Origin of the sequence: Marinobacter sp. (assembly GCF_033722195.1) — a bacterium.
Classification (GTDB): Bacteria; Pseudomonadota; Gammaproteobacteria; order Pseudomonadales; family Oleiphilaceae; genus Marinobacter.
In genome coordinates this window covers 1-48,457 of sequence record NZ_JAWVZL010000020.1, presented here as the reverse complement: position 1 = coordinate 48,457, position 48,457 = coordinate 1, and the positions used below count along the sequence as shown (strand labels likewise).

Annotated in this window: 48 protein-coding genes; 22 read left to right on the top strand and 26 right to left on the bottom strand. The window is 65.5% G+C overall.

From position 1 onward, the window contains the following. Positions 1 to 318 precede the first annotated feature (318 nt). The 3 genes from R3280_RS06020 to R3280_RS06010 form a co-directional block, all read right to left on the bottom strand. Positions 319 to 2,433, bottom strand: a complete 2,115-nt coding sequence (locus tag R3280_RS06020) for a 3-hydroxybutyrate oligomer hydrolase family protein (protein ID WP_318997678.1) — start codon at positions 2,431 to 2,433, stop codon at positions 319 to 321. Between the two features lie 348 nt (positions 2,434 to 2,781). Next, positions 2,782 to 3,210, bottom strand: a complete 429-nt coding sequence (locus R3280_RS06015) for an OsmC family protein (protein ID WP_318997677.1) — start codon at positions 3,208 to 3,210, stop codon at positions 2,782 to 2,784. Between the two features lie 52 nt (positions 3,211 to 3,262). Further along, complete coding sequence (locus R3280_RS06010) at positions 3,263 to 3,904, bottom strand: hypothetical protein (protein WP_318997676.1); 642 nt, start codon at positions 3,902 to 3,904, stop codon at positions 3,263 to 3,265. A gap of 185 nt (positions 3,905 to 4,089) precedes the next feature. Between R3280_RS06010 and ybaK the strand changes: the two genes are divergently transcribed. Both ybaK and R3280_RS06000 read left to right on the top strand, forming a co-directional pair. Continuing rightward, positions 4,090 to 4,560, top strand: a complete 471-nt coding sequence (gene ybaK, locus R3280_RS06005; RefSeq protein WP_318997682.1) for a Cys-tRNA(Pro) deacylase — start codon at positions 4,090 to 4,092, stop codon at positions 4,558 to 4,560. Positions 4,561 to 4,633: 73 nt separating this feature from the next. Continuing rightward, the gene (locus R3280_RS06000; RefSeq protein WP_318997675.1) at positions 4,634 to 5,530 is read left to right on the top strand and encodes an alpha/beta hydrolase; all 897 of its coding nucleotides are present in this window, start codon (positions 4,634 to 4,636) and stop codon (positions 5,528 to 5,530) included. Between the two features lie 7 nt (positions 5,531 to 5,537). Here the strand turns inward: R3280_RS06000 and R3280_RS05995 are convergent, their stop codons facing one another. Next, on the bottom strand, positions 5,538 to 5,897 hold the full coding sequence (locus tag R3280_RS05995) for a DUF6164 family protein (protein WP_318997674.1): 360 nt from the start codon (positions 5,895 to 5,897) through the stop codon (positions 5,538 to 5,540). 109 nt (positions 5,898 to 6,006) lie between these two features. Between R3280_RS05995 and R3280_RS05990 the strand changes: the two genes are divergently transcribed. From R3280_RS05990 to R3280_RS05975, 4 genes are read left to right on the top strand one after another with little or no spacing between them, the layout of a single operon-like run. Beyond that, the gene (locus R3280_RS05990) at positions 6,007 to 7,476 is read left to right on the top strand and encodes a DUF2868 domain-containing protein (protein ID WP_318997673.1); all 1,470 of its coding nucleotides are present in this window, start codon (positions 6,007 to 6,009) and stop codon (positions 7,474 to 7,476) included. Next, positions 7,473 to 8,903 (top strand): GTPase/DUF3482 domain-containing protein, encoded by a 1,431-nt coding sequence (locus R3280_RS05985; RefSeq protein WP_318997672.1) that lies wholly within the window; start codon positions 7,473 to 7,475, stop codon positions 8,901 to 8,903. Before R3280_RS05990 ends, R3280_RS05985 begins: the two co-directional genes overlap by 4 nt. A 48-nt stretch (positions 8,904 to 8,951) precedes the next feature. Further along, positions 8,952 to 9,344, top strand: coding sequence for an ectoine synthase (locus tag R3280_RS05980; protein WP_318997671.1), 393 nt, complete (start codon positions 8,952 to 8,954; stop codon positions 9,342 to 9,344). A gap of 23 nt (positions 9,345 to 9,367) precedes the next feature. Then, positions 9,368 to 10,549, top strand: coding sequence for a CynX/NimT family MFS transporter (locus tag R3280_RS05975; RefSeq protein ID WP_318997670.1), 1,182 nt, complete (start codon positions 9,368 to 9,370; stop codon positions 10,547 to 10,549). Positions 10,550 to 10,598: 49 nt separating this feature from the next. Here the strand turns inward: R3280_RS05975 and R3280_RS05970 are convergent, their stop codons facing one another. From R3280_RS05970 to R3280_RS05930, 9 genes are all read right to left on the bottom strand, one after another. Then, entirely contained in the window at positions 10,599 to 11,774 is a 1,176-nt protein-coding gene (locus R3280_RS05970) for a type III PLP-dependent enzyme (protein WP_318997669.1), read from the bottom strand. A 187-nt stretch (positions 11,775 to 11,961) separates the two neighbouring features. Next, a complete protein-coding gene (locus R3280_RS05965; RefSeq protein ID WP_318997668.1) occupies positions 11,962 to 12,780 on the bottom strand; it encodes a hypothetical protein in 819 nt (272 codons plus the stop codon). Positions 12,781 to 12,883: 103 nt separating this feature from the next. Further along, positions 12,884 to 15,376, bottom strand: coding sequence for an ATP-dependent helicase HrpB (gene hrpB, locus R3280_RS05960; protein ID WP_318997667.1), 2,493 nt, complete (start codon positions 15,374 to 15,376; stop codon positions 12,884 to 12,886). After that, a complete protein-coding gene (locus R3280_RS05955; RefSeq protein WP_318997666.1) occupies positions 15,369 to 16,574 on the bottom strand; it encodes a YbfB/YjiJ family MFS transporter in 1,206 nt (401 codons plus the stop codon). The genes hrpB and R3280_RS05955 overlap by 8 nt, the downstream gene beginning before the upstream one ends. 86 nt (positions 16,575 to 16,660) lie before the next feature. Beyond that, a complete protein-coding gene (locus R3280_RS05950) occupies positions 16,661 to 17,326 on the bottom strand; it encodes an SCO family protein (protein ID WP_318997665.1) in 666 nt (221 codons plus the stop codon). A 22-nt stretch (positions 17,327 to 17,348) separates the two neighbouring features. Next, positions 17,349 to 18,263 (bottom strand): heme o synthase, encoded by a 915-nt coding sequence (gene cyoE / locus R3280_RS05945; protein ID WP_318997664.1) that lies wholly within the window; start codon positions 18,261 to 18,263, stop codon positions 17,349 to 17,351. Beyond that, on the bottom strand, positions 18,260 to 19,300 hold the full coding sequence (locus R3280_RS05940; protein ID WP_318997681.1) for a COX15/CtaA family protein: 1,041 nt from the start codon (positions 19,298 to 19,300) through the stop codon (positions 18,260 to 18,262). Before R3280_RS05940 ends, cyoE begins: the two co-directional genes overlap by 4 nt. Before the next feature lie 78 nt (positions 19,301 to 19,378). After that, a complete protein-coding gene (locus R3280_RS05935) occupies positions 19,379 to 20,002 on the bottom strand; it encodes a hypothetical protein (RefSeq protein ID WP_318997663.1) in 624 nt (207 codons plus the stop codon). 8 nt (positions 20,003 to 20,010) lie between these two features. After that, positions 20,011 to 20,766, bottom strand: coding sequence for an SURF1 family protein (locus tag R3280_RS05930; RefSeq protein ID WP_318997662.1), 756 nt, complete (start codon positions 20,764 to 20,766; stop codon positions 20,011 to 20,013). Positions 20,767 to 20,824: 58 nt separating this feature from the next. Here R3280_RS05930 and R3280_RS05925 point away from each other — a divergent pair, with 58 nt between their 5' ends. Continuing rightward, the gene (locus R3280_RS05925; RefSeq protein WP_318997661.1) at positions 20,825 to 21,031 is read left to right on the top strand and encodes a twin transmembrane helix small protein; all 207 of its coding nucleotides are present in this window, start codon (positions 20,825 to 20,827) and stop codon (positions 21,029 to 21,031) included. Positions 21,032 to 21,086: 55 nt separating this feature from the next. On the opposite strand, the gene R3280_RS05920 is transcribed toward R3280_RS05925, so the two are convergent. The 4 genes from R3280_RS05920 to coxB form a co-directional block, all read right to left on the bottom strand. Continuing rightward, positions 21,087 to 21,974, bottom strand: coding sequence for a cytochrome c oxidase subunit 3 (locus tag R3280_RS05920; RefSeq protein ID WP_318997660.1), 888 nt, complete (start codon positions 21,972 to 21,974; stop codon positions 21,087 to 21,089). A 16-nt stretch (positions 21,975 to 21,990) separates the two neighbouring features. After that, the gene (locus R3280_RS05915; protein WP_318997659.1) at positions 21,991 to 22,572 is read right to left on the bottom strand and encodes a cytochrome c oxidase assembly protein; all 582 of its coding nucleotides are present in this window, start codon (positions 22,570 to 22,572) and stop codon (positions 21,991 to 21,993) included. A gap of 29 nt (positions 22,573 to 22,601) precedes the next feature. Then, on the bottom strand, positions 22,602 to 24,242 hold the full coding sequence (gene ctaD / locus R3280_RS05910; RefSeq protein WP_318997658.1) for a cytochrome c oxidase subunit I: 1,641 nt from the start codon (positions 24,240 to 24,242) through the stop codon (positions 22,602 to 22,604). A gap of 102 nt (positions 24,243 to 24,344) precedes the next feature. Then, positions 24,345 to 25,469, bottom strand: a complete 1,125-nt coding sequence (gene coxB, locus R3280_RS05905) for a cytochrome c oxidase subunit II (protein WP_413468743.1) — start codon at positions 25,467 to 25,469, stop codon at positions 24,345 to 24,347. 350 nt (positions 25,470 to 25,819) lie between these two features. Between coxB and R3280_RS05900 the strand changes: the two genes are divergently transcribed. From R3280_RS05900 to R3280_RS05865, 8 genes are all read left to right on the top strand, one after another. Further along, positions 25,820 to 27,193, top strand: a complete 1,374-nt coding sequence (locus tag R3280_RS05900; protein WP_318997657.1) for an MATE family efflux transporter — start codon at positions 25,820 to 25,822, stop codon at positions 27,191 to 27,193. Between the two features lie 121 nt (positions 27,194 to 27,314). Beyond that, positions 27,315 to 27,968, top strand: a complete 654-nt coding sequence (locus R3280_RS05895; RefSeq protein WP_318997656.1) for a hypothetical protein — start codon at positions 27,315 to 27,317, stop codon at positions 27,966 to 27,968. Positions 27,969 to 28,162: 194 nt separating this feature from the next. Beyond that, a complete protein-coding gene (locus R3280_RS05890; RefSeq protein WP_318997655.1) occupies positions 28,163 to 28,849 on the top strand; it encodes a methylamine utilization protein in 687 nt (228 codons plus the stop codon). Beyond that, a complete protein-coding gene (locus tag R3280_RS05885; protein ID WP_318997654.1) occupies positions 28,849 to 31,224 on the top strand; it encodes a putative bifunctional diguanylate cyclase/phosphodiesterase in 2,376 nt (791 codons plus the stop codon). The genes R3280_RS05890 and R3280_RS05885 overlap by 1 nt, the downstream gene beginning before the upstream one ends. Before the next feature lie 8 nt (positions 31,225 to 31,232). Then, positions 31,233 to 32,090, top strand: a complete 858-nt coding sequence (locus R3280_RS05880) for a DUF3034 family protein (protein WP_318997653.1) — start codon at positions 31,233 to 31,235, stop codon at positions 32,088 to 32,090. Between the two features lie 29 nt (positions 32,091 to 32,119). Beyond that, positions 32,120 to 32,563 carry a group 1 truncated hemoglobin gene (locus R3280_RS05875; RefSeq protein WP_318997652.1) on the top strand — a complete coding sequence of 148 codons (444 nt, stop codon included), beginning with the start codon at positions 32,120 to 32,122 and terminating at the stop codon, positions 32,561 to 32,563. A 53-nt stretch (positions 32,564 to 32,616) separates the two neighbouring features. Next, positions 32,617 to 33,003 carry a DoxX family protein gene (locus R3280_RS05870; RefSeq protein WP_318997651.1) on the top strand — a complete coding sequence of 129 codons (387 nt, stop codon included), beginning with the start codon at positions 32,617 to 32,619 and terminating at the stop codon, positions 33,001 to 33,003. A 30-nt stretch (positions 33,004 to 33,033) separates the two neighbouring features. Further along, positions 33,034 to 33,267, top strand: coding sequence for a DUF1653 domain-containing protein (locus R3280_RS05865; protein ID WP_318997650.1), 234 nt, complete (start codon positions 33,034 to 33,036; stop codon positions 33,265 to 33,267). A 7-nt stretch (positions 33,268 to 33,274) separates the two neighbouring features. Here R3280_RS05865 and R3280_RS05860 read toward each other — a convergent pair whose 3' ends face one another. Next, positions 33,275 to 33,538, bottom strand: a complete 264-nt coding sequence (locus R3280_RS05860; protein ID WP_318997649.1) for a YheV family putative zinc ribbon protein — start codon at positions 33,536 to 33,538, stop codon at positions 33,275 to 33,277. A gap of 62 nt (positions 33,539 to 33,600) precedes the next feature. Next, a complete protein-coding gene (gene prlC, locus R3280_RS05855; protein ID WP_318997648.1) occupies positions 33,601 to 35,646 on the bottom strand; it encodes an oligopeptidase A in 2,046 nt (681 codons plus the stop codon). Positions 35,647 to 35,713: 67 nt separating this feature from the next. On the opposite strand from prlC, the gene R3280_RS05850 reads away from it, so the two are divergent. Continuing rightward, entirely contained in the window at positions 35,714 to 36,244 is a 531-nt protein-coding gene (locus tag R3280_RS05850) for a gamma carbonic anhydrase family protein (protein WP_318997679.1), read from the top strand. 201 nt (positions 36,245 to 36,445) lie between these two features. Further along, entirely contained in the window at positions 36,446 to 36,901 is a 456-nt protein-coding gene (locus R3280_RS05845) for an Hsp20/alpha crystallin family protein (protein WP_318997647.1), read from the top strand. A 24-nt stretch (positions 36,902 to 36,925) separates the two neighbouring features. Here the strand turns inward: R3280_RS05845 and R3280_RS05840 are convergent, their stop codons facing one another. The 7 genes from R3280_RS05840 to R3280_RS05810 all read right to left on the bottom strand — a co-directional run bounded on the left by R3280_RS05840 (position 36,926) and on the right by R3280_RS05810 (position 43,327). Then, positions 36,926 to 37,246, bottom strand: coding sequence for a PA4642 family protein (locus R3280_RS05840; protein WP_318997646.1), 321 nt, complete (start codon positions 37,244 to 37,246; stop codon positions 36,926 to 36,928). Between the two features lie 116 nt (positions 37,247 to 37,362). Beyond that, the gene (locus R3280_RS05835) at positions 37,363 to 38,193 is read right to left on the bottom strand and encodes a flagellar motor protein MotB (RefSeq protein WP_318997645.1); all 831 of its coding nucleotides are present in this window, start codon (positions 38,191 to 38,193) and stop codon (positions 37,363 to 37,365) included. 3 nt (positions 38,194 to 38,196) lie between these two features. Continuing rightward, entirely contained in the window at positions 38,197 to 38,970 is a 774-nt protein-coding gene (locus R3280_RS05830) for a MotA/TolQ/ExbB proton channel family protein (protein ID WP_318997644.1), read from the bottom strand. An 87-nt stretch (positions 38,971 to 39,057) separates the two neighbouring features. Next, on the bottom strand, positions 39,058 to 39,891 hold the full coding sequence (aroE, locus tag R3280_RS05825) for a shikimate dehydrogenase (RefSeq protein WP_318997643.1): 834 nt from the start codon (positions 39,889 to 39,891) through the stop codon (positions 39,058 to 39,060). Then, positions 39,881 to 40,807, bottom strand: a complete 927-nt coding sequence (gene hemF / locus R3280_RS05820) for an oxygen-dependent coproporphyrinogen oxidase (protein WP_318997642.1) — start codon at positions 40,805 to 40,807, stop codon at positions 39,881 to 39,883. The genes aroE and hemF overlap by 11 nt, the downstream gene beginning before the upstream one ends. 159 nt (positions 40,808 to 40,966) lie before the next feature. Beyond that, positions 40,967 to 42,187: a DNA-processing protein DprA gene (gene dprA, locus R3280_RS05815; RefSeq protein WP_318997641.1), complete on the bottom strand. Its 1,221-nt coding sequence runs from the start codon at positions 42,185 to 42,187 to the stop codon at positions 40,967 to 40,969. Positions 42,188 to 42,307: 120 nt separating this feature from the next. Beyond that, positions 42,308 to 43,327 (bottom strand): LysM peptidoglycan-binding domain-containing protein, encoded by a 1,020-nt coding sequence (locus R3280_RS05810; RefSeq protein WP_318997640.1) that lies wholly within the window; start codon positions 43,325 to 43,327, stop codon positions 42,308 to 42,310. A 329-nt stretch (positions 43,328 to 43,656) separates the two neighbouring features. Here R3280_RS05810 and def point away from each other — a divergent pair, with 329 nt between their 5' ends. The 5 genes from def to R3280_RS05785 all read left to right on the top strand — a co-directional run. Then, positions 43,657 to 44,160 (top strand): peptide deformylase, encoded by a 504-nt coding sequence (gene def, locus R3280_RS05805; RefSeq protein ID WP_318997639.1) that lies wholly within the window; start codon positions 43,657 to 43,659, stop codon positions 44,158 to 44,160. Positions 44,161 to 44,287: 127 nt separating this feature from the next. Beyond that, the gene (fmt, locus tag R3280_RS05800; RefSeq protein WP_318997638.1) at positions 44,288 to 45,223 is read left to right on the top strand and encodes a methionyl-tRNA formyltransferase; all 936 of its coding nucleotides are present in this window, start codon (positions 44,288 to 44,290) and stop codon (positions 45,221 to 45,223) included. Then, on the top strand, positions 45,224 to 46,567 hold the full coding sequence (gene rsmB, locus R3280_RS05795; RefSeq protein WP_318997637.1) for a 16S rRNA (cytosine(967)-C(5))-methyltransferase RsmB: 1,344 nt from the start codon (positions 45,224 to 45,226) through the stop codon (positions 46,565 to 46,567). It abuts the gene before it with no gap. After that, the gene (gene trkA, locus R3280_RS05790) at positions 46,564 to 47,937 is read left to right on the top strand and encodes a Trk system potassium transporter TrkA (RefSeq protein WP_318997636.1); all 1,374 of its coding nucleotides are present in this window, start codon (positions 46,564 to 46,566) and stop codon (positions 47,935 to 47,937) included. The genes rsmB and trkA overlap by 4 nt, the downstream gene beginning before the upstream one ends. Positions 47,938 to 48,053: 116 nt before the next feature. Continuing rightward, positions 48,054 to 48,457, top strand: a 404-nt coding sequence (locus R3280_RS05785) for a glycine--tRNA ligase subunit alpha (RefSeq protein WP_318997635.1), incomplete at its 3' end; no start/stop codon positions are given.

The following is a 48,457-nucleotide window of genomic DNA, read 5'->3' as shown; positions in this document are numbered from 1 at the left end:
GTCAATGTCGTAGGAAGCGCCAAAACGGGCATAGCCGTAAATGCTGGCACTGTAGCCGGCAGGATCGCCGGGGCTCTTGGGGAACAGCTCGACGGCGCCGGCCTGGCTGGCCAGGGTCAGAGCCAGTGCGGAAGTGGTTGCCCGGATGGCAAGTGTTAATCGCTTGGTTGTCATAATGCTTGTCTCCATGGAGCTTATTGTTTTGGGCCACCGCGGGGCGGGGCCTGGACTGGAGCTGCCCGCCGGCAGGCTCCGGATGTCAGGCCGTGTCTGAACGGCCGGGTGCGGCGGCACCTGTGCTGGGGTAGAGGCCGGTTGCTAGTCCGGAATCCGGACCTGGTCGTCTTCGAAGCGGATCCGGTCCGCCTCGGCCGGATCCGCCGCGATGGCCGGGAGGTTGGTCAGGGTCAGGGCCGGCGCACCCGGGCCGCGCGGGACGGTACGCACCACCTGGCTCGGTGGCAGCTCGGTGCCGTTGCTCAGGTGGTCATAGACCAGGTCCAGGGCCTGGAAGTAGTAGTGGTGCAGGGGAATGTAGCGTTCATTGAAGCCGGGGAAGCCATTGAGCACATCCAGGTGCTGGGCGTTGAGCACCTCGATGTAGCGCAGGCCGCTGGCATCGCCTTCCTTGCGCTGATTGAGGCCAAAATAGGGCCGCGAGGTGTGATTGATCGGCAGGATGGCGTCGGCCCGGCCGGTCACGAAGATCGCGGGTTTGCCCTGCAAATCACCACTGGCGCGGACCGCCTCGATGCCCCGGGCAATCCGTTGCGCCCGCTCGATGTCCTGCGGCGATGCCAGGGCGTCCCCGGTGACCGGGTCCTTGCCCTCGGCCAGACCCCGCAGGCACAGAAGGGCGTCCAGGCCATAGTCCTGCAGGCCACTGCTGGGTGAGGTGCTGACCGCCAGGTTGGTGGCCACGCCGGCCGCCTCGTCAAACACCAGGTTGACGCCGGCGCTGGGGGGAATGCCGTTGCTGGTGGAGAACAGGCGCGCCTCGGCAGCGTCACTCAGTGGCACCACCTCACCGCCGGCGCCGGTTGCCGCCAGGCTCAGGCCACAGGTCCGGTCCTCGACACCAAAGCGGCCATAGGCATTGGCGTAGGTCATGCTGATGCTCTGGGACACCGCCAGGCCGAAGTGGATCGGCGCCAGTGGCCGCTGCTCCGGCGCGATGGCGAAATCCTCCTCCAGGATACGCAGCGCTTCGGTGGCCTGGGCGTCCAGGTCGGCGCCGGCGACCAGATTCTTGGCCAGCAGGGCACTGCAGATGTTCTGGTCAATGCCGGCCGGGTTGAAGACGCCGTTGAAAGGCGCAGTGCTCAGGGCCGGTGCCCGGTTGGCGCAACCCTGATAGACCGCAATGGCGGTGGTGTAGTCCAGCAGGCTGCGGCTGTGCTCGGTGATCACCGGGCCGCTGCCCTGGCGGATGGTGAAACTGCGATCCACCGCCGGATTGACGTTGGGCTCGGACACCGCAACACCGTCGATCAGGCCGGCGCGGTCCTGCTCCGCCGCCCGCACAGAGGCACCACCGCCGTTGGACACGCTGGAAGCGATCACCAGGGTGTTGTCGGGGGTGACGGTAACAAGGCGTTTACCATTGCGGAATTCCTCACCGAAGGTCTGATTGAGGACGTAGAACCCGAACTGGATCGACTGCAGTACGTGAGTGCCCCAGTCCGCCTCCGGGTTGGCTTCCGAGTGGGCATGCTTGTAGGCGAAGCGGTCCGGGTACTGGCCGGTGAAGGCGGCACGCTCCACATCGCTGAGATCGGCGCGGAACTGCACGTCGGCATTCGCGTCTGTGGTCAGCCGGCCATCGATACGCTGGGCGGCGTTGGTCTCCAGGTTGTGGGAGCCGGTGCCGGTGCCCTTGTCGGTGTAGACCACGGCACAGCCTTTCTTCAGGCCCCACTCGCCTGCAGTCCCTATGGCACCGTAGATGCCACGGGAGCCGGAAGAGGGCGCGGTCACCATGCAGGCGGCGTCAGGATCGAAACTGTCGGGCACCTGCACCATGACGGTCACCGGCACCTTGCTGCCAGGCACCCGCATGAAGGCCAGGGTTTCCTCCCCCGGAATCCGGCCTTCCGGGTCGCTGGCGTCCACGGCCGGGCCGAACAGGCTGCCGTAGCCGCCACCCGGGACGGTATCCACCAGTGCCCGGTAATTGGTATGGATGGCCAGGGTGCGCAGCTCATCGGCGGTGGGGTTGAGGGCATCGGCGAAGGTGGGGGCGGTGCTGCTGCCCAGGCCGCTGGCACCAAGACCGGCGGTGAGCAGGTCATTGTCGCCACGGTAGGAGGTGGTCTGGATATCGCCGGCGATGAACGGCGGGAGCTGGTTGAATTTGGGGTTGTCTTTACAGCCGCTCAGGCTCAGTGCCAGGAGCGCCCCCGCAGGAATTGCGAGAAAGGCTCGGATCTTCATGTTGGATTCCTTCCAGTCATTGTTATTGTTCGCGAGTGTCCAATGCCGACCGCAACACGACCCGGACCTCTGGCCAAATCCCTATGCCGATCCTGTGCCAAGTTTTAAAACCTATTTGATACAAAGACTTAACGTTGGAAAAAACAAACGCCCATTATCGATTCCGGAAAACCGGACAGCCTCAGAGCCCGAACTGGGCCCGATCGGACGGCTCGACACCGCGAGGCGCGCATGCCTGGGTGGTGGTGAAGGGAGTGTCCGGAAAACGGGACGCTGTCCTGTAATCCGGACAAAGTGTGCAGTTCGGGCCGCCGCCGGCGGCCGTTGCGCCGCCGGACTGCCGGGGGGTCAGTCGTTGACGAGGTGGACGTCCATGGTGATATCCGGCTTGAGGGCCTTGGACACCGGACAGTTCACCTTGGCGGTGTTGGCGGCTTCCAGCAACGCCACTTCATCGGCACCGGGCACCTTGGCATGGACATCGAAGTGGATGGCGGAGATCTCGAAGCCGCCTTCCACTTCCGTCAGCTCCACCTCGGCCTTGGTGTCGATGCTGTCCGGTACGTAGTCCGACTCCCCCAGCACCATCGACAGGGCCATGGAGAAACAGCCGGCATGGGCCACACCCAGCAACTCCTCCGGGTTGGTCCCCTTGCCGTCCTCGAAGCGGGTACGGAACGAATAGGCCTGGTCGGAGAGCACACCACTCTCGGTGGACACCGTGCCCTTACCGTCCTTGAGGCTGCCTTCCCAGTGTGCGCTAGCTTTGCGTTTCATAGCTCCTCCTTCGGTTGCAGTGGACCAACCGGGATGCACTGGACTGCGTGACTCAGCGATCGCCGGCCAGCCGTTGGCGAATGGCGGCGACCAGCTGGTTGACTGCTTCCCGGGCCTCACCATCGTGTTGTAACCGGAAACTCTCCCGGTAGGATTCCAGCCGGCCGTCCGGCTCCGTGGAGCGGCGATCCAGGTACTCGCAGGCGGCCAGGTGGGCCTTGATCTCGGCGTCGATCACCCGGCCCAACAGCAGGTCCACCTGCTCGTCGAAGAATGGCCTCAGCCTGTTGACACGGGCACGGGCGTCGAGGGCCGCGTTGCGGGCAGACAACCGGCTGTCCGCCGTACTCTCGCCGTTCTCCACTGCCCGCAGGAAGTTGCCCACCCTCTCGTGCAGGGTCCAGGCCGCCTCCCAGACCGACTCCCAGACCGGGTACTGCCGGCGGAAGCGCTCCTCTTCGAGCCCGGAGGCTGCCCCGGCGGTGCCCTCGGACGCCGGTCCGCGCATGCGGAGTTCGTCGAGCTCGTGCCAGAGCCCGTCCAGGCGATGTCGCAGGGTCTCCTGCTCGGCCCGCAGCTGCTGGCGCAGCCGGGCAACCACCATCACCGCCAGCAGGGCGGCCAATAGCAGGCCCGCGATTAATGCCGGCAGCGGATGGGTCGCCAGCAACGCCAGTGCGGACTCCAGATCCATGGCCTGTCCTCGATCGCTCACAAAACAACCAATTCAGTGTGCCACAGCTGCGGGAGGACAAACAGCCGGGTTGCCGACGAGGGTGCAGACGATGGTCCCGGCGCCGGCATCGACCGGGCTATAATGACCCTGCCGGTGGCCATGGCGGCCGCCTGGCCTTGTCTTCCGTCACCAGCGAGTACGCCATGACCCCGGGCATCAAAGTCGCCGTCAGCGCCGGCATTGCGCACCAGATTCACCAATACAGCCACGACCCCAAGGCCGAGTCCTATGGCGCCGAAGCCGCCGAAAAACTGGGACTGCCGCCGCAGCGGGTGTTCAAGACGCTGGTGCTGGCCCTGGACACCGGCGAGCTGGTGGTGGCGGTCGTGCCGGTATCCGGCATGGTCATTTTCAAGGCCCTGGCCTGGGCCGCCGGCGCCAAGAAAGCCGCTATGGCCGAAGCCGGGGCGGTGAGCCGCAGTACCGGTTACGTTCTGGGTGGCGTCAGCCCCCTGGGCCAGAAAAAAGCCCTTCGCACGTTTATCGACGAATCCGCGCAGGGGTTCGACAGCATCTTCGTCAGCGCCGGCAGGCGAGGCCTGGAGATCGAGCTGGCCGCCGCTGACCTGGCGGCCCTGTGCCGGGGCTCGTTTGCCGCCATCGCCCAGGACTGAGCCGGGCCCTGCATCCGCCCCGGACCGGACACCGTATGTCCTGGCAGAACCCGAACCTGACCGGAGAGGCCTTGTGACTACCCTGACCCGACTGATCCGTACCAGTGTTGCCGGCCTCCTCGGCCTGGTGCTGGCGGGCTGTGCCACTCACATCAACGAGCCGGAGCGGATTCCGGAGCTGGCGGAGACCGACTTCCAGGTCCGCGAGGGGGTTACCTATTCCCCGCCCCGGTGGCCCCAGGCCCTGCAGGCCGATCTCTACCTGCCCCAGGTGGAGACGCCGGCGCCGGCGGTCTTGATGGTGCATGGTGGCGGCTGGGAGCGGCGCTCCAGGGAGGACATGACCTGGCTGGCGGAAGCCCTGGCCGGCCACGGTTTCATGGTGATGAACATCGATTACCGGTTCGCGCCGGAATTCACCTTTCCGGCCCAGCTCCACGACCTCCAGGTGGCCATGGGCTGGCTAAGGGATCACGCCGGCGAGCTGAACCTGGACCCGGACCGCATCGGCGCCTTCGGATTCTCCTCCGGCGCTCACCTGGTGGCCCTGCTGGCCACAGTGGCCAGCAGCGACAGTGAACTCAACGAGCCCCATGGCGGCCCCCATACCCGCCCAGGCGCGGTGGTGGCCGGCGGCCTGCCGGCGGACCTGGTGGCCTTCGGCTCCGGCAAGCTGATCCGGCAATTTCTCGGCGGCAATCTGGAGCAGATGCCCGAGACCTACCGGGCGGCCTCACCCATCACCCACGTCACCGCCAACAGCCCGCCCTTCTTCCTGTTCCACGGTGGCCTGGATGGCCTGGTGCCGGAATCCCAGGCCCGGAATTTCCGTGCCAGGCTGGCCGAGCACGGTGTCGAGAACCAGCTCTACATCATGCACCTGCGGGGCCACATCCTCAGTTTTGCCAGCGCCGGAACCGTGATGGACGAGGCCATGGCGTTCCTGGACCAGCATCTGGAGGGCCCCTAGCCGTCTGCTAGAGCGTCAGAAACGGGGCCAGTGCCAACCCCAGGATCAGCACGATGGCCAGGCAGGTGGCCAGCATGGTGACCGGCCGCCGGCGCCAGCGCTGCCAGTGGCCGCCCGCCTCGCCCCGGCGGACGGCCTCTTCATAGGCAGCGCGCTGGCGGGCCTGGCGCTCGGCCTGGTAGGCGGCCAGCAGGTTGCGGGCGCGCTCGGCCTCGTCGGCGTCATGCACCCAGAAGCCGCCCATGCTGATGCCCCAGCGGCTGACCGGGGTTTCGTAATAGGGCACGTCGTGCTCTTCGAACAGGGCCCGGATCTCGTCGGCCTCGTCGTCGGGGACATGGCGCAGGTTCATCAGGTGGTGGGGCATGGCAGTGCTTCTTCCAGTGGGACAGGTCCCCAGTCTAGCACTGCCGGCCTTGGCGGCTGCAGGGCCAATCAGGTTACACTTCGACCATGACTGACCACCCGGACACGCCATGACCGATCCGCTGCTGACGCTGCTGGACATCGACGCACAGGTCCGTCGGGACCAGGACCAGACGCCGGCTTTCCTGCATCGTCGCGACCGTCGTTTCGCCATCGCCTGCCATGAACGCGGCGAAACGCCCGGGCTCCGGGCCTGGCTGGACCACCTGGCCGGCCTGAGTGACACCGCCGTGCCCCCGGCCCGGCGGCAGCGGCAACCGGATCCTCGCCTGCAGCCCTGGCGCCGCCTGACCGTAACCTGGTGTCTGGCCGGCGCTGTCCTGGGCGTCACCGCCATGCTGGGGCTGCTGTTCTACGACGGCAGCCAGCAGATCAACGTCACCGTTATCCTTGCCTTTATCGCCCTCCAACTCCTGCTGGCACTGCTGACCAGCGGATTCGCGCTGGCCAACCGCCAACCCTGGGGCCGGCTGCTTGAAGCCCTGCTGGGCAAATGGCGGCAGCGCTCCGGCCAGCAGAGTCCGCCTCCGATACTGCGCCAGCTCCAGCCCCAGCTGGCGGCCCGGGTGGCGCACCTGGGGGGGCTGGTGTTCGCCGTCAGCGCCTGGCTGACGCTGCTGGTGCTGGTGGTCATCCAGGACCTGGCCTTTGGCTGGAGCACCACCCTGGATACCGCAGCCGCCAGCTATCATCGCCTGATCCTGACCCTCGCCACCCCCTGGCAGGCACTCTGGCCGGCGGCCGTGCCCAGCCTGGAGCTGGTCACCGAGTCCCGCTTCTTCCGCCTGGGCGGTGCCGGGGCCGACGCCGGCCGCTGGGGTGACTGGTGGCCTTTTGTCGCCATGGCCTGGCTGTTCTACGCGGTGCTGCCGCGGCTACTGTTGCTGGCCCTCGCCACCGGCCACCTGCGCTGGCGCGTCCGGCGCCTGTTGCAGCGCCACCCCGGGGTGCTGGCGCTGCAGTACCGGATGGAAACCCCGGCCCTGGAAGTGGGCACCGGTGCCGCCGACAGCCACCACCAGCCCGACCTGGGCCAGGGCCAGTCGCTGGCGGACTGGCCGGAACAGTGCCACGCCCTGGTGCGCTGGGCCGGCGCCGGGGAACCCGGACAGGCGCGCCTGCTGCTGACTGCCGGCGAGGCGCCCCTGGTGGACGCCGGCGGCGCCCTGTCCCTGGCGCAGGACCGGCAGGCCCTGGCGCGGGTCGGGAGCGCGCTGCCCGAGACCGGCGGTGGTGTGCTGGTGCTGAGCCGGGCCTGGGAGCCGCCCACCGCCGAACTGGCGGATTTTCTTCAGGACGCCCGCCAGCTCTGGCCCGAACGCTGCCGGATCACGCTGGTGCCGGTGCTGGAAGACCTCGCCGCACGACCTCCCGGCCATCAGCTGGCGCAGTGGCAACGCTTTGTCGAGCGCCATCCGGCACTGCGACTGCAGACCAGCCACCCCCACGAGTGGCTCAATCCGCCGACGCAGGCTGCCGCCAGGGTAGCCACCGCCGGCTATCCGGAGGGCGGAGCATGACCACAGCGCCCGTGTTTGCGGTGGTGGGGCACCCCAACAAGGGCAAGTCCAGCGTGGTGGCGACCCTGTCCCAGAACGATCGCATTGCCATCGCCCTCGAACCGGGCACCACCCGCGACCGCCAGCCCTATCCGCTGACGGTGGATGGCGGGGTGCTCTACACCCTGGTGGATACCCCCGGTTTCCAGCGCCCGCGGCGTGTGCTGCAGTGGCTGGAGGCCCACAGCCTGGATGCCGCGGACCGGCCGGAGACAGTGGCGGCCTTCGTTCACCAGCACCGGGACGACCCCCGCTTTCACGACGAATGCGAGCTGCTGGCGCCGCTGCTGGAGGGCGCCGGCATCATCTACGTGGTGGACGGCTCGGTGCCCTACAGCGCCGAGCACGAGGCCGAGATGACCATCCTGCGCTGGACCGGCCGCCCCAGCCTGGCACTGGTGAACAGTATCGGCGATCAGGATTACGGCGACAGTTGGCAGGCCGCACTGGGCCAGTTTTTCCAGGTGGTGCGACGGTTCGACGCGGTGCGCGCTCCGTTTGATCAGCACCTGAGTCTGCTGCGGGCTTTCGGTCAGCTGGAGCCCGGCTGGGAACAGCCGCTGGCGGAGGCAGTGAGCCATCTCTCCGAGCAGCGCCGGCAACGACGGCGCGAGGCCGCCGCGCTTACCGCCCGGGCCCTGGCGGACATGCTGTCCTGGGCCGAGCAACGCACCCTGACGGTCAACCAGGCCGCCAGCCAGGGCAGCGACGATCTGGCCCGGGAGCTGCGGGAGCGCTGGTACCAGCGCCAGCGCCAGCGGGAGCAGAGCCTGCGGCTGGAGGTGGAGCATCTGTACCAGCATACCCGGCTCAACCGGCAGGAAGCGGAATTGAGCTGGCACCGGGACCACGATCTGTTCAGCGAGCGCAGCCGCAAGCTCTGGGGCGTCAGCCGCAGCTATCTGGCCACGGCGGGCTTTGGCGCCGGCGCCGCCGGTGGCGTCGGCATCGATGCCCTCACCCTGGGGCATTCGTTCGGTGCCGGGGCCCTGATTGGCGGTCTGATCGGTGCCGCCGGCAGTGTGCTCTACGGCGACCGGCTGGCGGCGTCGGCGCTGAATATCAGCGGCTGGAACCAGGGTCTGCAGACCGCCCGCTTCGGGCCGGTGCAGGACAGCCAGTTCGGCTACGTCATCCTGGGCCGGGCGGTCGACCACTGGTGGCGGGTGGCCCATCGCAACCACGCCGGCCGGGAGCCCCTGGACCTGCAGCCCACCGATACCCACTGGCTGGAACGCCTGGACCGCAGCCACCGCAGCGAACTCCAGCGGGCCTTCGAGCAGTGCCGCAAGGGCCGGCCCATGGACCGGGAACAGCATCAACGCATGGTGGATGCCATCGAGGCGGCGTTTGCCGCCTATGACCATTGGCGGTTGAATCCGACCTGACAGGGATGTTTATACTGTAATACTGGTAACCACACAGTGAGGAAGGTCATGAAAATCGTCAGAGTCGAAGACATCATGGGTACCGAACGGGAAGTCGAGGGCCCGGGCTGGACCAGCCGCCGCTTGTTGTTGAAGAAGGACGGCATGGGTTTCTCCTTTCACGAGACCATCATCCCCGCCGGGGCCGAGTTGCACCTGTGGTACAAGTATCACCTGGAAGCGGTCTATTGCGTGGCCGGTAACGGCACCATTACCGACCTGGACACGGACGAGACCCACGAGATCAAGGACGGTACCCTCTACGCCCTCGACAAGAACGATCGCCATATCCTCAAGGGCGGTACCGAGGATATGCGCCTGATCTGCGCCTTCAATCCCCCTGTCACCGGCCGTGAGACCCACGACGCCGACGGCGCCTACAACCTGGTGGAAGAAGAGTAACGCACCACGCTGGCTTCGACAGCGTGACGGAGACAGACCGGCAGCCTGTCGGCACCGCAAGACTTTTGCTGGTAGCCACCCTGCTGTGGCTGACCGGACTGTATCTCCGTGTTCCCATTCTGGTGGCGCCTGCCCTGGCGCCCTTCATTGCCGACGACCTGGCCCTGTCACAGGCGCTGACCGGCGCCCTGACCGCCTTGCCGGTACTGATGCTGGCGGTGGGCGCCATGCCCGGATCGCTGCTGATTTCCCGCCTCGGGCCCCGCCATACCCTGGCTCTGGCCCTGTTCCTGGCCGCCGCCGGCTCCGCCGCCCGCGCCCTGGCGCCCGATGTGGGTCTGTTGCTGCTGACCACGGCGGTTATGGGGCTGGGGGTGGCCATGATGCAGCCGGCGCTACCGGCGCTTTTGCCCCGCTGGCTGGAGCCCCGGCATCTGGCGCTGGGCTCGGCAGTCTACATGAACGGCATGCTGATGGGGGAGTTCGTTGGCGCCGGCCTGACCCTGCCGCTGATGATGCCGCAGCTGGACAACAGCTGGCGGCTGACCCTGCTGGCCTGGTCGGTGCCGGCACTGGTGATCGTGGCATTGCTCTACCTGCCCATCCGCCAGCGCCGGGGACCGGTGGAGCGTCCGGCCTGGATACCGGACTGGCGCAATCCCCTGACCCTGAAGCTAGGGCTGCTGCTGGGCGCCTCGGGCTCGCTGTTCTTTGGCGTCAACGCCTACCTGGGCAGCCTGCTGGAACAGCGGGGGGAACTGGCCCGGCTCGACAGCGCGCTGTTTTTCTTCAATATCGCCCAGGTGGCAGCCTCCCTGGTGATGCTGGCCATGGCACGGCACTGGGTGGGCCGCCGCAAGCCGGTCGTGGTATCGGCGGCGGTGAGCCTGGTGGCGGTGGCGGGCATGATCCTGACCAGCGGCTGGCCCAGCATCGCGTTGGCGGTGCTGATGAGCTTCTCCGCCGGCATCATGCTGATCCTGCTGGTGGCACTGCCGCCCCTGCTGGCCGGTGACGGCGATGCCGGACGGCTGGCGGCGGGCAACTTCACCGTCGGCTACACCCTGTCCTTTGCCCTGCCGATGCTCGGCGGACTGCTGGCGGACCTGGCCGGTGATATCCGGCTGGCACTGGCGGTGCTGCTGGGTTACGGCCTGCTGGTGCTGCCGGTGGCGATGAGTCTGGATCTGCGCCGGCCGGAATGAAAAACGCCCGGCAAGGGCCGGGCGTCCGGGGTTACTGCAGGCGCTCGCCTCAGACGTAGTAGTCTTTCAGCGGCGGGAAGCCATTGAATTCCACCGCACTGTAGGTGGTGGTGTAGGCACCGGTGGACAGCCAGTAGAGGCGGTCACCGATGGCCAGGTTCAGCGGCAGGCCGTACTTGTAGTGCTCGTACATGATGTCGGCACTGTCACAGGTGGGGCCGGCGATAACCACTTCCTCGTGCTCGCCCTGCTTCTCGGTGTAGATCGGGAACTTGATGGACTCGTCCAGGGTCTCGATCAGGCCGGAGAACTTGCCCACGTCGGTGAACACCCAGCGGTGCAGGGCGGTGCGGGATTTACGGGAAATCAGCACGACCTCGCTCACCAGGATACCGGCGTTGGAAATCAGCGAGCGGCCGGGCTCGATGATGATCTCGGGGAAGTCGTCACCGAAATCCTCCCGGATGAAACGCTCGATCTCCTCGGCGTAGGTCTTCAGGTCGTTGGTGCGGTTGATGTAGTTGGCCGGAAAGCCACCCCCCATGTTGATCATCTTCAGTTCGATGCCGTCTTCTTCCTTCAGACGCTCGAAAATGACCTTGACCTTGCCCAAGGCGGCGTCCCAGGCGCCGATTTCCCGCTGCTGGGAACCCACATGGAAAGACACACCGTAGGGTACAAGACCCAGGTCCCGGGCCAGGATCAGCAGGTCCATAGCCATGTCGGTCTGGCAGCCGAACTTGCGTGACAGCGGCCAGTCGGCGGTCAGGGTGCCTTCGGTCAGGATCCGCACGTAAACCTTGGAGCCCGGCGCCGCCTTGGCGATGTTGCGCAGGTCGGCTTCGGAATCGGTGGCGTACAGACGCACGCCCTTCTCGTAGAAGGTGCGGATGTCGCGGCTCTTCTTGATGGTATTGCCATAGCTGATGCGGTCGGGGGAAACGCCGTGCTTCATGACCTTTTCCAGCTCATAGACCGAGGCGATGTCGAAGTTGGACCCCTTGTCCCTCAGCATGGTCAGGATTTCCGGTGCCGGGTTGGCCTTCACCGCGTAGTAGACGCTGGCGTACGGAAAACCTTCGATCAGCTCGTCGTACTGACGGCTGATGGTCGCGGTATCAATCACCACAAAGGGCGTTTCCTTGGTATCAGCCAGGGCCTTGATGCGGCTGAAAGTCTCGGAATCGTAGTAGTCACTGATCTGGATCGCGGTTTGGTCGGTCATGGGCTTGTGTCTTTCCTCCAACGGGAATCAGCCGGCGCACGGAATCGCCCCGGCCACGGGGTGGCGGAGCAAAATGGTCGCCGAATGTAGGGCGTTTCCGGCCCGGGCTCTATGCGCATTTTTACCCATAGGGGCGGGTCATTGCTCAGGCCATAAACGACACCCTAGACCGATTTGGCGATTTTGGCTAGACCGCGATCGGCCAGGGCGGCGTCGGATCCAGCGGGGTGTGGGGATCCTTCGGCGTGGAGGCCCGGCTCAGGTGATCGAGGATGGCCTGCTTGAGGGCGCCGCCCTGGTTCAGGCCCTGGTTGCCGAACAGCCGGTTGAACTCCAGCAGATAGGGCATGCCCGCCAACATGGCGATGTCGAAACCGGCATGATCCACCCCCAGGTCCCTGGCCACCCTCAGCGCCAGTTCGGTAGCGACCGCCGGCACCGGGGAGTGGTCGACACGGCCGCCGCGGGCCACATTGTTGTAGAAGCCCTGCTCGGCCTGATGACGCCAGTAGGCGGTCACCACCCGGTCGCCCACGATCACCACCCGGATATCCCGGTCGATGGGCAGGTATTCCTGGGCGTAGAGCACGTCCGCGGACTCGCAGTAGCGTTTCCAGCCGGCACGGTCCTCGATCAGCCAGACACCCTCGCCCATGCTGGCCCGGGGCCGCTTGGCCACGAACGGCAGCGGCATGGCATCCCACACCAGCTCCCGCTCCCGGGGGCCGTTGGCCTCGATCATGGTCCAGGGCGTGTTTAACGGCGCCACCGCCTGGAAGGCCCGGGTCATCTCGATCTTGTCATGGCCGATGCGATAGCTGGCTTCGCTGGGAAACACCCGGCACTTGAGGCCGTGGACCAGGGCGTTGAGCTGCCAGTACTCGGGGAAAAGCACCCAGTCGGCGGCACGAAGCTCGTCCTTGTGGCGGAGGAAGTGGTCGGGCTTGATGACCTGGGTATCGGGGAAGCCGAGGGTCCGAAACACATCAAAAGATATCAGACGCATGATGTTCAAAAACTGACCAGAGGGGGAGACCGGCGCATTGTAGTGTGGCGCCGGATTTTGGCAAGCGTTTTCAGCGCCCCTGGCAGACCCGCAACAGCGCTGTTCAGTAGCCCTGCTTCTTGGTGCCGGCGCGGGCCTCGGCGCTGACCGGATCCTCCGGCCAGGGGTGCTTGGGATAGCGGCCCCGCATGTCCTTGCGCACCTCGGGGTAGGCATTGCGCCAGAAGCTGGCCAGATCCGAGGTGACCGCCAGCGGACGTCCCGCCGGCGACAGCAGGTGCAGCACCACCGGGTGCTCACCACGGATAATGCGGGGCGTAGCCGTCCAGCCAAAGAAGGCCTGCAGTTTGGCGGCGGCCACCGGTCCGGTGTCGGCGGTGTAGTCCAGCGTCACCCGCTGACCGGTGGCGATGGTCAGGTGGCTGGGCGCCAGCTGCTCAAGGCGTTGCTGCCGGGGATAGTCCAGCAGGCTGCTGAGCGCGGCGGTCAGATCCAGGCGCTGGACCTGGGCCCAGCGGGTCAGGCCCGCCAGGTAGGGCGCCAGCCATTGCTCCAGGGTGGCCAGCAGCTCCGCGTCGCTGACTGTGGGCCAGTCTTCGGGCTGGTAGCGCCGCAGCAGCTCGACCCGGGCGCACCACTGGCGAGCGGCGTCGGTCCAGGGCAGACAGGACAGGCCATGGCCCCGGACCACCGCCAGCAGGGCCGCCTCCACCTGCTCTGCCGGCGGCTCCGGCAGCGGCGTTTCCGCCAGCACCAGCGCCCCCAGGCGTTGCTGGCGCTTCGCCACCACCCGGCCTCGGCTGTCATCCCAGTCGGCAGTGTCCTCCAGTCGGATGTGACCGGCCAGATCTTCCTTCAGAGTGGCCGGATCCAGGGCGGCCGCCAGGTAGATGCGGGCCTCCCTGGCCTGGCCATCCAAATCCGCCGCCACGATCCATTCCTCGCGCGCCAGCGGGTCGTCGTTGCGCAGGGCCGCGCCCCGGCCATTGCTGAGCTGGTAGCGGGCCTCACCGCCGGGGCGGCGCCGGCCGATGCGATCGGGATAGGCGAGGGCCACCAGGCGGCCCACTGCTTCACCGGGATTGCCCGCAACGTCGCGCGCGCCCGCCGGATGCAGCCTGCGGGCCGCCTGCCTGAGCTGGTGCAAACGGGGGTCGGTCTCAGCGCGGCCCCGGGCCCGGCGCAGATGCTCCACTCTGGCCACCAGGTCGGCGCCGGCGCCGGGCCCCAGCAGGTCCCGCTCCTCCAGCAGTGCCGCCAGTTCCGCCGCCAGCACAGGCCAGCCCATGGCGCCACCGCGCAGCACCATGTGGGCGAGGCGGGGATGGCAGCCCAGTTCGGCCGCCGCGCGGCCATGATCGGTGATGGCGCCGTCGCCATCCAGCAGGTCAAGCCACTGCAGGGAGCTCACCGCCTGCCGCCAGTGGCCCGGCGGGGGCGGGTCGATCCAGTCCAGGTCATCGGGATTGCGGGCACCCCAACGGGCCAGCTCCAGCGCCACCGGTGCCAGGTCGGCGTTACGGATCTCGGGCTCGTCGTAGTCCGCCAGCGCCGCCTGCTCGCTGTCGCTCCAGAGCCGGTAACAGATTCCAGGGCCGGTGCGCCCGGCGCGTCCCTTACGCTGCTCGGCACCAGCTTTCGATACCGGGCTGGTGACCAGACGGGACATGCCGCTGTTGGCATCGAAGCGGGCACGGCGGGCCAGGCCGCTGTCGATCACCACCGTAACGCCTTCGATGGTGAGGCTGGTCTCGGCGATGGCAGTGGCCAGTACCAGCTTGCGTTCACCGGCGGCGGCCGGAGCGATGGCTCGGTCCTGGGCCTCGGGGCCGAGATTGCCGTACAGAGGGCTGACCCGGACATCGCTGGCCAGCCGGCCCTGAAGGGCCCGCTCCAGCCGGCGAATCTCGGAAACCCCGGGCAGGAACACCAGCATGGAGCCGGCCTGCGCCGCCAAGGCTTCGGTGATGACCCGCACCAGCTGGTCTTCCAGTCGCTCCTGCCGGCCCGGTGGGCGGTAATTCACGGTGACCGGATAGGCCCGGCCCTCACTGGTCAGTACCGGCACCTCTCCCAGTATCCTGGCCAGCGGGCTGGTGTCCAGAGTGGCGGACATCACCAGCAGACGCAGGTCCGGCCGCAGCGCCTGCTGGGATTCCCGCACCAGCGCCAGGCCCAGGTCCGCCTGCAGGGAGCGCTCATGGAACTCGTCGAAGAACACGGCGCCATAGGCCTCGAGCGCCGGGTCCTGCTGGATCAAACGTGTCAGTATGCCCTCGGTCACCACCTCGATCCGAGTTGCCGCCGAGATGCGGCTGTCAAGCCGGGTCCGGTAGCCCACGGTCTGACCCGGCTCCTCGGCCATGGCCCTGGCCATGAAGCGGGCGGCGGAGCGGGCGGCCAGACGCCGGGGCTCCAGCATCAGCAGCTTGCGACCGGCGAGCCAGGGCTCGGCCAGCAGCGCCGGCGGTACCCGGGTGGTCTTGCCGGCACCGGGTGGCGCTTGCAGCAGTGCGGTGGATTGAGACCGCAGGGTCTGGCTCAACGCCGGTAACAGGGCATCAATGGGCAGCCCTTGCAAGACAGGCTCAGCCATGGCGCCGCCAGCTTTCCGGTCGTGGCACCAGGGCGGCAAACATCAGTCCCCAGGCCAGGGCCAGCACACCAATCCAGAAGGCGGTGTCCAGGCTGCCGCCCTGGCCGATCCACTGCTTTGCCAGCCAGGGTCCTGCCATCTGCGCCAGGCCATAGAGTGCGATCAGGGCGGCCGACAGGCGTGGCCCCTGGTGCGGATGCAGGGCACGGCCCAGGCGCTGGGTCAGCAATACGGTGCCCACGAAGGTGCCGCCAACCAGGGCCGCACACAGTACCAGCCCCAGGGTCGGGGGTAGGGTCACCGCTGCCAGCGCTCCCAGCAATTGCACCAGGTAGTTGGCGCAGAGCGCCAGGCGGTCGCCCAGGCGGGCGCCGATGGTGTTCCATAGCCAGACCGAGGGTATGGTGGCCAGGGCCACCACCAGCCAGGAGCCGTCCACCAGCCAGGCCCCCGGTTTGAGCTGGGTCTGCGCCAGTAGCGGCAGGAAGGTCATGGGCAGGATGTAACCCAGGCCGGCACTGGCATAGGATGCGAACAGCGCCAGGCTGGCGCGATCCACCAGGCGGCCGCGGGCCGGCGGGAGTTCGCGGTGATCCCGGCTGACCGCCGGTGCCGCCAGCAACAGCAACTGGCGGCATGCCCACCAGGACAGCGGCACGGACAGCAGCGCCGCGGGCCACCAACGATCCGGGCCGGTCAGCCCGTCGGTGGACGCCACCAGGGTGGCGGACAGCAGCAGGCCGCCACCGACCCCCAGGTACACCAGGCCACTGGCGCTGGCTCGATTGCGCAGTGCCAGCCATTCCAGAATCAGTGCCGGCGCCTGCACGAACACCACGCCGTTGGCGACGCCGTTGAGCCAGCGCAGGGTCGAGAGCAGGGTGACATCTCCGGCCTGGGTCTGGGCCAGGGTGGTGAGGGCATGCACCACCAGGGCCAGGGGAAGCAATCTGCGGATGTGGTCAACCCGGTGCCAGCGGACCGCCAGCAACGCGCCCATCAGGTAACCCAGGTAATTCCAGGTGGCCACCGCCGCGCCCTGACCGGTGTCCAGTTGGCCATCCTGGACCAGATAGGGCAGCAGCGGGGTGTAGTAGAAGCGGCCAAGACCGTGTACCACCAGCAACAAGGTAGCGCCTGCCAGCAAAACACTGGCCAGTTGTCGGCGGCTGACGTCAGCCGGCTGGGGTATCGGCATGGAGCGGTATCCGGGTGGTCTTGGGAATCCGCAGTCTAGAAGGTCGTGGGGAAACTGGAAAGTCGACCATCCTTCCGGTCAGTGCATCAGCCAGCGCCCAGTTTTCGCTGGTAGGCCCACTGGTAGATGCGCTCGTAGGCTTCGGCAATCTGCTCCGGGGAGTGGGGTGGCTGGATCACCGCCGCCAGCTCGCCGTCGGGATTGATCAGCGCCAGGTGGGCACTGTGGTCCACCAGCACCATGCCAGCCTCCGGCTCGCGATGGACAAACACGCCGTTCAGGCTCTTGGCGAGGGCACGCAGGCCGTCCATATCGCCAGTCAGGCCGCGGAAGTTGTCGCCAAAGAAGGTCAGATAGCTTTCCAGACGCTCCGGGGTGTCCCGCTCCGGATCGGTGGAAATCAGCAGGAACTCCGGTTCCGGCAGCTGTGCGTCCAGCAGGGCATCGGCGCGCTTGAGCAGGGCCATGGTGGCGGGGCAGACATCAGGGCAGTTGGTATAGCCCAGGAAGGCCACCGTCCAGCGGCCTTTCAGGTCGGCGGCGCTGCGGGGTTCACCGGTCTCCCCCTGCAGCTGGAAATCCGCCACCGGCCTTGGCTGCTCATAGACATAGGTGTTCAGTTCAGTGAGCTCCGGCGCCGGCTCAGGCACCGGTGCCCCCACCTGCAGGACCTGACGGCCGATCACCACGCCAAACACCAGCCCCACCACCAGCAGAAGGATGATCAATGTACGGCGGATGGCGGGACTCATGGTATTCAGGCTCCGGTGCGGTTCAGCTGAAGAAGATGAAATGATCCACCAGCAGCACCACGAACAGTGCCATCAGGTAGGTGATCGAATACTTGAAGGTGGCCAGCGCCACCCTGCGGTCATCGCCGCGGAGCAGCCGCACGGAATACTGCAGGAAGCGCAGCCCCAGCACCAGTGAACCGGCCAGGTAGATGGGCCCGGACATGCCGGTGACAAAGGGCATCAGGCTGGCGGCCAGCAGCATCAGGGTATAGAGCAGGATGTGCAGCTCGGTATAGCGGTTGCCGTGGGTCACCGGCAGCATGGGAATGCCGGCCTGGGCGTATTCCTCCTTGCGATGGATGGCCAGCGCCCAGAAGTGCGGCGGGGTCCAGGCAAAGATGATCAGCACCAGCAGCAGGGCGTGGCCGTCCACCTGGCCGGTGACGGCTGTCCAGCCCAACAGCGGTGGCATGGCGCCGGCCAGACCGCCGATGACGATATTCTGGGGCGTGGCGCGCTTGAGAAACAGGGTGTAGACCCCGGCGTAACCCACCAGCGACGCCAGGGTCAGCCAGGCGGTGAGGGCGTTGACCTGCCACACCAGTACCAGCATGCCCGCCAGCGCCAGGGCGGTGGCGAACACCAGGGCATCCAGCGGGCTGATGCGGCCGGTGGCCACCGGCCGTTTGCGGGTCCGGGCCATGACGGTGTCGATCTTCTGGTCCACCACGTGATTGATCACCGCGGCGGCGCCGGCCAGCAGGGCGATACCCAGGTTACCGAACACCAGCACCGTCCAGGACGGCACGCCCGGCCGCGCCAGCAGCATGCCGATCACCGCTGTCAGCATCATCAGGGCCACCACCCGGGGCTTGGTGAGCTCCAGGTAATCGCGCCAGGACAGGTTCACCGGCGCGGTGGATTCCATGGACAGGGTTTTGACGTGCTCGCTCATGCTGTTGCCTCGTTCTTTATTGTTGTAGGCCGCACCTGGATGCCCAGGTGGTAGCCGTGCAGTCGCCACATCAGGTACACCAGGGTCAGCAGCAGGCCTGCACCCAGGGCATTGTGGGCCACGGCGACCGCCAGTGGCACACTCAGCAGGACATTGGCCAGGCCCAGCAGGATCTGGCCCACCAGCGCTGACGCTGCCAGGGTGATGGCGCCACCCAGCCTGGCCTGGCGACCGTGACGCCATAGTGCAGCAAACAGGGCGGCCAGGTAAACCAGCACCACCACCGCGCCAATTCGATGAGTGACGTGGATGGCGACGCGGCCTTCCGCGGCCAGCTGCCCTCCCAGGTAATTGGGACCCACCGACTGGGTGATATCGAAACCGTGGGCAAAGTCCATCTCCGGCCACCACTGGCCCTGACAGGTGGGCAGGTCGGTACAGGCCACCGCGGCGTAATTGGCGGCGGTCCAGGCGCCCAGGGCGATTTGCATCACCACCAGGGCGATACCACCGTACAGCCAGGGCCGCAGCCGGGCGACGGCGGGAATGGCCACCGGCGTCCGTTCGCTGCGCCGGCCCCAGAGTCGGAGGGTCAGTAATGTCAGAAGCGTCAGGGTGGTGAATCCCCCCAGCAGGTGGGCAGCCACCACCTGGGGCCAGAGTTTTAGGGTGACCGTCCAGGCGCCGAACGCACCCTGCAGCAATATGAACGCGGCCAGTGCCAGCGGCAGCTTGTAGGGCACGCCTTCATGGCGATGGCGAAAGCCGTAGAAGGCCAGCCCGAAAACCACCAGGCCCAGGAGGCCGGCGGCGTAACGATGAATCATCTCGGGCCAGCCCTTGGATACGTCCACTGGTGAATCGGGGAAACGGGCTTCGGCGATGGCGATACTGGCGGCGTCCTGGGGGACGGTCAGGAAGCCATAGCAGCCGGGCCAGTCGGGACAGCCCAGGCCGGCATGGACCAGCCGGGTCCAGGCGCCCAGCATGATGACCACCACCGCCAGCAGTGTCGCCAGCAGGGCCCAGCGGGCCATGACCTGGCTGCGGGGGGAACGGAAGGAGGATTCCGGATTGTAGGGGTAGCTCACAGCGATTACCTCGGCCGAACGGGCTTAACCGATCTGGGACAGCTTCAGCAGGTGTTTGAGATCCTCGAGCATAGCCTTGCCGCCATGCTCGGTGCCATAACGCATCATGATATTTCCGAACGGGTCTACCAGCAGGATCTGGGGTTGCCGGGCAGGCTCCACCCCCGCCGGCCAGTCCGCAGTCTCGCCTTCTGTCAGCTCCAGCCGCTCCATCCCGGAATATTCCTGGTCCCAGCTCTGGGCCATGTCACCGGGGAGCTGCTCCACATAGGCGGCGCGACTGACCCGGTCGGCGTTCTTGCCCAGGGCAATATTGACCTGCCGGGCCAGGTACATCAGCTCCTGGCACGCCTCGGTACAGTTTCCCGCCACCACCAGCATCAGCCATTCGGCCTCACTGACCTCCGGCCCGAAACGATGCTCCAGAGGGCTGCCGGCCGAGGTTTCAAGGTTCAGCTCGGCCACAGGTACCGGTGGTTCCACCAGTATCCCGTTATTGGAATGGCCGGTGGGATTGAGCCAGCCGGTGTAGTACATCGCGGTGGCCAGCAGAATCGGACCAAAACCCAGGACGAACAGCAGTAACGCGGTTCGGCGGCCACGACGGATCTGCTCTGGGGAGGGATGGGATTCGCTCTGTTCAGCCATGGTTGTTGTCATTTCCCGGGTTCCGATTTGCGGTAGCTGGCGATCACGGTAAGGATGACCAGCGCCAGTGCCAAAGAAAACCATTGCAGCGCGTAGCCGTAATGCGTCTGGGCCCCCATGCGGTCCGGCTGCCAGTCGGCCTGGAAGGCACCGGGTTGCGAGGGCCCCGCCAGCCGCAGAATCCGGCCTACAAGCTCCGGCTCCACGGCCCGGGCCTCGGCCACCGACAGCGCCTGGACCCGCCGCGGCCAGACCACCTCCGGCGTGGTCTCGGCCAGTACCGGCGGCTGGGGAAAACCGCTGATTCGGCCTGCCAGGGTGACCGGCTGATCCGGCGTGGGTATCGCCGGCAGGGTATCCCGGCGGGCCGGCGCTGGCAGCCAGCCCCGGTTGATCACCACCGGCGGGCCCTCGAGCGGCCGGAACAGGCTGAGCACCTCATAGCCCGGGCGACCATCCCGGGTGCGATTGTCCAGCAGCCAGTGGGTGGTCTGCGAGTAGTGGCCGATGACCTCCACCGGCTGGCCTTCCACCAGCTCGCCCGTCCCTTCAGGGTCATCGCCACCGGCCTGGCCCGCCAGCTCAGCCCAGCTCAGGCCACTGTCCTGCTGCTGCCAGCGCTCCAGCTGGGCTTCCTTGTCGCCGGCCCGGTCCAGTTGCCAGAACCCCAGGGCCAGCAGCAGCGGCAGGAAAAGCCCCGCGAGAACCAGCAGGCGCCAGTCCAAATGCCAGTGGCGTCGTATTGTCGGTAGGTGGTCCGCCATGCTCTGCTATAGTGACTCGAGACTTGGCCTACCCCGAACCGGAGTTGGAGACTGGCACATGCTGAAAGTGATTATCGTGGTCCTGATGCTGGCGGTGGTCGTCAGTCTGTTCGCCGGGCTGGTGTTCCTGATCAAGGACGGCGGTAAGACCAATCGCGTGGTCAACTCCCTGGCGGTAAGGGTCAGCCTGAGCGTTCTGCTGCTGGCGCTGATCCTGATCTCGCTCTGGCACGGCGACCTGTCACTGAACCCGACGCCCTACTGATTCCCCTCAAAACGGCTGACCGGATACAGGAGTGCTGATCCGGCCCGCATCCCAACTAGATAATGTAAACGAAGATAAACAGCCCCAGCCAGACCACATCCACGAAGTGCCAGTACCAGCTGGCCGCCTCGAAACCGAAATGACTGTCCGGCGTGAAGTGACCCTTGTAGACCCTGACCAGCATGATGATCAGCATCAGGGTGCCAAGCAGCACGTGGGCGCCGTGGAAGCCGGTCAGCATGAAGAAGGTGCTGCCGTAGATCCCGGATTCCAGGGTCAGGTTGAGGTCGCGGTATGCTTCCACATATTCCTCGCCCTGGAAGAATAGGAACGCCAGGGCCAGCACGATGGTCGCAATCATCCAGACCTTGACCTTCGCCCGGTTGTTCGCCTTGAGGGCGTGATGGGCGATGGTGATGGTCACCGAGGAAGTCACCAGCAGGATGGTGTTGAGAAGTGGCAGACCCCAAGGCCCGATGACACCCTCCGGCGGTGGATAGGCTTGCGGATCGGGATTCTGCAACAGCGGCCAGCTCGCCTGGAAACCTTCCCACAGCATGTTGCTGGTGCCGCGGTCGCCCTCGCCACCGAGCCAGGGAATGGCGAACATCCGGGCGTAGAAGAGGGCGCCAAAGAAGGCAGCAAAAAACATCACCTCCGAGAAAATGAACCAGCTCATGCCCCAGCGGAAGGACCGCTCCATCTGGTCGCTGTAGAGCCCGGCCCGGCCTTCGGAGATGACGTTGCCAAACCAGCCGAACAGCATGTAGGCCATGATTAGGCTGCCGATGCCAAACGTGATCCAGGAACCGGTGGTGGATTCCCCCTGGTTACTGTTGACCATGATCGAGGCGACGCCATAGAGGGTGACCCCCAGGCCTACGGTGGCGATGATGGGCCACTTGCTCTGCTCCGGTACATAATAGCTCTGGTTTGTCGCCATAGCGTTCTCCGACGGCTTATCCGTTATCGTTTGTTGTTGTACTGGCCTGCTTCACCGCCGACACTTTCTGCAATTTCTGCTGGTCGTAAAGGGTGTAGGACAGGGTCAGCTTGTGGATCTCGGCGGGCAGATCCCGGTCGACGATGAAGACCAGGGGCATGTCGATACTCTCACCGGCCTTGAGTTCCTGCTGGTTGAAGCAGAAGCACTCGGTCTTGTGGAAGTAGAGCGTGCCCTCCGACGGCGCAAGACTCGGTACCGCCTGGCCCACCATGGTCTCGGCGGTGGGATTCATGGCCCGGAACTGGACGGTGGTGGGCTCGCCGGGGTGCACCTCGATGCTGCGGGTCACCGGCCGGAATTCCCAGGGCATACCGGGGCCGTTCTGGGCGGTGAACTGCACGGTGATGGTCCGGCTCAGGTCCGGCTCCACCACCTCGACACTTTCATAGCGCCCGCCGGTCTTGCCATTGATACCGGTGATCTCGCAGAACACCTCGTACAATGGCACCAGCGCAAACCCGAAGGCGAACATGCCCACCACGCCCGCCAGGCACCAGCCGACGACTTTTGTGTTGGAACGCTGTGCTTCAGCCATGTCTCATGCTCCCCTCGCCGATGGCTCGCCTAAGTGCGCTGCGGCGAGCTTTCAGAGATCAGGTTACCTTCACCGGGCGGCTTGAAATTGATGTCCGGCGGCGTGGAGAAGGTGTGATAGGGCGCCGGTGAGGGCACCGTCCACTCCAGACCTTCGGCGCCGTCCCAGGGCTTGGCGGGGGCCTTCTCGCCGCCGCGGATACACTTCACCACGATCACCAGGAACAGGATCTGGGTGGCGCCGAACATGAAGGCGCCGACACTGGAGACCATGTTGAAGTCGGCGAACTGCAGGGCGTAGTCCGGAATCCGCCGCGGCATACCCGCCAGACCCAGGAAGTGCATGGGGAAGAAGGCCAGGTTCATGCCGATGAAGGACAGCCAGAAGTGGGTCTTGCCCAGTACCTCGTCGTACATGTGCCCGGTCCACTTGGGCAGCCAGAAATAGGCGGAGGCGAAGATGCCGAAGATGGCACCCGGCACCAGCACATAATGGAAGTGGGCCACCACGAAGTAGGTGTCGTGGTACTGGAAGTCTGCCGGCGCGATGGCCAGCATCAGACCCGAGAAACCGCCGATGGTGAACAGGATGACGAAGGCCACCGCGAACAGCATGGGGGTTTCAAAGGTCAGCGAACCACGGAACATGGTGGCCACCCAGTTGAAGACCTTCACCCCGGTGGGCACCGCAATCAGCATGGTGGCGTACATGAAGAACAGCTGGCCGGCGATGGGGATGCCCACGGTGAACATGTGGTGGGCCCAGACCACAAACGACAGCAGCGCGATGGCGCCGACGGCATACACCATGGAGGCGTAACCGAACAGCGGTTTGCGGGAAAAGGCCGGGATGATGTGGGACACCGCGCCGAAGGCCGGCAGGATCATGATGTAGACCTCGGGGTGACCGAAGAACCAGAACACATGCTGGAACAGTACCGGGTCACCGCCACCGGCGGCATCGAAGAAGCTGGTGCCGAAGTTGATGTCCATCAGCATCATGGTGACCACACCGGCCAGGACCGGCATGACCGCGATCAGCAGGAAGGCGGTGATCAGCCAGGTCCAGACGAACAGGGGCATCTTCATCAGGGTCATGCCCGGCGCCCGCATGTTGAGGATGGTGGCAATCACGTTGATGGCGCCCATGATGGAGGAGACCCCCATGATGTGGACGGCAAAGATGAAGAAGGTGGTACTGGGAGGCCCGTAGGTGGTGGACAGGGGCGCGTAGAAGGTCCAGCCGAAGTTGGGGGCGCCACCTTCCATGAACAGGGTGGAAACAAGGATCAGGAAGGCGCAGGGCAGCAGCCAGAAACTCCAGTTGTTCATCCGAGGCAGCGCCATGTCCGGCGCACCCACCATCAGCGGCAGCATCCAGTTGGCCAGGCCGACGAAGGCCGGCATGACCGCGCCGAACACCATGATCAGACCGTGCATGGTGGTCATCTGGTTGAAGAATTCCGGCTGCACGATCTGCAGGCCGGGCTGGAACAGCTCGGCCCGGATGACCATGGCCATGGTCCCGCCCAGCAGGAACATGGCAAAACTGAACACCAGGTACATGGTCCCGATGTCCTTGTGGTTGGTGGTAAACAACCACCGGGTGATGTAGCCCTTGGCCGGACCGTGGTGATGGTCCTGGTCGTGGGTATCAATGACCGCACTCATGTTGAACCCCCGTTGACGCCGATACTGCTGGTTGGCGACCTGAATTAGCTTCTGAACTTAGCCTTTTCCGGCCGGACGCCCGTGGCGCCCGACTGAAACCCGTTACTGCTGGTTCTTGTAGTCGAACACCTGCTTGGGTGTGACCATCTCACCGGTATTGTTGCCCCAGGCGTTGCGCTCGTAGGTGATGACCGCTGCCAGATCCACTTCGCTGAGCTGGTCGCCGAACGCCTGCATGGCGGTACCCGGGACACCGTTGACCACCACGTCCAGGTGGGCCTGCATGTCCTCGGTGGCAATCTGACTGCCTTTCAGGGCCGGGAAAGAGGGCGGTATGCCGGAGCCGTCGGCCTGGTGACAGGAGGCACAGGCGGTGGCGTAAGCCTTCTCGCCCCTGGCCATGAGCTCTTCCATGGTCCAGTCCTTCTCGGTCAGCTCACGCTCCTTCTGCGCGGCCGCCTGCTGCTCGGCCACCCAGGTGTTGTACTCGTCTTCCGGCACCGCCTTGACCACCACCGGCATGAAGCCGTGCAGGCGGCCGCAGAGCTCGGTGCACTGGCCACGGTAGATGCCGGGCTCGTCGACGCGGGTCCAGGTTTCGTTGATGAAGCCGGGGATGGCGTCCTTCTTGACGCCGAAGGCGGGCACCCACCAGGAGTGAATGACATCGTTGGCGGTAAGCAGGAAGCGGACCTTCTTACCCACCGGAATCACCAGGGGGTTGTCCACATCCAGCAGGTAGTGCTCGCTCTTCTCCACCAGATTCTGGATTTCATCCTGGGAGGTGGCGATGTTGGAGAAGTAGCCGAAATCCTCGTTGAGGTAATCGTACTTCCACTTCCACTGATAGCCGGTGACCTTGATGTCGATGTCGGATTCGCTGGTGTCATACATATCCACCAGGGTGGCGGTGGCGGGTATGGCCATGACCACGAGGATAACAAACGGAATCACCGTCCAGAGCACCTCCACCACGGTATTCTCGTGGAAGTGGGCAGGCTTGTAGCCCTTGGATTTGCGGTGGGCAAAGATGGACCAGAACATCACCCCGAAGACCACGACGCCAATGGCGACACAGATCCAGAGGATGGTCATGTGGAGGTTGAATATCTCGTTACTGGAGCCGGTCACACCCGGCGCCATATTCAGGGTCCAGTCCGCAAGGGCCTGGGTGGACAACAGACACGCACCCAAAAAGGTGCCTGCCCGCATAGCGTGCACGTGCATACCGTGTCTCCACAGAGTGTTGTTCTTGTCATGACTGCCCAGCCGACCATGACAACGACCAGACGGGTGTCTGGTGTCTTCTGGTCGCGCTGGCATGTCTGCATGATCTGCGTGACACTTCCTGCTGCAGGAAGCGCGGCTTCCCCATACTGTCCTGACGCATGCTCGCACACAGGCATCAGGCCAACCGGAAGTTCTTTCACGGATAACCAGATTCAGTATAGACAGAGGTTGAGAAAAGTCTCAAAAGAATGCGTAAAATTTAAGTGACTTAAAAAACAGGGCCTTATAATTGAATCTTCTATTGCCAACGCCCGACAAACCGCATCGGGCGCCTCATCGTCCCCTTCATGAAGCCGTTGACTGACCGCCTGCCGGCCACCGACCGGCGACTCTGGGCCCTGGCCTGGCCGCTGATGCTCACCAACCTCACCGTGCCGCTGCTGGGCCTGGTGGACACCGCCGTACTCGGCCACCTGGAGGATCCGGAGTATCTGGGTGCCGTGGCGGTGGGGGCCAATCTGTTCAGCATCCTGTACTGGACCTTCGGCTTCATGCGCATGGGCACCACCGGCCTGGCGGCCCAGGCCTACGGCCGTCAGGACCGGGAGGCCCAGGCCGGCCTCCTGGTGCGCTCGGTGATCCTGGCGGTGATCATCGGGCTGACGCTGATCCTGGTCCACCAGCCGCTGATCCGGCTCGGCCTGGCCTTGATGAACCCGAGCCCGGAGGTGACGGCGCTGGCGGGCGAGTACGCGGCCATCCGGATCTGGAGTGCCCCCGCCGTGCTCTGCCAGTACACCCTGGTGGGCTGGCTGATCGGCACCCAGTACGCCCGCGGCCCCATGCTGATGCTGATTGCCGCCAATGGCCTCAACATCGTTCTCGACCTGCTGTTTGTGACCGGCCTGGGCTGGAACAGCCGGGGTGTGGCCGCCGCCACCGTGATCGCCGAGTACGCCGCGGCATTGCTGGGCTTTGCCCTGGTGGCGCGCAGGCTGCCGCCGGACCTGCGCCTGTCCGGGGCCCTGCTGGGGACGCTGGCGGATTACGCCGCCATCCTCCGGGTCAACCGCTACATCCTGGTGCGCACCGTCACGCTGCTGCTGGTACTGGCCTTCTTTACCGCCCAGGGGGCACGGCAGGGGGACGTCATCCTGGCGGCCAACGCGGTGCTGATCACTTTCCTGATGGTGATCTCCAATGGCCTGGACGGCTTTGCCAATGCCGCCGAGGCGCTGGTGGGCGAGGCCGTCGGCCAGGGCAGCCGACGCCAGTTCGGCAAGGTCTGCCGCACCGCCCTGCGCTGGTCGCTCTGGGGCGCGCTGCTGTTTACCCTGGCCTTTGTGCTGGCGGGGCCGGCGCTGATTGGCCTGCTCACCAGCATTCCCGAGGTCCGTGCCACCGCCAGGGACTACCTGCCCTGGCTCTGGTGCCTGCCCTTGGCGGCGGTCTGGGGCTTTCTGCTGGACGGCATCTTTATCGGCGCCACCCGCACCCGGGACATGCAGAACACCATGCTGGCGTCGGCGCTGCTGGTGTTCTTCCCGGTCTGGTGGCTCAGCACCGGCTGGGGCAACCATGGCCTGTGGCTGTCGCTGATCCTGCTGATGCTGGCACGGGCTGTCAGCATGGGCTGGCTCTTCCTCAACCACAGCCGGAATGACGTCTGGTTCACAGAAGCATCCGGCGGCGGGCACAGCGGAAAATCTCAACTACACTGATTTCAAGTGCAGGGCATTCCGTGGTGGCCAACCCGTGAACCCCCCTGTAGTCACCACTGGCGGACGGCTCTCGGGAGGCGCCTTGCGATCCTATTCAGTGCAGACATTGGCATCTCCAGACATGACTCCAGAGGCGGTACTTCACATCATTGACCAGGCGCGTCGTCAGGAAGCCCGATCCGGCACCTTTCTGCAGTTGCTGCGGGAAAAGGCGGACACCCTGCCCGCCACTGTGAAGGTGGATTGTGACCAGCCCGCCACCTGCCTGTTCCAGTTCGCGGTGGAGTACATCGAGATGGCGCCGCGGCTGATCGAATACGTCGACGCCTGCGCCCGCCAGGCCGGCACTGAGGAGCTGTTTGCCCCGTTCATCCAGGCCGCAACCCGTTACTTCACCCAGCCCTCGGTCCTGCTGGCCCGCTATGACGGCCTCGACGGCCTGCTGATCCGGGCCTATCTGTGCCACCGGCTGATGGAGGAGATGTACGAGAACAATCGCTCCATCCGCACCAGCCAGCTGGTGGATATGGAGGCGACCCAGGCCAACCTGCTGGTTCACCAGCTCATCGGCGAGCCCTTTGCCAACGAGCTGGACCAGTCCATCACCATCACGGTGCTGCAGATCGCCGGCTCGCCGGACTATTACGAACTCAACCTGGACCCCTTTGTGGAGCAGGCCAGGCACGCCGCCTGGGGCTGGATGCGGGAATACTGGGAAAACCTGCTGCTGCGCAACCACATCCATTTCGCCTTCGGCGGGGAAGGCAAACATTGAACCTGGCGTCAAACTGTTACCTGAAAAAGTTGGTCAACTGGCCCACCATGACCAACACTAATGCGACTCATAGATTCCACTGACTGGCCAGAGTCGTCAGTGGGCAACCAGGCTAGCCGCCACGTCCTGTCCTTCAGCCCGATCACGCTGTGGGCGTTTTTTTGTGGCCCGACATTCATGTGGTTTCCGGAATTATGAAGGCATTTACATCGTTTCGCCCGACCCGGCCGGGCGCCGTCCTGGCGGGCCTCGCCCTGCTGTGGCTGGCCGGCCCCGCCGGCGCCGGTGTTCTCGAGTTGAGCTTCAACGAGGAGGACAGCCCGGAGCCGGTAGCGGACGTGGTGGTGATGGTAACAAGCCCGCAATCCGTCAGCCCGGTGCAGGCCGTGATGGGCCAGAAGAACCGCGCCTTTGTCCCGGACCTGCTGGTGGTGCCCAGGGGCTCGGAGGTGAATTTCCCCAATAACGACAACACCCAGCACCATGTCTACTCGTTTTCCGCCGCCAAGACCTTCAATATCGAGCTGTACGCCGACGAACCGCCACGCCCCATCACCTTTGACACCGTTGGCATCGTGGAGCTGGGCTGCAACATCCACGACACCATGCAGGCCTTCATCGTGGTCACCGGGACACCCCACGTGGCCCGCTCCGGCGCCGCCGGCATCGCCCGGCTGGAGGTTCCCGACCAGCTGCTGGACAGCGACGGCAAGCTGGCGGTGCGTATCTGGCATCCGCGACTGCCGGACAACACCAGCGCCCAGACCCTGAGCCTGTCCGGCCCGTTTCCGATCCGCCAGCGCCTCGCCCTTGAGCTGACGCCGGAACCGGCCGATACCGATGGCTTCGGGGGTCTGCAAGAGCGCTTCCGGAACCTCTGATGGCCACCAGACGCCTGGTTCTGGGCTTCCGCAGTCGCCTCCTGATCGCAATGCTGACCATTGTGGTCATCACCGTGGCCAGTATCGCCGGCCTGCTGCTGCTGAACCTGTTCGAGGCCGAGAAGACCCGCGCGCGCCAGCAGCTCAATGTGGCCGGTGGCGTCGCCCTCGAGGTGCTGGCCCGCCGTAACGAGCTGCTGGCCGCCCGGCTGCAGGTGGCGGTGGAGGACTTCGGCTTCCGCTCCGCCATCGCCAGCGGTGACCAGCCCACCATCACCAGCGCCCTGGTGAACCAGATACGCCGGGCCGGCGCGGACGTCGCCCTGCTCAGTGACAACCAGGGTCGCCTGGTGGCGAACCTGCACGGTTTGGAGAACGGCACCGTCACGCCCTTCCCGGAGCTGCTGGAGGCGGCGCGGGGCCAGCGTCAGGCCGCCGATATCCGCAGCTGGAACGGCAAGGCCTATCAGCTGATTGTGGTGCCGGTGCAGGGCGCCGGCCTGCGGGCCTGGCTCACCGCCGGCTTTCTCCTGGACGACAGCTTCGCCAAGGCCATCAGTGACCTGACCGGCACTGAGGTGGTGGTCAAACGGCAACAGGACGACCTGATTTCCATCCTCGCGTCCAGTTTTGAAGGCGGCCAGTTCGACGCCGGCTTTCTGGACACCTTTGGCACCGGGGAAGGTGAGCGCATGGTGGAGACCCAGCAGTATTTCAGTCGCGTCCTGCCGATCAGCGATGGCCCGGAAGACGCGATCCAGCTGTTACTGCTGAGCAGCCGCAGCAATGCGCTGCAGAGCTACTTCCAGCTGGCCTGGGAAATCGGTCTGCTGGTCCTGGTGGTGCTGGTGGTGGCGGGCATTCTGGTATTGGCCACCGCCCGGGCCTTTGGCCGGCCGGTACTGGAGCTGGCCAACTTTGCCAGCGCCATTGGTTCGGGGCGCCGGGCCGAGCCACCCCGGATCCGCACCACCGGGGAATTGCGGGTGCTTCGTGACGCCCTCAGCCACATGATCCTGCGGATCCGGGAGCGGGAACACCGCCTTGAGCACAATGCGCTTCACGATGAGCTCACCGGCCTGAACAACCGCAAGGCCGTCGACAATGCTCTGGGTGCGGCCCTGAGTGACAACCGCCCGTGCTGGGTGCTGGCGCTGTCGCTGGCCAAGTTCAAGGCCATCAACGACACCCTGGGTTTCAGTTTTGGCGACCAGGTCATCATCGCCACCGGCCTGCGGCTTCGGGGAAAGCTCGACCCCCGCCACCCGATCGGCCGCACCGGGGGCAATGAATTCACGGCGCTGGTGCCCGACCAGGGGCCGGAGGCGTTGGAGGAGCTTATTCTGCAGCTCAAGGAGCAGGTGGAAGACGCCACCGTGATCCAGGATACCCCCATCAACCTCAAGGTCCACATTGCCGCCCTCCGGATACCGGATCAGGCCCAGACCCCGGACCAGGTCCGCCGCCGCATCAACCTGACCCTCGAGCGCGCCCGTGAAGCCGAGAACCAGGCGGCCATCTACCAGCCCGGCGGCGACGAGCATCACCTGCGGGAGCTGCGTCTGATCCAGGACCTGCAGCCGGCCATGCTGGCGGACGAGATGTACATGAATTACCAGCCCAAGGTGTGCTTCGAGTCCGCCGAATTTCACCAGGTGGAGGCGCTGATACGCTGGAAGCACGGCGAGCTGGGCTTCATCGGGCCGGACGAATTCATCCTGCTGGCGGAGCGTTCAGGTCAGGTCCACCTACTTACCGAGTTCATCCTGCATCGCATTGCCAGGGACGCCCGGCAATGGCACCAGGAGGGGCTGGATATCGGCGTCGCCATCAATCTGTCGGCCCTGGACCTGACCAATCGGGCGCTGCCGTCGATGATTCTCAATGCCTTTGAGTCCTGGGAGTGCCCGCGCGACCGCATCACCTTCGAGGTCACCGAAAGCGCGGTCATGTCCGACCCGGCCCTGGCGGTCCAGACCCTGGAGAAACTTCGCGCCCTGGGCTTCCGTTTGTCGGTGGACGATTTCGGCACCGGCTATTCGTCCCTGGCACAACTGCGTTCGCTGCCGGTGCACGAGCTCAAGATCGACAAATCCTTCGTGCTGAAGCTGGACACCGAACCCCAGGACCAGCTGATCGTGCAGTCCACCATCGACATGGCCCATCGGCTGGGCCTCAGTGTGGTGGCGGAGGGCATCGAAAACGAGGCCAGCTGGCGCCTGCTGCAACATTGGGGCTGCAACCTGGCCCAGGGCTTTTTCCTGGCCCGGCCGCTGCCGGCCGCCGGGCTGCTGGAGTGGCAGCGGGCATTCCGCCAGCGAACATCGGAACTCCAGCATCATCAACACCATGCCACCGGGGAGGCGGAATCATGAGTCGGAGAATGTTGTCCCTGCCTGCGGCCGCCCTGCTGGGGCTGCTGGTCTGTAGCCCCTGGCTGAGCGCCGATCCGGGTAGCCGCCTCTGGGCCACCGGCGGGGTGACCACCATCGAGGGCAGCGCCGGTGGCGGCCTGGTGCCCTGGGCCCTGCTCAGCGGCTACGCCAGCGATACCGAATGGGGCGGCACCCTGGCGCTGTCCCGGGCCGAGGTGGACGACTTTACCGTCAGCTTTGCCGGCGCCACCCTGAACTGGCGCAACCGGGTGGAGCTGAGCGCAGGTCGCCAGACCCTGGACCTGGACACTCTGGGCGCGGCCCTGGGGGAGGACGAGCTCAGCCAGGACATCTTCGGCGCCAAGGTACGCCTCTACGGCGATGTGCTCTACGACCGTTTTGGCCAGTGGTCGCTTGGCCTCCAGCACAAACGCCAGCGCCAGTTCACCATACCCGCTGCGGTGGGGGCCGAGGACGAGACCGGCACCGATGTGTTCCTGACCGGCAGCAAGCTGTTCTTTGCCGCTGTCTTTGACCGCAACCTGCTGGTCAACGCCGGCGTGCGGCTGACAAAAGCCAACCAGGGTGGCTTGCTGGGTTTTGGCGGCGACCGGGACGACAGCTACCAGCCCATGTTCGAGGGCAGTGCCGGCGTTTTCGTGAGCCGCCGCTGGCTGGTGGGTGTGGAGTATCGCCAGAAACCCGACAACCTGGACTTCGCCGCGGAGGAGGACTGGTACGACGCCTTTGTGGCCTGGGTGCCTGACCGCCGGCTGGCGGTCACCGCGGCCTGGGTCAACCTGGGGGACATTGCCGGGCTTGCCGACCAGCGCGGCCCCTACCTGTCTTTGCAGGGCACTTTCTAGCAAAGCCAACCTGGCTTACGGAGGCCATCATGATTCTTGCCAAGGCCATTGTCGCGCTGCTGCTGGCGTTTACCCTGGCAGCCTGTCAGACCCCGCCGGCGGCGCCCCAGGAGGACAACCCGGATCTCTACGCAGCTCTGGGTGAACGGGAAGGTATTGAAGCGATCGTCGAGGATCTGCTGTACATCATCGTCGATGATGAGCGCATTGCCTTCCAGTTCCGGGGGCTGGATGTGGCCCGTTTCCACGGTCACCTCAGTGACCAGATCTGTATGCTGGCCGGTGGCCCCTGCACCTACACCGGCCGCGACATGGCCGAATCCCACAGCGCCATGGCCATCACCAACACCCAGTTCAACGCCCTGGTGGAGGACCTGATCCTGGCCATGGAGAAGAACCGGGTGCCTACCGCAGCCCAGAACCGTCTGCTGGCCAGACTCGCCCCGATGCATGATGCTATAGTCAGGCCCTAGCAGGCATGGCGGCGTACCGCTGAGCTCGTAACCACAGGCCTTGGAGAACCACCTTGCTCGATAATGCGGATCTGGGAAAACTGATCGTCCGGCTGACCCTGGGCGGTCTGATGCTGTTCCACGGTATTGCCAAACTGTTCGGCGGCATTGGCGGCATCGAGGGCATGCTGGCCAGCCACGGTATACCGGGCATATTCGGCTATGGCGTATTCATCGGCGAGCTGGTGGCCCCCATCATGGTGATCCTGGGCTACTACACCCGCATCGGTGCCCTGCTGATTGTCTTCAACATGCTGGTGGCCATTGCGCTGGCCCACGGCGGTGAGCTGATGGCGCTCAGCCGCAGCGGCGGCTGGGCCCTGGAACTGCAGGGCTTCTTCCTGTTCATCGCCCTGGCGCTGGTGTTCCTCGGCCCCGGCCGCTACAAACTCAAGAACTGAGGCCCCGAGGGGCAGCCAGGAGAAGCCGCTATGACAGCCACCGTCAAGCCGGGCCGCTACCGGCACTACAAGGGTCAGGATTACGAGGTGATTGGTACCGCACGCCATAGCGAGACCGAGGAACCCATGGTGGTCTACCGCTGCCTCTACGGTGATCACAGTCTCTGGGTGCGGCCCCTGGCGATGTTCCGTGAGACTGTGGAGCTGGGCGGCGAGCAGGTACCCCGCTTTGCCCTGATCGAAGAGTCGGACGAACGCCACTGACTCGGGTTCAGTGGCGGCTCTGGTCGTCGTCAGCGCTGGATGATTTGAAGAACACCACCTGTTTGACGGTGTGATCGTCCCTGTTGCTGCGCTTGTTGACCCGCGTCTGCAGCTCCGCCGCCACCGGCTCGGCATCCCCCTGGCGGTCCGCGAAGCCACAGGCCACGCACTCCCGGAACTGGCCGTCCTCGGTGGTGAACATCACGATCTTGTCCATTTCAGCGCAGCGGGGACAGACCGCGCCGGCAATGAACCGCTTGGGGCTTGCCATAACTTTCGACTCCACGTTATCCCGGACCGGGCCGGATTTTACGGCCCCGGTCCGACATCGGCTCACGCCGCCTCGGATGTGATCCCGTTCTGGCGCAGCAACGCGTCCACTTTGGGCTCCCGGCCCCGGAAAGCCTTGAACAGCTCCATGGGCTCCCGCGAGCCGCCTTTCTCCAGGATGTTCTCCAGGAAGGCGCGGCCGGTTTCCTGGTCGAAGATGCCGTTTTCCTCGAACAGCGAGAAGGCGTCCGCCGCCAGTACTTCCGCCCACTTGTAGCTGTAGTAGCCGGCCGCGTAGCCACCGGCGAAGATGTGGGAGAAGCTGTTGGGGAAGCGATTGAAGTCCGGTGTCCGGATCACCGCGATCTCGTCCCGTACCTGGCGATGCACATCCAGCGGGTTGGTGGGGGCCTCACCGGTAAACTCGGCGTGGAGGCGGAAATCGAACAGCGAGAACTCCAGCTGCCGCACCATCTGCATGCCGGACTGGAAGTTCTTTGCCGCCAGCATCTTGTCCAGCATGTCCTGGGGCAGGGGGTCACCGGTTTCGTGGTGGCCCGCGATCAGCGCCAGGGACTCCGGATGCCAGCACCAGTTCTCCAGGAACTGGCTGGGCAGCTCCACCGCGTCCCAGGCCACGCCGTTGATGCCGGACACGTCCGCCACATCCACCCGGGTCAGCATGTGGTGCAGGCCGTGACCGAACTCGTGGAATAGGGTGGTGACCTCGTCGTGGGTCAGCAGCGAGGGCTTGCCGTCCACCGGCGGGGTGAAGTTACAGGTCATGAAGGCCACCGGCAGCTGGACGTGGCCGCGCAGGTTGCGCCAGCGTACCCGGCAATCTGCCATCCAGGCGCCGCCCCGCTTGCCCTGGCGGGCAAAGGGGTCGAAGTAGAAATAGGCCACCGGCTCACCGTCGCGGGTGATGCGATAGGCGGTGGCGTCCGCATGCCAGGTCTCGATGTCCGGCTGCGCTTCGATCTGGACGCCGAACAGCCGCTCGGTGACCCGGAACAGCCCGGAGATCACCCGGTCAACCGGGAAATAGGGACGCAGGTCTTCCGGCGAGATGTCGTAGCGCTGGTGCCGCAGCTTTTCGCTGTAGTAGCCCACATCCCAGGCTTCCAGCTCCTCGACGCCGTATTCCTTTTTGGCAAAGTCCTTGAGGTCGGCGATGTCCTTTTCCGCCACCGGCTTGGATTTCTCCGCCAGCTGGTTCAGGAAGTCCATCACTTCGTCCACGCTGCGGGCCATCTTGGTGACCAGCGAGCGCTCGGCGTAGTTGTTGAATCCCAGCAGCTTGGCCAGGGTGTGGCGGCGCTTGAGGATTTCCGCCATCACCGGGGTGTTGTCCCAGGTGCCGGCATCCGGGCCCATGTCGGAGGCGCGGGTGACGTAGGCCTCATAGACCTCCCGGCGCAGGTCCCGGTTGTCGCAATAGGTCATCACCGGGTAGAAGCTGGGGAAATCCAGGGTGATGAGGTAGCCTTCCAGATCACGCTGCTTGGCGGCCTGGCGTGCCCCGGCCAGAGCGGTCTCCGGCAGGCCGGCCAGTTCGCCGGCATCGGTGATGTGCTTGCTCCAGTGCTGGGTGGCGTCCAGCACGTTGTCGCTGAAACGGTTGCACAGGTCGGCCAGCTCCATCTTGAGCTCGGCGTAGCGGACCTTGTCCTCCGGCGGCAGATCGACCCCGCCAAGACGGAAATCCCGCAGGGTGTTTTCCACCGCCTTCTGCTGGGCCTGGCTGAGATCCTTGAAATCGTCCCGGGCCGCCAGCTTCTTGTAGGCCTCGCAGAGATGCTCGTTCTGGCTCAGCTCGGTGCTGTACTCGGTGATCTTGTCGAGGCAGGACTTGTAGACCTTGCGCAGCTCGTCGCTGTTGTTGACACCGTTAAGATGGGAGATCACCGACCAGGCGTTGTTGAGATGGTCGTCCAGCGCCTGCATGGGCAGCGCCAGGGTATGCCACTCGGGCTCCTCCTGGGTCGCCAGGGTCTGGATCTTCATCCGGTTCTCGCTGAGGATCTGGTCGATGGCCGGCTCCATGTGTTCGATCCGGACATGGTCAAAGCGCGGCAACAGCTCGTCGGTCAACAACGGATTGTTCATAGGGGCCTTCTCAGTCTATTGAATGTCAGGTACTTTCTTCGGATACGGTTTCGATAAGGATTACATGATGGCGCAAGTCCGCTCTCACAAGGGTAGCACGCCAAAATTCGGTGCGCGTACCTGGGTCGACCCCAGCGCTGTGGTCATCGGCGACGTCGAGCTTGGCGACGACTGCTCAGTCTGGCCCACCACGGTGATCCGCGGTGACATGCACCGGATCCGCATTGGCGCCCGCTGCAGCCTGCAGGACGGCACCGTGGTCCATATCACCCACGCCAGTGACTACAATCCCGGCGGCTGGCCCACCACCCTGGGTGACGATGTCACCGTCGGTCACCGGGCCCTGCTGCATGGCTGCACCATCGGCAGCCGGGTGCTGGTGGGTATGGGCAGCATCATTATGGATGGCGCCGTGGTGGAGGACGAGGTCATTATTGCCGCCGGCACCCTGGTGCCTCCGGGCAAGACCCTGGCCTCGGGCCATCTCTACGTGGGCTCACCCTGCCGCCAGGCCCGCGCGCTCACCGACAACGAGCGCAGCTTTTTTACCTACACCGCCGCCAACTACGTCAGACTCAAAGACGAGTACCTGGCCTGATACCGGCCCCTCCTGACGCCGGCTGCCGAGCCAGAGAGGCGGAATAGGGGCATGCCGAAAGGCTCTTGAAAAATTCCGGCCCGAACCTATTTTTCGTTCTAGCAGAAGTTCACGGACATCCCGGCCCCGCCGGGAGCCGTTCCGCGAGCGAAGCTGAATTCAATCAACATCCGTTTTCAGGTTCGTAAGGAGGACTTTGTTATGGCCAACATCACACGCTGGAATCCCATCAGCGAATTCGAGGACCTGCTGGACCGTTACAGCCGCAACCTGGGCATGCCCCGGGTCAACGGCAACGGCGAGAGCAAGGACCTGTTCCGCCGCACCGACTGGGCACCGGCGGTGGACATCCGCGAGACCGCGGAAGCCTTCCAGATCGATGCCGAACTGCCGGGACTGTCAAAGGACGATGTCCAGGTCACGGTGGAGGACCGGGTGCTCACCATCCAGGGGGAACGCAAGAAAGAGGATGAGACCTCAGACGACAAGCATCACCGCATCGAGCGGATCTATGGCCACTTCGTGCGCCGCTTCACGCTGCCGGACAACGTCGACCCGGACAGCGTCAAGGCCAGCTTCCGCAACGGGGTGTTGCAGGTGACCCTGGCCAAGAGGGAGAAGGCCAAGCCCCGCGCCATCGAGGTGGATGTGGAATAAACTCCGTGCCGGGCCGGAGAGGACTCAGCCCTTTCCGGCTTCGGCCGCGGTCTTGCCACCGGCGGCCCGCAGGGCCTCAGCGTAGGGTACGCTGCGACGGTGTTCCAGGACATGGTCAAGAATGGTCTGACCGTCCTCGTTGACGGCATTGATATCCCGCCCGGCTTCGGTGAAAAATCCCAGGAAACGCTCGAAATCGCCGGCCCTCATGGCCTGGTAAGCCTTGATCAGGACATGGAAATCCGCGTTGATGCGGGCGTCATAGGGGCTGATGAACAGGAAGCTCTTGACCCGCTCGTCACCCCATTCCTCGCCGATCACCTTGGGTTTTTCCGGTCCACTCATGATGTCACTCTCATCCTGCCTGGCTGTCAAAAGGGGCGACAGTATAACGGTCTCACCCGGCTTTGGTTAGACGAATTCCGCCTGAGGTAGTTGCTGGCGGGCATAAGACTGTGGAATCAGGGCAGAATTTCAAGTCGCTCCGGAGTCGGGCCGGTGCCCGGCTGACACTGGGGATCACGGACGGTGATTTCCACCCGCCGGTTCCGGGCGCGGTTCTCCGGGCTGTCGTTGGGCACAAGGGGGTTGGTCTCGGCGCGGCCGGCGGCGGTCACCCGCTCCGCTGCCAGTTGCCGGTTCATCACCAGCTCATGGACCACCGACACGGCACGCGCCGCCGACAGGTCCCAGTTGGAGCGATAGCGACCGCTCACTACCGGGCGATCATCGGTGTAACCCGCCACCAGCACCTCGCCGCTGCAACTGGCCAGCACTTCCACCACCCGCTCGATGATGGGGATCATGTCCGCCTTGATGGCGGCCTCACCGGAGCGGAAGGTCGCGTCCTCGGCGAAACGGATGATCACCTTCTCGGTGTCGTAGTTCACCGACAGCGCCTCGCCCGCCACTTCCGGCTCCAGTTCGGTGATCAGCCGGGAAGCCAGATCCACCACCCCTGCCGGCACCGCGGTCGGCGCCGAGTCGGCACTGCGCTCGTCGATGAACTCGGGCTCCTCGGCCGGTTGCGGGGTAACCTCCGGCAGCGACACCGTGTCGGACTCCACCAGGGTGATGGGGGAGCCGCCGATATCCTCCCCCAGCACGTTGCTGCTGCCCAGCGCCACCGCCATGGAATTGGCCATGGCCCGGTACTTCTCCAGGTCCATCTCGGCGAATGACAGCAGCAGGATGAAAAAGGTCAGCAGCAGGGTGGCCAGGTCGGCAAAGGTGACGACCCAGCTGGGGGCGCCGCCGGGCTTGCGGGCGCGTTTGCGGACCAGCACCGCCATGGCCTAGGCCTCCCGCTCCCGGGCCAGGGCCGTGCGCTGCTCCGGAGTCACGAAGGCGGACAGCAGCTCGGTCATCACCCGCGGGTTCTGGCCCTGCATGATGTTCTGGATACTGGTGGCGATCAGCAGCCGGTTGCGCTGCTCGTCCTCGGCCTTGAGCTGCAGCTTGTCCGCCAGCGGCAGGGCAATGAGCTGGGAGATGAAGGCGCCGTAGAGCGTGGTCAGCAGGGCGATGGCCATGGCCGGGCCGATGGAGGCCGGGTCGTCCAGGCTGTTGAGCATCTGCACCAGCCCCACCAGCGTGCCCAGCATGCCGATGGCCGGTGCCGACTCGCCAATACCCCGGAACACCCGCTCGGCCACGTCGTAGCGTTCCATGGTCTGCTGGATGTCCTGGGCCAGGGCCTCCTCGATCAGCTCCGGCGGATGGCCATCGACGCAGAGGTTGATGCCCTTCTGCAGGAAGTCGTTGTCGGTCTGGTGGCTTTCCAGGCCCAGGATGCCCTCCTTTCGTACCAGCCGTGCCAGGGTGCTGACTTCCCGGATCAGGTTGACCGGTTTTTCCACCCGGTCGGTGAAGGCGGCGGCGAAGGCCAGGCGAAAGGCGTCCAGCACGGTGGCCAGGCGGAACTTGATGAGGGTGACCGCGAAGGTACCGCCCAGCACCAGCGCCAGCCCGGGCAGGTTCATGAAGGTCAGCAGGCTGGCATTGGCGAGCATCGCCGCCACCACAATGAATATGCCGGTCACCAGGCCCACCAGGGTCAGAATGTCCATCGACCAACCTCGACTACAAAGCGGGAATCGCAACATCCGCCATGGCGGCGGCAATCAGAGCCTGAAGAATAGCCCATTCGGCCGGGTTCAGCTCGCCCCGGAACGCAATGCGGCAATCACAGGTGCCGTTTTGGGATGTACGCCACGCCAGACCGCAAACGCTTCGGCGGCCTGCTCCACCAGCATGCCCAGACCGTCGATGCCCAGCCGGCCACCCTGGTCCAGCAGCCAGCGGTTGAAGGGCGTCACCTCCTGGCCGTACATCATGTCGTAACCGCTGGTGCCCGGCCCCACCAGGCCCGCCGGCAGGGGCGGCAGCTCACCCTGGAGACTGGCGCTGGTGCCGTTGATGATCAGGTCAAAGCGGCCGCTCAGCTGGTCGAAGCCGCAGCCCTGCAGACGGGTGTCGCCGGCCTCGGCCGCGAACAGCTCCGCCAGCCTGCCGGCCTTGTCCGGCGTGCGGTTGGCAATCACCACCTGGGCCGGCCCCTGGGCCAGCAGTGGCCCCAGCACACCCCGCACGGCACCACCGGCGCCCAGGACCAGAAGCCGTTCCCCCACCAGGCTGAAGCCGTGGTTGTCGGTCAGGTCCGCCACGAGGCCGGCGCCGTCGGTGTTATCGGCTGTGAGCCGGCCCTGGTCATCCTGGTACAGGGTGTTGGCGGCACCGGCCTTCTCCGCCCGGGCGGTGCGGTGGTCCGCCATGGCCCAGGCCTGCTCCTTGAAGGGCACCGTCACATTGAGACCCTTGCCACCGCCGGCGAAGAAATCCCGCACGGTCTGCTCGAAGCCCTCCAGCGGCGCCTGGATGGCGGTGTACTCCACCGGCTCACCGGTCTGGCGGGCAAAATGGCTGTGGATCCAGGGGGATTTGCTGTGGCTGATGGGATGGCCCACCACCGCGTAGAGGTCATTCGTCATCCGTCGGCTCCAGCCAGTTGCGGGCGGTCAGGAAATGCTCGGTCAGCTGCGCCTCCGGGCTGCCAGGCTCCGGCTGGCGATTGTAGTCCCAGCGCACCAGCGGCGGCAGCGACATCAGGATGGACTCGGTGCGCCCGCCAGACTGCAGGCCGAACAGGGTGCCGCGATCATAGACCAGGTTGAACTCCACGTAGCGGCCCCGGCGGTAGAGCTGGAAATCCCGTTCCCGCTCGCCGTAGTCGTGGTCCTTGCGGGCCCTGAGGATGGGTTCATAGGCGTCGATGTAACTGTCACCCACCGCCTGCATGAGCGCAAAATCCCGCTCGAAGTCGCCACTGTTGTGGTCGTCGAAGAAGAGCCCGCCCACGCCCCGGGGCTCGGCCCGGTGCTTGAGGTAGAAATACTCGTCACACCAGCGCTTGTAGTCCCGGTAGACATGCTCGCCAAAGGGCTCGCAGGCAGCCCGGGCGGTGCGGTGCCAGTGCACGCAGTCGTCGTCGAAGCCGTAGTAGGGTGTCAGGTCGTAGCCGCCACCAAACCAGTAGACCGGCTCACCGTCCGGCGGATTGGCAATGAAAAACCGCACATTGGCATGGGAGGTGGGGGCGTAGGGATTGCGGGGATGGATCACCAGCGACACGCCCATGGCCTGCCAGGGCGCGCCCGCCAGATGCGGCCGGTGGGCCGTGGCCGACGGCGGCAGCGTCTCTCCCATCACCCGGGAGAAATTGACGCCGCCTTTCTCGATCACGGCGCCGTCCGCCAGTACCCGACTGATGCCGCCGCCACCCTCGGGGCGATCCCAGCTTTCGGTGGCGAAATCCTGGCTGCCATCAACGGCCGCCAGACGCGCGCAGATACGCTCCTGCAGGGTCAGTAAGTACTGACGGACCGCCTCGGTATCCGGTGGGGTCATGCATCTTCTCCTAACGAAGCCAGCGCTCGTTGACGATATCCAGGGTGCGGCTGAATTGGCCGCCACTGCCCAAAGGTCCGGGAGAACGGGTTGCGGCGCCAGACAGACATTGGCGAAACGGGATTGGTCATGACATCTCATTATGCAGACCGGGGCCGCTCAGACAAGGCGCTGGAAGCCTCCCGGTGCGGAATCCACCAGTCCCTCCATCTCCAGCAGCAGCAGGGACTGCATCAGTTGCTCCGCCGCCAGGCCGGTGGCCGCGCACAGGGCATCGGTGGAAGCCGGATCATACCCCAAAGCCTCCATGACAGCGATTTCCCGCTTGCCCAGACCACTCAGGTCCGGCTGGAGGGCGGGGCTTGGCGGCGCCGGCTGTGGCACCGGTGGGGGCTGTGGCGACTTGCGGCCTAAGGCGGCGGCACGGGCTACCGGTCGTGGCCGCTCCCAGGCCTCCAGCTCGGCTTCGATGTCGGCGACGGTTTCCACCAGGGTGGCGCCCTGACGGATCAGCTGGTGGCAGCCCCTCGCCTGCGCATTGTGGATGGAACCGGGGATGGCGAACACCTCGCGACCCTGCTCCAGCGCCAGCCGGGCTGTGATCAGCGAGCCGCTGCGGGGGCTGGCCTCCACCACCAGCACGCCACGGCTGAGCCCGCTGATGATGCGGTTGCGCTGGGGAAAGTGGGCCGCCCGTGCCGGCGAGCCCGGCGGCAGGTCCGACACCACAGCGCCGGCGCTGGCAATGCGCTCGGTCAGGGCCCGGTGCCGGGCGGGGTAGCTGATATCCAGGCCGGTACCCACCACCGCCAGGGTGGCTTCGCCTGCTTCCAGTGCCGCCAGGTGGGCGGCGCCATCGATGCCCAGGGCCAGGCCACTGGTGATCAGATAGCCGGCCCTGGCGAGCGCCGTGGCGAAGGCCCGGGCATGGTCCAGACCGGCGCGGCTGGCCTGCCGGCTGCCGACAATACCCAGCTGGGGCCGATGCAGCAGGGCGGCGTCGCCGCGGACGTAGAGCAGCAGGGGTGCGTCGTGGATGCTGGCCAGCAGGGCCGGGTAAGCGGCACTGGCCCAGGGCACCAGCGTCAAGCCGTGTCGTTCACAGGCCCGGTGGATGCGCAGCACCTCGGCCACCGCCGGGTGTTTCAGGTCGCCCGCCTGCCAGGCCAGCAATGGCTCGCGGGCGGCGACCGGCAGGTTGAGGGAAGCCAGGGTGGCGGCGTTGAGGGTTAGCAGTTCCAGCGGGCTGTCCAGATGGTCCTTGATGGCCTGCCAGCGCCGTGCGCCCATGCCGGGCAGCTGGCTCAACAGGATCCAGGGGCTCTGGGGGTCCGCCAGCACGGCGTCGGCGGGCGCGGCCGGGTTGGTAACGTCGGTCATGGTTCATCCTCTGAACGGGGGCGGCCTTCCTGGCCTTGTTTTATTGTCAGTATGCCATAAAAAAACGGGAGCCCTGAGGCTCCCGCTTCTGTCACCGGCCTGCCCGCGAGGGGCAAGGCATCAGGGGTTGCGAACCGTGTCGCCCACCGCCAGCGGCCGGGTGGCCTGGAGCACCAGACCGTAGCTGAGCTTGTCGTAGGTCTGGAACACCATCATCAGACCGGCGCGCTCGGCCGGCAGTTCAACCACCTGGCCGTTGTAGGGGTCCTTCACCAGGTTGCCGGCGCGGTAGACCGCCAGCACGTTGCCCGGCTCGAGGCCCTCGCGGGCACCGCGATTGATGGTGACCACATCGTACTGGCCGATCTGGCTGACACCGCCTTCCACCGAAATCATCTTGCCCTGAATGTCACCTTCCGGGGCACTGGGGTTGAAGCTCGTGTTGATGGGGCGGTCCTGGCTCACCAGCAGACGGTCTCCGATGCGCACCTCTTCGTTGGAGCGCTTGAGCATCACGGTCAGCACGTCGCCACTGTCGCTGGTGACTTCGCCGTCGGCGATGGCACGGGCTTCCAGGCCGAGGAATTCGCCGGTGTCCGGATCCACATAGCTGTTGCTGCGGCGGAACACCCCGACGTTCTCTGCCGGCTTGTCGCCACGGGCGTAGAGCTTGTCGCCGGCGCCGGTGATGATGCGGCCGTCCTCGCCCTCAAGCACGTAGGGCGCACCCTCCAGGGTCTCCACGTCAACGATACGGGTATCGGTGAGGAAGCTGCTGATGGCGTCCAGCGGGATCGTGGGTATGGGCAGCTCAATGGGTTCGGACCGCACCTGGGGCGACAGTTTCACCACGCCGTCACTGCGTACCTTGGTCACCCGGGGCTGGCCATCGATATAGACCAGCGCCAGCTCATCGCCGGGGTAGATCAGGTGCGGGTTGCGAACCTGGGGGTTCACATGCCAGATTTCCGGCCAGTACCATGGGTTGTTCAGGAAGCGGGCGGAGATGTCCCAGAGGGTATCGCCCTTGACGACGGTATATCGCTCGGGGTGGTCTGACCGGAACTCGGGGCCATCCGCCTGCGCCCAGGAGGTCAGCAGCAGCATGGTGGCTGCCAGCGCGTACAGCAGTTTCCTCATTATGTAAGTCCTTGATCGCATGCCTTAATCGATTGGTTCCGCGTCTGTACCCAGACCGAGACCCGAAGCCTGTTTCTCTACTATAGAAGAAGTCCGGCGAATTGTGATGTTATCTTTTGTTCTTCCAGTAAATTCTACCTATCACTGATCAGTTTGTAATCAATGGCGAAGATAAGGGATAATAGCGTCGTCCGATAAGGAACTTACTTGAAACTTTTTTGGTTGTCCCGACCATAATAGTCGGGGTGAAAAAGATTGCGCAGTACGCAGTCGCATTTCTGAAATCGCAGTTCTGAAAATACGTCGAACCGGAACAAGATCAGGGCACCATGATACTAGACATACTCGAATTCCCGGATCCGCGCCTTCGCACCGTTGCCAAGCCGGTCGACCAGGTGACGGACGAAACCCGCAAGCTTATCGATGACATGTTCGAAACCATGTACGATGCGCCGGGTATCGGGCTGGCGGCCACCCAGGTCAATGTTCACCAGCAGGTCATCGTGATCGACCTCTCCGACGACCGCAGCGAGCCGCTGGTGCTGATCAACCCGGAAATCGAAGTGCTGGAGGGCGACTACCAGGACATGCAGGAAGGCTGCCTGTCGGTCCCCGGTTTCTATGAGGATGTGACCCGCATCGACCATATCCGGGTCAGGGCCCTCGACCGCAACGGCGAGCCGTTCGAGCGCGAGGTCACCGGTCTGCTGGCGGTCTGCATCCAGCACGAGATGGACCACCTCAAGGGCAAGCTGTTCGTGGACTACCTGAGCCCGCTGAAGCGCACACGCATCCGCAAGAAGCTGGAGAAGCAGCACAAGATCCGGGCCTGACCCGACGCGGAGCCAGCCAGAACATCAGCGGTGAACACAGACCGGGCACAGGCCCGGTCTTTTCGTATCCAGCCGGCGCATTTCCACCGCGCCGGAACCAGCCGATCAAGACGGAGATGATTGACCCGTGCGAGTCGTTTTTGCCGGAACCCCGGACTTCGCCGCTGCCGCCCTGCGGGGCCTACTTGCCGCCGGCCACCAGGTGGTGGCGGTCTACTCCCAGCCTGACCGGCCCGCCGGCCGCGGCCGCAAGCTCGCCGCCAGCCCGGTCAAGCAGGTGGCCCTGGACGCCGGCCTGCCGGTCTACCAGCCCGAATCCCTGAAAACACCCGAGGCCCAGGCCGAGCTGGCGGCGCTGGCGCCGGACGTGATGGTGGTGGCCGCCTACGGCCTGATCCTGCCGCCGGCGGTGCTGGCGATCCCCCGCCTGGGCTGCCTCAACATCCACGCCTCCCTGCTGCCGCGCTGGCGCGGCGCCGCCCCCATCCAGCGCGCCATCGCCGCCGGCGACACCGAAACCGGCATCACCATCATGCAGATGGACCGGGGCCTGGATACCGGCGCCATGCTGCTGAAAGTCGCCACCCCCATCGCGCCCGGCGACACCGGGGGCAGCCTCCATGACCGGCTGGCGGAACTGGGCAGCCATGCCATCGTTGACGCCCTGGCGCGGCTGGCCGATGGCAGCCTGACGGCCGAACCCCAGGACGACAGCCTGGCATGCTACGCCCACAAACTTGCCAAGGAGGAAGGGCACATCGACTGGCGCCGGCCGGCGGCGGACATTGCCCGTCAGGTGCGGGCCTTCAATCCCTGGCCCGGCAGCTACGCCGAGCTGGATGGCCAGCGCATCCGCATACATGAAGCCCAGCCGCTGCCGGGCGACGACAGCCAGCCCCCGGGCCGGGTCCTCGACCGCCAGCGCAGCGGCATCGATGTGGCCTGCGGCGAGGGCGTACTGCGCATCACACAATTGCAGTTGCCCGGGGCCCGGGCGCAATCCCCGGCGGACCTGATCAATGGCGGCAAGCCGGTTTTGCTGCCCGGCCAGGAGCTGCACTGAATGGCCGACCCCCAGCTACCGGTTCGAGTCGCCGCCGCCCAGGCCCTGCAGGCGGTCGAGCAGGGTCAGTCCCTGGCCCAGAGCCTGCCCCTGGCCCAGGCCCGGGTGGCCCCGCAGGACCGGCCCGAACTCCAGGCCCTGTGTTACGGCACCTGCCGCTGGTATCACCGGCTCGACAGTGAACTGGGCCGGCGCCTGAACAAGCCGCTGCGCCCTAACGACCGGGTTGTCCACCAACTCCTGCTGGTGGCGCTGTTCCAGTTGCGGCACAGCCAGCAGGCCGATTACGCCATCCTCAATGAGACCGTGGAAGCCTGCCGCGTCCTGGCCAAACCCCATCTGGCCGGCATGGTGAACGCGGTACTGCGGGCCGCCCAGCGGGAAGGCGAGCCCGACCACGGCTCTGAGTCAGCGCTCTACAGTCACCCCGAATGGATGGTGGAGAAACTGCGCCACAACTGGCCGGAGCACTGGCAGGCCATCCTCGCCGCCAACAACAGCCAGGCACCCATGACGCTGCGGGTCAATGCCCGTCAGATCGACCGGGACAACTACCTCAAATGGCTGCGGGACGACGGCATCGAGGCCAAGGCCACCGGCCACGCGCCTCACGGCATCCAGCTGGCGCGGCCGTTGCCGGTGGAGCGCCTGCCGGGCTTTGCCGATGGCGCCGTCAGCGTCCAGGACGAGGCCGCCCAGCTCTGCACCACCCTGCTGGACCTGGCCCCGGGGCAACGGGTGCTGGATGCCTGCGCCGCACCGGGGGGCAAGACCTGCGCCATGCTCGAGCAGCAGCCGGGGCTGGCGGAGGTCATCGCCATCGACCAGTCCGAGACCCGCCTGCCCCGAATCCGCGAGAACCTGGATCGCCTCGGGCTGGAGGCCATCCTGCTGGCCGCCGATGCCGGCGCCACCGGGGATTGGTGGGATGGCAGGCACTTCGACCGCATCCTGCTGGACGTGCCCTGCAGCGCCAGCGGCGTGATCCGCCGCAATCCCGACATCAAGCTGTTGCGCCGGGAAGGCGATATCGCTGCCCTGGCCAGGATCCAGCTGGGGCTGCTGGAGTCGCTCTGGCAGACCCTGACACCGGGGGGCCGGCTGGTGTACGCCACCTGCTCTGTATTCCCCCAGGAAAATCACCGTATAATTCAGCGCTTCCTGCGCCAGCAACCGGAGGCGGAGCTGGTGGCGCTGCCGGTACAATGGGGACTGGATACCGGCGCCGGGCGCCAGCTGCTGCCCGACCCCCAGGCCCAGGACGGTTTCTTCTATGCTGTCCTGGTGCGCCGTCACGACGGGGCGCCGAACGCACACACCAATGACCAGGGTAGCGGGCTATGAAGATCATCATCCTCGGGGCGGGGCAGGTGGGCGGCACACTGGCCGAGAACCTGGCCAACGAAGCCAACGACATCACCGTCATCGACAGCGACGGCCAGCGCCTGCGGGAACTCCAGGACCGGCTCGACATCCGCACCGTCCAGGGCCGCGGCTCCTACCCCACCGTCCTGCGCCAGGCCGGCGCCGAGGATGCCGACATGCTGATCGCCGTCACCAGCAGTGACGAGGTCAACATGGTGGCCTGCCAGGTCGCCTACTCCCTGTTCCGGACCCCCACCAAGATCAGCCGCGTGCGGGCCAACGCCTACCTGGCGCGGCGGGAGCTGTTCGACGAATCCGGTTTTCCCGTGGATGTGCTGATCAGCCCGGAGCAGGTGGTCACCGAGCACATCACCCGGCTGATCGAATACCCCGGCGCCCTGCAGGTGCTGGAGTTCTCCAAGGGCCTGGTGCGGCTGGTGGCGATCCGGGCCACCAAGGGCGGCCCGCTGGTGGGCCATGAGCTGTCCTTCCTGCGCTCCCACATGCCCAAGACCGACACCCGGGTGGCGGCCATCTTCCGCAAGGACCGGCCCATCATCCCCCAGGGCGATACCGTCATTGAGGACGGCGACGAGGTCTTCTTCATCGCCGGCACCGACCATATCCGCAAGGTGATGAGCGAGCTGCAGCCACTGGAGCGGCCCTACAAGAAGATCTTCATCTGCGGCGGCGGCAACATCGGCCAGCGCCTGGCGCGAACCCTGGAGGGCCGCTACCAGGTCAAGCTGCTGGAGCGGGATCGGGAGCGCTGTGTGATGCTGTCCGAAAGCCTGCGCAAGACCATCGTGCTGGAGGGCAACGCCGCCAACAAGGACATCCTGCTGGAGGAGAACATCGAGAAGACCGACGTCTTCTGCGCGGTCACCAACGACGACGAGGCCAACATCATGGCGTCCCTGCTGGCCAAGCGCCTGGGCGCCCGCAAGGTGCTGACCCTGATCAACAACCCGGATTACGTCGACCTGATCCAGGGTGGTGAGATCGATGTGGCCATCTCACCCCAGCAGACCACCATCGGCAGCCTGCTGACCCATGTCCGCAAGGGTGATGTGGTCAATGTGCACGCCCTGCGACGGGGTGCCGCGGAAGCCATCGAGGCCATCGCCCACGGCGACCACCGCTCCTCCAAGGTCGTGGGCAAGCGCCTGGACGAGATCCAGCTGCCGGAAGGCACCACCATCGGCGCCATCGTCCGCCACAATGAGGTGCTGATCGCCCACGACCACATCCGGGTGCAGCCGGACGATCACGTCATCCTGTTCCTGGTGGACAAGTCCCGCATCCGTGACGTGGAGCGCCTGTTCCAGGTCGGCCTGACCTTCTTCTAGGGCGGCGGCAACGGTGGCTTAGAAATACGCCGCGCAGAGGCGTATAATTCCGACCCTTCGATGCGCAGGGCCTGGCCGGCCGGCGCAACACTCAGACACAGCAGCAGGCAACCGTCGTGACAGACAAGGCAAGCAAGGGCGCAACAACACCGGACATCAAAACCTTTCAGGGCCTGATCCTGGCGCTGCAGAATTTCTGGGCCCAGCACGGCTGCGTGGTCCTGCAGCCGCTGGACATGGAAGTGGGCGCCGGCACCTTCCACCCCGCCACCTTCCTGCGGGCGATTGGCCCGGAGACCTGGAACGCCGCCTACGTCCAGCCCAGCCGCCGGCCCACCGACGGCCGTTACGGCGAGAACCCCAACCGCCTGCAGCACTATTACCAGTTCCAGGTGGTGCTCAAGCCGTCGCCAGACAACATCCAGGAGCTCTACCTGGACTCCCTCAAGGCCCTGGGCCTGGACCCGCTGGTGCATGACATCCGCTTCGTCGAGGACAACTGGGAGTCCCCGACCCTGGG

Coding starts and splice junctions, on each gene's coding strand:
- R3280_RS06020 (WP_318997678.1), bottom strand. CDS start 2,433: ATGAAGATCCGAGCCTTTCTCGCAATTCCTGCGGGGGCGCTCCTGGCA.
- R3280_RS06015 (WP_318997677.1), bottom strand. CDS start 3,210: ATGAAACGCAAAGCTAGCGCACACTGGGAAGGCAGCCTCAAGGACGGT.
- R3280_RS06010 (WP_318997676.1), bottom strand. CDS start 3,904: ATGGATCTGGAGTCCGCACTGGCGTTGCTGGCGACCCATCCGCTGCCG.
- ybaK (WP_318997682.1), top strand. CDS start 4,090: ATGACCCCGGGCATCAAAGTCGCCGTCAGCGCCGGCATTGCGCACCAG.
- R3280_RS05995 (WP_318997674.1), bottom strand. CDS start 5,897: ATGCCCCACCACCTGATGAACCTGCGCCATGTCCCCGACGACGAGGCC.
- R3280_RS05990 (WP_318997673.1), top strand. CDS start 6,007: ATGACCGATCCGCTGCTGACGCTGCTGGACATCGACGCACAGGTCCGT.
- R3280_RS05985 (WP_318997672.1), top strand. CDS start 7,473: ATGACCACAGCGCCCGTGTTTGCGGTGGTGGGGCACCCCAACAAGGGC.
- R3280_RS05980 (WP_318997671.1), top strand. CDS start 8,952: ATGAAAATCGTCAGAGTCGAAGACATCATGGGTACCGAACGGGAAGTC.
- R3280_RS05970 (WP_318997669.1), bottom strand. CDS start 11,774: ATGACCGACCAAACCGCGATCCAGATCAGTGACTACTACGATTCCGAG.
- R3280_RS05965 (WP_318997668.1), bottom strand. CDS start 12,780: ATGCGTCTGATATCTTTTGATGTGTTTCGGACCCTCGGCTTCCCCGAT.
- hrpB (WP_318997667.1), bottom strand. CDS start 15,376: ATGGCTGAGCCTGTCTTGCAAGGGCTGCCCATTGATGCCCTGTTACCG.
- R3280_RS05955 (WP_318997666.1), bottom strand. CDS start 16,574: ATGCCGATACCCCAGCCGGCTGACGTCAGCCGCCGACAACTGGCCAGT.
- R3280_RS05950 (WP_318997665.1), bottom strand. CDS start 17,326: ATGAGTCCCGCCATCCGCCGTACATTGATCATCCTTCTGCTGGTGGTG.
- cyoE (WP_318997664.1), bottom strand. CDS start 18,263: ATGAGCGAGCACGTCAAAACCCTGTCCATGGAATCCACCGCGCCGGTG.
- R3280_RS05940 (WP_318997681.1), bottom strand. CDS start 19,300: ATGGCCCGCTGGGCCCTGCTGGCGACACTGCTGGCGGTGGTGGTCATC.
- R3280_RS05935 (WP_318997663.1), bottom strand. CDS start 20,002: ATGGCTGAACAGAGCGAATCCCATCCCTCCCCAGAGCAGATCCGTCGT.
- R3280_RS05930 (WP_318997662.1), bottom strand. CDS start 20,766: ATGGCGGACCACCTACCGACAATACGACGCCACTGGCATTTGGACTGG.
- R3280_RS05925 (WP_318997661.1), top strand. CDS start 20,825: ATGCTGAAAGTGATTATCGTGGTCCTGATGCTGGCGGTGGTCGTCAGT.
- R3280_RS05920 (WP_318997660.1), bottom strand. CDS start 21,974: ATGGCGACAAACCAGAGCTATTATGTACCGGAGCAGAGCAAGTGGCCC.
- R3280_RS05915 (WP_318997659.1), bottom strand. CDS start 22,572: ATGGCTGAAGCACAGCGTTCCAACACAAAAGTCGTCGGCTGGTGCCTG.
- ctaD (WP_318997658.1), bottom strand. CDS start 24,242: ATGAGTGCGGTCATTGATACCCACGACCAGGACCATCACCACGGTCCG.
- coxB (WP_413468743.1), bottom strand. CDS start 25,469: ATGCACGTGCACGCTATGCGGGCAGGCACCTTTTTGGGTGCGTGTCTG.
- R3280_RS05900 (WP_318997657.1), top strand. CDS start 25,820: ATGAAGCCGTTGACTGACCGCCTGCCGGCCACCGACCGGCGACTCTGG.
- R3280_RS05895 (WP_318997656.1), top strand. CDS start 27,315: ATGACTCCAGAGGCGGTACTTCACATCATTGACCAGGCGCGTCGTCAG.
- R3280_RS05890 (WP_318997655.1), top strand. CDS start 28,163: ATGAAGGCATTTACATCGTTTCGCCCGACCCGGCCGGGCGCCGTCCTG.
- R3280_RS05885 (WP_318997654.1), top strand. CDS start 28,849: ATGGCCACCAGACGCCTGGTTCTGGGCTTCCGCAGTCGCCTCCTGATC.
- R3280_RS05880 (WP_318997653.1), top strand. CDS start 31,233: ATGTTGTCCCTGCCTGCGGCCGCCCTGCTGGGGCTGCTGGTCTGTAGC.
- R3280_RS05875 (WP_318997652.1), top strand. CDS start 32,120: ATGATTCTTGCCAAGGCCATTGTCGCGCTGCTGCTGGCGTTTACCCTG.
- R3280_RS05865 (WP_318997650.1), top strand. CDS start 33,034: ATGACAGCCACCGTCAAGCCGGGCCGCTACCGGCACTACAAGGGTCAG.
- R3280_RS05860 (WP_318997649.1), bottom strand. CDS start 33,538: ATGGCAAGCCCCAAGCGGTTCATTGCCGGCGCGGTCTGTCCCCGCTGC.
- prlC (WP_318997648.1), bottom strand. CDS start 35,646: ATGAACAATCCGTTGTTGACCGACGAGCTGTTGCCGCGCTTTGACCAT.
- R3280_RS05850 (WP_318997679.1), top strand. CDS start 35,714: ATGGCGCAAGTCCGCTCTCACAAGGGTAGCACGCCAAAATTCGGTGCG.
- R3280_RS05845 (WP_318997647.1), top strand. CDS start 36,446: ATGGCCAACATCACACGCTGGAATCCCATCAGCGAATTCGAGGACCTG.
- R3280_RS05840 (WP_318997646.1), bottom strand. CDS start 37,246: ATGAGTGGACCGGAAAAACCCAAGGTGATCGGCGAGGAATGGGGTGAC.
- R3280_RS05835 (WP_318997645.1), bottom strand. CDS start 38,193: ATGGCGGTGCTGGTCCGCAAACGCGCCCGCAAGCCCGGCGGCGCCCCC.
- R3280_RS05830 (WP_318997644.1), bottom strand. CDS start 38,970: ATGGACATTCTGACCCTGGTGGGCCTGGTGACCGGCATATTCATTGTG.
- aroE (WP_318997643.1), bottom strand. CDS start 39,891: ATGACGAATGACCTCTACGCGGTGGTGGGCCATCCCATCAGCCACAGC.
- hemF (WP_318997642.1), bottom strand. CDS start 40,807: ATGACCCCACCGGATACCGAGGCGGTCCGTCAGTACTTACTGACCCTG.
- dprA (WP_318997641.1), bottom strand. CDS start 42,187: ATGACCGACGTTACCAACCCGGCCGCGCCCGCCGACGCCGTGCTGGCG.
- R3280_RS05810 (WP_318997640.1), bottom strand. CDS start 43,327: ATGAGGAAACTGCTGTACGCGCTGGCAGCCACCATGCTGCTGCTGACC.
- def (WP_318997639.1), top strand. CDS start 43,657: ATGATACTAGACATACTCGAATTCCCGGATCCGCGCCTTCGCACCGTT.
- rsmB (WP_318997637.1), top strand. CDS start 45,224: ATGGCCGACCCCCAGCTACCGGTTCGAGTCGCCGCCGCCCAGGCCCTG.
- trkA (WP_318997636.1), top strand. CDS start 46,564: ATGAAGATCATCATCCTCGGGGCGGGGCAGGTGGGCGGCACACTGGCC.